At 61.8% G+C, this 41,875-nt stretch carries 34 protein-coding genes; 27 read left to right on the forward strand and 7 right to left on the reverse strand.

The window, feature by feature from the left end; translation table 11 throughout:
• Positions 1–1,973: 1,973 nt before the first annotated feature.
• Both ACZRMS_RS23800 and ACZRMS_RS23805 read left to right on the forward strand, forming a co-directional pair.
• Entirely contained in the window at positions 1,974–4,379 is a 2,406-nt protein-coding gene (locus ACZRMS_RS23800) for a TonB-dependent siderophore receptor (RefSeq protein WP_463997321.1), read from the forward strand.
• 85 nt (positions 4,380–4,464) lie between these two features.
• Positions 4,465–5,490: a GlxA family transcriptional regulator gene (locus ACZRMS_RS23805; protein ID WP_463997322.1), complete on the forward strand. Its 1,026-nt coding sequence runs from the start codon at positions 4,465–4,467 to the stop codon at positions 5,488–5,490.
• On the opposite strand, the gene ACZRMS_RS23810 is transcribed toward ACZRMS_RS23805, so the two are convergent.
• The gene (locus ACZRMS_RS23810) at positions 5,483–6,664 is read right to left on the reverse strand and encodes an MFS transporter (protein WP_463997350.1); all 1,182 of its coding nucleotides are present in this window, start codon (positions 6,662–6,664) and stop codon (positions 5,483–5,485) included. The two genes, ACZRMS_RS23805 and ACZRMS_RS23810, sit on opposite strands and share 8 nt — an antisense overlap.
• A gap of 157 nt (positions 6,665–6,821) precedes the next feature.
• Between ACZRMS_RS23810 and ACZRMS_RS23815 the strand changes: the two genes are divergently transcribed.
• Complete coding sequence (locus ACZRMS_RS23815) at positions 6,822–7,271, forward strand: winged helix-turn-helix transcriptional regulator (protein ID WP_463997323.1); 450 nt, start codon at positions 6,822–6,824, stop codon at positions 7,269–7,271.
• An 80-nt stretch (positions 7,272–7,351) separates the two neighbouring features.
• On the opposite strand, the gene ACZRMS_RS23820 is transcribed toward ACZRMS_RS23815, so the two are convergent.
• The 3 genes from ACZRMS_RS23820 to ACZRMS_RS23830 are packed head-to-tail and all read right to left on the reverse strand — an operon-like array spanning position 7,352 to position 9,950.
• On the reverse strand, positions 7,352–8,533 hold the full coding sequence (locus ACZRMS_RS23820) for an acetyl-CoA C-acetyltransferase (RefSeq protein WP_463997324.1): 1,182 nt from the start codon (positions 8,531–8,533) through the stop codon (positions 7,352–7,354).
• Positions 8,534–8,559: 26 nt separating this feature from the next.
• Complete coding sequence (locus ACZRMS_RS23825; protein WP_048361554.1) at positions 8,560–9,219, reverse strand: CoA transferase subunit B; 660 nt, start codon at positions 9,217–9,219, stop codon at positions 8,560–8,562.
• 32 nt (positions 9,220–9,251) lie between these two features.
• Positions 9,252–9,950 carry a CoA transferase subunit A gene (locus ACZRMS_RS23830; protein ID WP_048361555.1) on the reverse strand — a complete coding sequence of 233 codons (699 nt, stop codon included), beginning with the start codon at positions 9,948–9,950 and terminating at the stop codon, positions 9,252–9,254.
• Between the two features lie 134 nt (positions 9,951–10,084).
• On the opposite strand from ACZRMS_RS23830, the gene ACZRMS_RS23835 reads away from it, so the two are divergent.
• The 7 genes from ACZRMS_RS23835 to ACZRMS_RS23865 all read left to right on the forward strand — a co-directional run bounded on the left by ACZRMS_RS23835 (position 10,085) and on the right by ACZRMS_RS23865 (position 16,864).
• Positions 10,085–10,972, forward strand: coding sequence for a LysR family transcriptional regulator (locus tag ACZRMS_RS23835; protein ID WP_463997325.1), 888 nt, complete (start codon positions 10,085–10,087; stop codon positions 10,970–10,972).
• A gap of 195 nt (positions 10,973–11,167) precedes the next feature.
• Positions 11,168–12,148 carry a quinone oxidoreductase family protein gene (locus ACZRMS_RS23840; protein ID WP_463997326.1) on the forward strand — a complete coding sequence of 327 codons (981 nt, stop codon included), beginning with the start codon at positions 11,168–11,170 and terminating at the stop codon, positions 12,146–12,148.
• A 13-nt stretch (positions 12,149–12,161) separates the two neighbouring features.
• Complete coding sequence (locus ACZRMS_RS23845; protein ID WP_463997327.1) at positions 12,162–13,010, forward strand: TauD/TfdA dioxygenase family protein; 849 nt, start codon at positions 12,162–12,164, stop codon at positions 13,008–13,010.
• A gap of 42 nt (positions 13,011–13,052) precedes the next feature.
• Positions 13,053–14,105 (forward strand): beta-keto acid cleavage family enzyme, encoded by a 1,053-nt coding sequence (locus ACZRMS_RS23850; protein ID WP_463997328.1) that lies wholly within the window; start codon positions 13,053–13,055, stop codon positions 14,103–14,105.
• A gap of 91 nt (positions 14,106–14,196) precedes the next feature.
• A complete protein-coding gene (locus ACZRMS_RS23855) occupies positions 14,197–15,528 on the forward strand; it encodes an MFS transporter (protein ID WP_463997329.1) in 1,332 nt (443 codons plus the stop codon).
• Positions 15,525–15,857 (forward strand): Rieske (2Fe-2S) protein, encoded by a 333-nt coding sequence (locus ACZRMS_RS23860; protein WP_463997330.1) that lies wholly within the window; start codon positions 15,525–15,527, stop codon positions 15,855–15,857. The genes ACZRMS_RS23855 and ACZRMS_RS23860 overlap by 4 nt, the downstream gene beginning before the upstream one ends.
• Positions 15,854–16,864: a YeiH family protein gene (locus tag ACZRMS_RS23865; RefSeq protein ID WP_463997331.1), complete on the forward strand. Its 1,011-nt coding sequence runs from the start codon at positions 15,854–15,856 to the stop codon at positions 16,862–16,864. Before ACZRMS_RS23860 ends, ACZRMS_RS23865 begins: the two co-directional genes overlap by 4 nt.
• Before the next feature lie 58 nt (positions 16,865–16,922).
• Here ACZRMS_RS23865 and ACZRMS_RS23870 read toward each other — a convergent pair whose 3' ends face one another.
• On the reverse strand, positions 16,923–17,942 hold the full coding sequence (locus ACZRMS_RS23870) for an AraC family transcriptional regulator (protein ID WP_463997332.1): 1,020 nt from the start codon (positions 17,940–17,942) through the stop codon (positions 16,923–16,925).
• Positions 17,943–18,182: 240 nt separating this feature from the next.
• Between ACZRMS_RS23870 and ACZRMS_RS23875 the strand changes: the two genes are divergently transcribed.
• The 6 genes from ACZRMS_RS23875 (at position 18,183) to ACZRMS_RS23900 (ending at position 27,493) form a co-directional block, all read left to right on the forward strand.
• A complete protein-coding gene (locus tag ACZRMS_RS23875; protein WP_463997333.1) occupies positions 18,183–18,749 on the forward strand; it encodes an RBBP9/YdeN family alpha/beta hydrolase in 567 nt (188 codons plus the stop codon).
• A gap of 110 nt (positions 18,750–18,859) precedes the next feature.
• Entirely contained in the window at positions 18,860–20,722 is a 1,863-nt protein-coding gene (locus tag ACZRMS_RS23880) for a DUF1302 domain-containing protein (protein ID WP_463997334.1), read from the forward strand.
• A gap of 39 nt (positions 20,723–20,761) precedes the next feature.
• Entirely contained in the window at positions 20,762–22,120 is a 1,359-nt protein-coding gene (locus ACZRMS_RS23885) for a DUF1329 domain-containing protein (protein WP_463997335.1), read from the forward strand.
• A gap of 66 nt (positions 22,121–22,186) precedes the next feature.
• Positions 22,187–23,260 (forward strand): WD40/YVTN/BNR-like repeat-containing protein, encoded by a 1,074-nt coding sequence (locus ACZRMS_RS23890; protein WP_463997336.1) that lies wholly within the window; start codon positions 22,187–22,189, stop codon positions 23,258–23,260.
• A gap of 31 nt (positions 23,261–23,291) precedes the next feature.
• Positions 23,292–25,829, forward strand: a complete 2,538-nt coding sequence (locus tag ACZRMS_RS23895; protein ID WP_463997337.1) for an efflux RND transporter permease subunit — start codon at positions 23,292–23,294, stop codon at positions 25,827–25,829.
• Between the two features lie 20 nt (positions 25,830–25,849).
• A complete protein-coding gene (locus ACZRMS_RS23900) occupies positions 25,850–27,493 on the forward strand; it encodes a fatty acid--CoA ligase (protein WP_463997338.1) in 1,644 nt (547 codons plus the stop codon).
• A 55-nt stretch (positions 27,494–27,548) separates the two neighbouring features.
• Here the strand turns inward: ACZRMS_RS23900 and ACZRMS_RS23905 are convergent, their stop codons facing one another.
• Positions 27,549–27,671 (reverse strand): hypothetical protein, encoded by a 123-nt coding sequence (locus ACZRMS_RS23905; protein WP_463997339.1) that lies wholly within the window; start codon positions 27,669–27,671, stop codon positions 27,549–27,551.
• Between the two features lie 194 nt (positions 27,672–27,865).
• Here ACZRMS_RS23905 and ACZRMS_RS23910 point away from each other — a divergent pair, with 194 nt between their 5' ends.
• The 9 genes from ACZRMS_RS23910 to ACZRMS_RS23950 all read left to right on the forward strand — a co-directional run bounded on the left by ACZRMS_RS23910 (position 27,866) and on the right by ACZRMS_RS23950 (position 36,972).
• Positions 27,866–28,822, forward strand: coding sequence for an AraC-like ligand-binding domain-containing protein (locus ACZRMS_RS23910; protein WP_463997351.1), 957 nt, complete (start codon positions 27,866–27,868; stop codon positions 28,820–28,822).
• 214 nt (positions 28,823–29,036) lie between these two features.
• Entirely contained in the window at positions 29,037–30,392 is a 1,356-nt protein-coding gene (benA, locus tag ACZRMS_RS23915) for a benzoate 1,2-dioxygenase large subunit (RefSeq protein WP_463997340.1), read from the forward strand.
• Positions 30,392–30,880 carry a benzoate 1,2-dioxygenase small subunit gene (gene benB, locus ACZRMS_RS23920; protein WP_463997341.1) on the forward strand — a complete coding sequence of 163 codons (489 nt, stop codon included), beginning with the start codon at positions 30,392–30,394 and terminating at the stop codon, positions 30,878–30,880. Before benA ends, benB begins: the two co-directional genes overlap by 1 nt.
• Before the next feature lie 69 nt (positions 30,881–30,949).
• Positions 30,950–31,960: a benzoate 1,2-dioxygenase electron transfer component BenC gene (gene benC / locus ACZRMS_RS23925; RefSeq protein ID WP_463997342.1), complete on the forward strand. Its 1,011-nt coding sequence runs from the start codon at positions 30,950–30,952 to the stop codon at positions 31,958–31,960.
• A gap of 22 nt (positions 31,961–31,982) precedes the next feature.
• Entirely contained in the window at positions 31,983–32,744 is a 762-nt protein-coding gene (locus tag ACZRMS_RS23930) for a 1,6-dihydroxycyclohexa-2,4-diene-1-carboxylate dehydrogenase (RefSeq protein WP_463997343.1), read from the forward strand.
• Between the two features lie 35 nt (positions 32,745–32,779).
• Entirely contained in the window at positions 32,780–33,898 is a 1,119-nt protein-coding gene (locus tag ACZRMS_RS23935; protein ID WP_463997344.1) for a muconate cycloisomerase family protein, read from the forward strand.
• Between the two features lie 135 nt (positions 33,899–34,033).
• Positions 34,034–34,324: a muconolactone Delta-isomerase gene (catC, locus tag ACZRMS_RS23940; protein ID WP_048361578.1), complete on the forward strand. Its 291-nt coding sequence runs from the start codon at positions 34,034–34,036 to the stop codon at positions 34,322–34,324.
• A 42-nt stretch (positions 34,325–34,366) separates the two neighbouring features.
• The gene (gene catA / locus ACZRMS_RS23945) at positions 34,367–35,311 is read left to right on the forward strand and encodes a catechol 1,2-dioxygenase (RefSeq protein WP_463997345.1); all 945 of its coding nucleotides are present in this window, start codon (positions 34,367–34,369) and stop codon (positions 35,309–35,311) included.
• A gap of 233 nt (positions 35,312–35,544) precedes the next feature.
• The gene (locus ACZRMS_RS23950) at positions 35,545–36,972 is read left to right on the forward strand and encodes an FAD/NAD(P)-binding protein (protein ID WP_463997346.1); all 1,428 of its coding nucleotides are present in this window, start codon (positions 35,545–35,547) and stop codon (positions 36,970–36,972) included.
• A 35-nt stretch (positions 36,973–37,007) separates the two neighbouring features.
• Here the strand turns inward: ACZRMS_RS23950 and mgrA are convergent, their stop codons facing one another.
• Positions 37,008–38,045, reverse strand: coding sequence for an L-glyceraldehyde 3-phosphate reductase (gene mgrA / locus ACZRMS_RS23955; RefSeq protein ID WP_463997347.1), 1,038 nt, complete (start codon positions 38,043–38,045; stop codon positions 37,008–37,010).
• Between the two features lie 335 nt (positions 38,046–38,380).
• On the opposite strand from mgrA, the gene ACZRMS_RS23960 reads away from it, so the two are divergent.
• Positions 38,381–39,481 carry a polyamine ABC transporter substrate-binding protein gene (locus tag ACZRMS_RS23960; protein WP_463997348.1) on the forward strand — a complete coding sequence of 367 codons (1,101 nt, stop codon included), beginning with the start codon at positions 38,381–38,383 and terminating at the stop codon, positions 39,479–39,481.
• A gap of 89 nt (positions 39,482–39,570) precedes the next feature.
• Complete coding sequence (locus ACZRMS_RS23965; RefSeq protein WP_463997349.1) at positions 39,571–40,671, forward strand: DmpA family aminopeptidase; 1,101 nt, start codon at positions 39,571–39,573, stop codon at positions 40,669–40,671.
• Positions 40,672–41,875 lie beyond the last annotated feature (1,204 nt).

Below are 41,875 nucleotides of genomic sequence, written 5' to 3' on the forward strand. Positions count from 1 at the left end.
CGGGCCATCCATGGCCCAACACGGCTCTCCCGGCATCCATGCCGGGAGACCCACTGCGCAGAACCTCCACTCGGCCTCCCGAAGGGGCCGGTAGATCAACAGCAATGCCCGCCGAGGCGGCCGACCGGCCGGCCTGTTTGGCGGCGAGGTCTGCGAGACTCGCACATCTCATCTGTGGGAGCGGGCTTGCTCGCGATGCAAGCGGCGCGGTATTTGAGTTGAATCGCGCCGATGCCATCGCGAGCAAGCCCGCTCCCACATGGGGTTGTGCAGTTTCAAGCCTTTGCCTTTGCCTTTGCCTTTGCTGTAGCCAGGGGAATGTACGAACAACGCGAATGCCCCCATTCCAGTTGGGCGTGTGTGGCGGATATGTGTCCGGTGTTGCAGTTATTCATCCCGAGTACATATCCGTTCGATGCGCCACGGCTTTCTACGGGTTTCGCCCTTACGGCGAGGCACTTTTGTCAAACAGCCGAGTGTCGGACCACCACAAAAATACCCAAAAAGGCCTTGCCCCGGCGTACGGCCCTCGCTGCGCTCAGGTGCCCCTTGCTCCGGTCCCGCTCCGTGGGCACGCCGTGACGGGCCATCCTTGGCCCAGCACGGCTCTCCCGGCATCCATGCCGGGAGACCCACTGCGCAGAACCTCCACTCGGCCTCCCGAAGGGGCCGGTAGATCAAGAGCAATGCCCGCCGAGGCGGCCGACCGGCCGGCCTGTTTGGCGGCGAGGTCTGCGAGACTCGCACATCTCCTCTGTGGGAGCGGGCTTGCTCGCGATGCAAGCGGCGCGGTATTTGAGTTGAATCGCGCCGATGCCATCGCGAGCAAGCCCGCTCCCACAAGGGGTTGTGCAGTTTCAAGCCTTTGCTTTTGCTGTAGTCAGGGGAATGTACAAACAACGCGAATGCCCCTATTCCAGTTGGGCGTTTGTGGCGGATATGTACTTGGTGTTGCAGTTATTCACCCCGGGTACATATCCGTTCGATGCGCCACGGCTTTCTACGGGTTTCGCCCTTACGGCGAGGCACTTTTTCCAAACGCCGAAAAAGTACCCAAAAAGGCTTGCCCCGGCGTACGGCCTTCGCTGCGCTCAGGTGTCCCTCGCTCCGGTCCCGCTCCGTGGGCACGCCGTGACGGGCCATCCATGGCCCAACACGGCTCTCCCGGCATCCATGCCGGGAGACCCACTGCGCAGAACCTCCACTCGGCCTCCCGAAGGGGCCGGTAGATCAAAAGCAATGCCCGCCGAGGCGGCCGACCGGCCGGCCTGTTTGCCGGCGAGGTCTGCGAGGCTCGCACATCTCCTCTGTGGGAGCGGGCTTGCTCGCGATGCAAGCGGCGCGGTATTTGAGTTGAATCGCGCCGATGCCATCGCGAGCAAGCCCGCTCCCACAAGGGGTTGTGCAGTTTCAAGCCTTAACCTTTGCTTTTGCTGTAGCCAGGGGAATGTACGAACAACGCGAATGCCCCCATTCCAGTTGGGCGTGTGTGGCGGATATGTACTTGGTGTTGCAGTTATTCACCCCGGGTACATATCCATTCGATGCGCCACGGCGTTCTACGGGTTTCGCCCTTACGGCGAGGCACTTTTTCCAAACGCCGAAAAAGTACCCAAAAAGGCTTGCCCCGGCGTACGGCCTTCGCTGCGCTCAGGTGTCCCTCGCGCAGGTATGCTCCGTGGGCACGCCGTGACGGGCCATCCTTGGCCCAGCACGGCTCTCCCGGCATCCATGCCGGGAGACCCACTGCGCAGAACCTCCACTCGGCCTCCCGAAGGGGCAGGTAGATCAAGAGCAGATCAAAAGCCAAAGCAAAGCAAAGCAAAGCAATAGATTGCGCGATACACAAACCCTGTAGCCGCAGCCTTGGGCAGTGGCTACAGGGTTTCCCCGGTTTTACAGATTTCGCTGTCCCTTTTTTTTACCTCGACGGTCATTCAAGGCAAGTGAATAAAATACGAGAGCGTTGTCCCATGCTTGCAGTACCGTCCTTGCGCTTGCGCCCGCTGTTTCGATTCGGCCTTGTGTTGACCCTCAGTACCAGCCCGCTGTTTGTCTCCTCAAGCTGGGCCGACAGCGACGAACGCCGTACCTATGAGGTGCCCGCGGGCACGTTGGGCGCCGCCTTGACCCGTTTCGCCGGGCTGGCGGGGGTCAACCTGTCGGTGGACCCGGCGCTGGTCAGCGGTCACAACAGCAGCGGCCTGTCCGGCCCGTTCGCGGTGCAGGAGGGCTTCACCCGGCTGCTACAGGGCTCCGGTCTGCAACTGGTGCCCGCCGGCGATCAGGCCTACACCCTGATGCCCATGGCGCACGACAGCGACAGCCTGCAACTGCCCAGCACCTCGATTCTCGGCGCAGAAGGCGGCGGGCAGGGCGCTGTGTTCGCCGGTGGGCAGGTTGCACGTCGGGGCTCCCAAGGCTTGCTCGGTTCGCGGGACTTCATGGAAACCCCGTTCAGCATGACCACCTACACCAGCGAGGCGGTCAAGAATCTGCAAGCCCGCACCCTGGGCGACCTGATCGGCAGCGACCCCTCGGTACGTGCAACCAACCCGGCGGGCGGGCGCTATGAGCAATTCACCATTCGCGGTTTCAGCCTGTTCAACAGTGACGTCGCCTATAACGGCCTCTACGGCATCCTGCCCACGTACACCATCGACATGGAGATGGCCGACCGCGTCGATATCCTCAAAGGCCCGAGCCAACTGATCAATGGCATCTCGCCTCGGGGCAGTGTGGGCGGCGGTATCAACGTGGTGCCCAAGCGCGCCACGGATCAGCCGATCACCGAGTTCACCGGTAGCTACGCCTCCGACAGCCAGGTCGGCGGTGCTGTGGATATCGGCCGTCGGTTCGGTGACGAGGACCAGTTCGGGTTGCGTTTCAATGGCGTAAAACAGTCCGGCGATACTGAGTGGGATCACCAGAGCGTTGATCGCGAGATGGCCGTCCTGGGCCTGGACTTTCGCGGCGAGCGGTTGCGGCTGTCGACCGACATCGGCCACACCGAACGCATCACCGATGCGCCCCAGGAGCGAGTGCAGGTAGGCCCCAAAGCCAAGGTGCCGGACGCCGGCGACGTTCGCCACAACTACGCAGAACCCTGGAGCCGGGCGCGCACCAAGGACACCTTCGGGGCGGTGAATGCCGAGTATGACGTCAACGACTCGGTCATGGTCTACGGCGCCGTCGGGGCGCGCAAAAGCAATCACGACTTCCTGCGTCATGCCGTGTCGGTGACCAACGATGCCGGTGACTTCACCGTGCAGCCGCGGGACTTTACCCGTGACGAAAATGTGCGCACCGCCATGGCCGGGGTGCGCAACTGGTTCCATACCGGCGCTGTGAGCCATGAGGTCAATCTGGCGGCCAGTTACTTTTATATGGACTTCACCAATGGCGGCGCCCGTTATGCGACCTCGACCAGCAACATCTATCACCCGGTTGAAACACCCCGCCCCGGCACACCCACCCGGCTTGACCCCGAGGTCTACACCGAAAGCCGCTACAGCGGCGTGGCATTGGCCGATACCCTCGGTTTCTTTGACGACCGCCTGCTCCTGACCCTGGGCGCCCGCTGGCAGCGGGTCAAGGTCGATGACTGGAACAATGACATCAAAGGCAAAACCGGCTACGACGAAGAAAAAGTCTCGCCGTCGGGCGGCATCCTGTTCAAGGCCACCGACAAGCTCTCGCTGTACGCCAATTACATGGAAGGCCTGAGCCAGGGCAAGATTGCGCCTTCGGTTTCGGTCAACGAAGACGAAATCTTCCCGCCGTTTATCAGCCGTCAAATCGAAGCCGGGGCCAAGTACGACACCGGCCCGTTCGCGATCACCGCCAGCGTGTTCCGCATCAGGCAGCCGGCCTATGAGACCAATGCCACGACCCAGGTCTTTGGCCCCAATGGCAAGCGGCAGAACCTGGGGGCGGAAGTCAGTGTGTTCGGCGAACCGCTCCAGGGCTTCCGTCTGCTGGGCGGGGTGATGTACATCGACAGCAAACTGACGGATACCCTCGACGGTGCCTATGACGGCAACCGTGCGCCGGCCACGCCGGAGTACAACGTCAACCTGGGGGCCGAGTGGGATATGCCAGCGGTACCGGGGCTGACCCTGACCGGACGCGGCCTCTATTCCAGCTCGCAGTATCTGGACCAGGCCAACACCAAGGAAATCGACGCCTGGGAACGCTTCGACGTGGGCGCGCGCTACGCGTTCAAGGTCGACGCAACGGCCGTGACCTTGCGGGCCAGTGTCGAGAACGTAATGGGCAAGCGGTTCTGGAGTTCGGCGGGTGCCTCGGACGACAGCGAGCCGGGCCTGACGCTCTCGACGCCGCGAACTTACCTGTTGTCGGCAACGGTGGGGTTCTGAGCTGATCCAATGAGTGCCTGTGCTACCGACAGGAGATTTTTGGCCTGCCGGGGGTTAGCATTGCGCCTCGATAAACCCATCGCAGATGGATCGCCCCTTGACCGAACGACGTCAATTCAGCACCGGCATGAAGGGCAAGAACCTTCGCTACCTCAAAGACAGCACCGCTGAGGTGCGCCCGAGGGTGCGCACCGGTTTTGTGCTGCTCGAGCACTTTTCGCTGACCGCCTTCACCCAGGCGCTGGACGCCATCATCACCGCCAACCTGCTGCGCGCCGATCTGTTCTCATCGCGCACCTATGGCTTGAGCGACGGTGAAGTGGTCAGCGATCTGGGCCTGGTGATCCGGCCCGATGCGCGCATTGATCCTTCGATCATCAACGAGCTGGACCTGCTGGTCATCTGCGGCGGCTACAGGACAGAGCTGAAAATCAGCGACGAACTGATCAACCTGCTCAGGGCCGCCGCAAACGCGGGCATTACCCTGGGCGGGTTGTGGAACGGTGCGTGGTTCCTCGCCAGTGCCGGGCTGCTGGATGGCTACCGGTGTGCGATCCACCCCGAACACCGGCCGGCCCTGGTCGAAGTGGCCAGGGCGGCGCAGATTACCAGCGAACCCTGGGTCATTGATCGTGACCGCCTGACGGCCTCGAGCCCGGCCGGTGCTTTCCAGATGGCGCTGGGCTGGATCAAGGGGCTGCACGACAAGGCACTGGTGGAAGGGATCGAGGACATTCTGGCGTTTGAAGAGTCCCGCTATCGCCGGATCAAACCGGCACAGAACATCTGCGTGAGCGCGCCACTGCGTGAAGTGGTGCAGTTGATGGACGCCAACCTCGAAGAACCGCTGGAGCTGGAGCAACTGGCGGTCTTTGTCGGCCGCTCCCGTCGCCAGCTCGAACGTCTGTTCAAGGAGCAACTGGGCACCACGCCGCAACGTTATTACCTCGAACTGCGCATCACCGAAGCGCGGCGGTTGCTGCAACACACCGAGCTGTCCCAGGTCGAGGTGCTGGTAGCCTGCGGGTTTGTTTCGCCCAGTCATTTCAGCAAGTGCTACAGCGCTTATTTCGGCTACCGGCCGTCCAGGGAAGTGCGCCTGATCAAATAGCCTTGGGCATATGACGCAACGTCATGCCCCAGAACCCGAAGGCCGCAAGGCTGACCCCGGCGCCGAGTGCGCAAACGCCCGTCCAGCCGCAGGCCGCGAACAGGGCTGTGGATGCCAGTGCACCCAGCCCGCTGCCAACGGCATAAAAGAGCATGTAGCAACCGACGATCCGGCTGTGGGAGTCGGGCCGGGCGTTGAAGATCATGCTTTGGTTGGTCACGTGAATGGCCTGTGCGCCAAGGTCGAGGATGATCACACCGATGATCAGCCAGGCCAGCGAGTGGGGTGTGAGCCAGAGAGCCAGCCACGCAAGCAGCAACAACCCCAGTGACCAGCCGGTTGTCCGCTGGCCCTGTCCTTTATCCGCCTGGATCCCGGCCCGTGTGGCTGCAAGCGCGCCCACCACACCCACCAGGCCCAGCATGCCGATGGCGGTGTGCGAAAAGCTGTAGGGCGCCTGGGTCAACAGAAAGACCAGGGCACTCCAGAAAATCCCGAGCACCGCAAAGATAAACAACGCCAGCATGCCGCGGATTTGCAGCACGCGATCCTCCCTGAGCAGGGTGAACATTGAGAGGACCAGCCTCCAGTAGGGCATCGGCGCGGCAGTCGGTCGCTGCGACGGCAGGACGTTGTAGAGGATAAGGGCCAGCACCATCATCACCAGCCCCGAGCCGAGGTAAACCCAGCGCCACCCGGCCAGATCCACGACCAGCCCCGCAGCCAGCCGTGACAGCAACAGGCCGATGACGACCGCGCCCTGAACCGTGCCCACTACCCGGCCACGCTCCCGGGGCAGGGACGCGGTGGCGGCGAAGGCAATCAAGCCCTGGGTCATGGCGGTCCCCAGCAGCCCGATTGTCAGCATGGCCAGCAGCATGAGCACGGGGGAGCGGGTCATGCCGACGCATATAAGCCCGGCGATCAATGCCCCTGCCTGGGCCAGCATCAAGGTGCGACGGTTGATCTGGTCACCCAGTGGCACGAGCAACAGCAAGGCCAGTACGCTGCCGACCTGGGTGGCGGTAATGACCCCGCCGACGGAGGCAGGGCTGATGGCAAAGTCCACCGCCACCTGATCAAGCAACGGCTGCGCGTAGTAGACGTTCGCCACACTCAGCCCGCTGGCACAGGCAAGCAGCCCGACGAGCCCGCGCGGAACGCCCGTGGCCATTGCCACAGGTGGGGGATGAAGTTGATCTGCGTGCACGGGAAAACCTCTCGTCATACTGGTCTCAAATGAAGACTGGTTTCATTCTAGGTCAACCAGTCTTAAAATGAAACTTGTTGCGCGAAGCAACCTGATTCCCAAGGCAAGCAAAGGAGCCGGTATGACCAGTCAGCACAATGAAGCGGGCCAGAGTTGCCCGGTGGCACGGACGGCGGACGTGATTGGCGATCGCTGGTCGTTATTGATCGTGCGCGACGCATTTGACGGGGTTCGGCGTTTCGGGGACTTCCAGAGTGGTTTGGGGGTTGCGCGCAGCGTGCTGACCAACCGGCTCAAGAACCTGGTTGAGGCCGGTATTTTCGAAGTGCGGCCTGCGTCCGACGGAACCTCGTACCAGGAGTACGTCCTGACCGAGAAGGGCAAGAGCCTGTTCCCTGTGGTCGTGGCTTTCAGGCAATGGGCGGAGCAGTATTTGTTCGAGCCGCACGAGGCGCGCTCGCAACTGGTGGACACCGCCACAGGGCAGCCCCTGGGCCTGATGCAGCCGGTAACGGCGCAAGGTCAGGCGATTGCCCCTGAGCAAACCCGGGTCAAAAAAAACCCGGCGTGACCGAAGCCACGCCGGGGGTGTTGCCAGCCAGCGCGTGGATATCGTGGGTCCGAACGCTGGCTGTTTGAACGCGGGGAGGTTTAGCTGCGCTCGATGGCCAGGGCTACGCCCATACCGCCGCCGATGCACAGGGTGGCGAGGCCTTTTTTGGCATCGCGCCTGATCATCTCGTGCAGCAATGACACCAGAACACGGCAGCCCGATGCACCGATGGGGTGGCCCAGGGCAATGGCACCGCCATTGACGTTGACCTTGTTCATATCCCATTGCAGCTCTTTGCCCACCGCCAGGGATTGAGCGGCGAAAGCTTCGTTGGCTTCGATCAGGTCCAGTTGGTCCAGGCTCCAGCCGGCTTTCGCCAGGCAGCTGCGGGTGGCCGCGACCGGGCCGATGCCCATGATTGCCGGGTCGACACCGGCGTTGGCGTAACCGGCGATCCGGGCCAGCACCGGCAGGCCCAGGGCTTCGGCCCTGGCAGCGCTCATCAGCACCACGGCAGCGGCGCCATCATTGATGGTCGAGGCATTGCCGGCGGTGACGCTGCCGTCTTTTTTGAACGCGGGTTTGAGTTTGGACAGAGCGTCGGCGGTGATCCCGGCGCGGGGCTGTTCGTCGACTTCAAAGGCCAGCGGGTCACCCTTGCGCTGTGGAATCAGGATCGGCGTGATCTCGTCGGCGAAGCGCCCGGCCTCGATGGCCGCGCAGGCTTTGTGTTGCGAAGCGGCGGCGAAGGCGTCCTGCTGTTCACGACTGAGCTGGTACTTGTCCGCCAGGTTCTCGGCCGTAATGCCCATATGGTAATCGTTGAAAGCGTCCGTCAAGCCGTCGTGGAGCAGGCTGTCGAGCATCTTCGCGTGGCCCATGCGCAAACCGGTGCGGGCGGCGGGCAGCACGTAGGGGGCCAGGCTCATGTTTTCCATGCCACCGGCAATCACCACTTCGGCATCGCCGCAACGGATCGCCTGGGTCGCCAGGTGCAGGGCCTTGAGGCCGGAGCCGCAGAGTTTGTTCAGGGTCAGTGCCGGGACCGTGTGGGGCAGGCCCGCAAGGATCGACGCCTGGCGCGCGGGGTTCTGCCCGCAGCCTGCGGTAAGTACCTGCCCGAGGATCACTTCATCCACCTGATTACCGTTCAGGCCGGTTTTTGCCAGCAATTGACGGATCACCGCAGCGCCGAGCTCGGCCGCCGGGACAGTGGCCAGCGAACCCTGAAAACTGCCAACCGCCGTACGGGTAGCGGCGACAATAACGACTTCTTGCATCGAATCTCTCCTGAAAAAGGTGCGGGTCAAGCGAATTGCATTTCCGGGACATGGTCCGGGACGATCAACTTGCCGGCGGTTTTGCGCACGATCTCGTCAACGCTGACGCCGGGCGCGCGTTCCTTGAGGATGAACGCACCGTTGTCGATTTCCAGGTAGGCCAGATCGGTCAGTACACGCTTGATGCAGCCGGCGCCGGTCAACGGCAGGCTGCAACGCGACAGCAGTTTGGACTCCCCGTCCTTGGATGCATGGGTCATGGTGACAATGATGTTGTCCGCACCGGCCACCAGATCCATCGCGCCGCCCATGCCCTTGACCATCTTGCCGGGGATCATCCAGGAGGCGATGTTGCCGAGCACGTCGACCTCAAAGGCGCCGAGTACGGTGAGGTCGATATGGCCGCCGCGGATCATCGCGAAGGATTCTGCCGAGGAGAAAATCGACGCACCGGTTCGGGCGGTCACGGTTTGCTTGCCGGCGTTTATCATGTCGGCGTCTGCTTCACCGACGCGGGGGAACGCGCCCATGCCGAGCAGGCCGTTTTCCGATTGCAGCATGACTTCCATGCCTTCGGGAATGTAGTTGGCGACCAGGGTCGGGATGCCGATACCGAGGTTCACATAGAAGCCGTCCTGCATTTCGCGGGCGACGCGCTGAGCCATTTGTTCACGGGAAAGAGCCATGGTGGTACTCCGTCAGAGCTGGGGGCAGGGGATCAGGAGCGCTCGGTGAGCTGCTCGATGCGTTTTTCGAACGTGCCGCAAATGATCCGGTCGACGTAGATGCCGGGGGTGTGGATCTGCGTCGGGTCCAGCTCGCCGGGTTCGACGATTTCTTCGACTTCCACCACGGTGATCTTGCCGGCAGTGGCGGCCAGCGGGTTGAAGTTCTGCGCAGTGTGGCGGTAGATCACGTTGCCGAAGTGGTCGGCTTTCCAGCCCTTGACGATGGCGAAGTCGCCGGTGATGGACTCTTCCATCAGGTAGGCGCGGCCCTTGAACTCACGGGTTTCCTTGCCATCGGCCACGGGTGTGCCGACCCCGGTGGCGGTGAAAAATGCCGGGATACCGGCACCGCCGGCGCGCATTTTTTCGGCGAGGGTGCCCTGGGGGGTCAATTCAACTTCGATTTCACCGCTCAGCAGCTGCTTCTCGAACAGTGCGTTTTCACCTACATAAGAGGCGATCACTTTGCTGATCTGGCGGTCTTCGAGCAGTACGCCGAGGCCGAAACCGTCGACCCCGCAGTTGTTCGAAACCACAGTCAGGTCGCGGATGCCCTGGCGCTTGATCTCATTGATCAGGTTCTCCGGGATGCCGCACAGGCCAAAGCCGCCAGAGATGACGGTCATGCCGTCCTTGAGCCCGGCCAGGGCTTCTTCGTAGGTCGCCACACGCTTGTCGAAACCTGCCATATGCACCTCTTTTATTTTTAGTGGGTGGTGGTTAGCCGTTTGTAGCGAGTGTCACTGCGTGCTATTGATTTGTTAAGTTGATTTTTAAGGTTTATTGATAGATAAAACAAATTAATCAACTTGAGGCCCCGCCCATGACCGTGAAACAGATCCGCGCCTTCCTCGCCGTGGCCCAGAGCCTGAGTTTTGCCGTGGCCTGCGAGCGTCTTCATTTATCCCAATCGGCCTTGAGCCTGACCATCAAGGCGCTGGAAGAGGGCCTTGGCGGGCGCCTGTTCAGCCGCACCACGCGCAATGTGGCACTGACGCCGGAAGGCGAGTCGCTGCTGCCCCTGGCCCGTCGGCTGATTGCCGACTGGGACAATGCCGAGGATGAACTGCGCCAGCGTTTCACCTTGCAGCGCGGGCGCGTGACCCTGGCGGCCATCCCGTCGTTTTCGGGCAACGTGCTGCCGGCCATCCTCAAGCGTTTCCGTGTGCGTTACCCCAAGGTCAACGTCACGGTCAATGATGTGATCAACGAGCAAGTGCTGGAAATGGTCCGCGACCGGCAGGTGGAGCTGGGGGTGGCGTTCGAGCCGGGGCCGGGTTCGTCGCTGACGTTTACCCCGCTGTATCTCGACCGTTTTGTGGCGGTGGTGCCCCGTGATTCGCTGCTGGCCGGGCGTGCGCTGATTGACTGGAAAACCTTGCTCGAACAGCCCTTTATTACCCTGCAGCGACCTTCTGCGGTGCGGGTGATGCTGGAGGAACATTTGCAGGCGCGGCAGATGAAGTTGCCGGTGGAATTCGAAAGCCATCAGCTGGCAACGGTCGGGCGCATGGTGGCCAGCGGGCTGGGAGTGAGTGTGGTGCCGGCCTTGTGTGCCGAGCAGATGCGTGAACTGGGGGCGTGCTGCATCACCTTGCATGAGCCGGTGGTAGAGCGGGCCATGGGGGTTTTGACCAAACCCGGGCATGAGCTTTCGGCAGCGGCCCAGGCGATGTTTGACAGTTTGTTTGAGCAGTGGCGGGTGGGTTGAAGGTGGCAACCCTCCAGGCGGCCGAGGGGATGTCTGTCGCCGCTGCCGAAGGCTGCGACAGGTGTTTGCAACCCCTGTCATGAAAAGAGAAGGCGCTGTCGTCTGATGAGAAGCGCCCGGCCCGGCCGTTGTTTACATTCCAGTCCACGTATATCGCCGTAGTGCGATCTGAATGCTGACTGGAGAGATAAAAGCATGGCCCAAGTCGTACGTTTTTACGAAACCGGTGGTCCCGAGGTGCTTCGTTTTGAGGAAGTGGAAGTGGGCGACCCAGGCCCCGGCGAGGTCAGGCTGCGGCATGTCGCCGTCGGCCTCAATTATGCCGATACCTACTTTCGCAATGGCACTTACCCGATCCCGATGCCCAACGGCATGGGGGTTGAAGCGGCCGGTATCGTCGCGGCAGTGGGTGAGGGCGTCAGCCATGTGGCGGTCGGGGATCGTGTCACGTATACCGGCTTTCTCAACACCCTGGGAGCCTATAGCACCGAGCGCCTGATCTCGGCTGCACCCCTGATCAAACTGCCGGAAAGCATCTCTTTTGAAACCGCTGCCGCCATGACCATGCGCGGTCTGACGTCTGCCTATCTGATGCGCCGCATCCATGATTTCAAACCTGGAGACAGCATCCTGCTGCACGCCGCCGCCGGTGGCGTCGGGCTGATTGTTTCGCAGTGGGCCAAGCTGCTGGGCCTGAAGGTGATAGGTACCGTGTCCAGCGATGCCAAGGCTGAGGTGGCCCTGGCCCATGGTTGCGATCATGTGATCAATTACAGCCACGAGGATGTGGCCAAACGCGTTCGCGAGCTGACCGACAACGTCGGCGTCAATGTGGTGTTCGACAGTGTGGGCCAGAGCACCTTCATGGGCTCGCTGGACTCGCTCAAACGCCGTGGCCTGATGGTCTGCGTGGGCACGGCTTCCGGCCCGATCCCGGCTTTCAACCCGGCCCTGCTGGCGATGAAAGGCTCGCTGTTCATGACGCGTCCGGCACTGGCCGACTACATCGCGGATCCGGCAGAAAAGGCCGATCTGGCCGGTGAACTGTTCGACCTGGTGGGCAGCGGCCGGATCAGGATCGAGATCAACCAGCACTACAGCTTGCAGGATGCCGTACAGGCCCACCGTGACCTGGAATCGCGCAAGACCACGGGCTCCTCGATATTCGTTATCTAAAGGAGGGCAGGTCATGCGAGTCGAACAACTTACCTGCCATATCGGCGCCGAGCTGATCGGCGTCAGCCTTGCCGATGCCATCCATGACGCCGGCCTGTTCGCCGAGATCCGGGCCCTACTGCTCAAGCATCGCGTGTTGTTCCTGAGGGACCAGGACATCAGCCGTGCCGAGCACGTGGCCTTTGCCCGGCACTTTGGCAAGCTGGAGGACCATCCGGTATTGGGCAGCCACCCGGACCATCCCGGCCTGGTGCAGATCTATAAAACCCCGGACAGCCCGGTCGACCGTTACGAAAACAGCTGGCACACCGATGCCACCTGGCGCGAGGCGCCACCGCTGGGCTGCGTGCTTCGTTGCGTGGAGTGCCCCCCGGTGGGGGGCGACACCATGTGGGCCAATATGGTGGTGGCTTATGAGCGCTTGCCCCGCGACGTCAAGGCCGTGATCGAAGGCCTGCGGGCCCGTCACAGCATCGAGGCAACGTTCGGCGCGGCCATGCCGATCGAAAAGCGTCTGGCACTCAAGATCCAGTACCCCGATGCGGAGCACCCGGTGGTGCGCACGCACCCGGAAACCGGCGAGCAGGTGCTGTTCGTCAATGGTTTCACCACTCACTTCAGCAACTACCACACCGCTGAACGGGTGCGTTACGGCCAGGATTTCAGCCACGGTGCGTCCGAGCTGCTGCGCTACCTGATCGGCCAGGCCAGCATCCCCGAGTACCAGGTGCGCTGGCGCTGGAAGCCCAACAGCATCGCCATCTGGGATAACCGCAGCACCCAGCATTACGCGGTGATGGATTACCCGGCCTGCCATCGCAAGATGGAACGCGCCGGCATCACTGGCGAGAAAACCTACTAAGCAAGCGCACCCAAGCGAACAACAATAAAAAAGGAAACCAGCATGCAATTCTTCGACGATTCCCTGCACCCTGAAAACATGGAAAAAGTGGTCATTACCGTTGCCCCTTATGCCCCTGAGTGGATGCCGGAAGACTTCCCGGAAGATATCCCGGTGACCATGGATCAGCAGGTTCAGAAGGCAGTTGACTGCTATGAAGCCGGCGCCACCGTACTGCACCTGCATGTGCGCGAACTGGACGGTAAAGGCTCCAAGCGCCTGTCCAAGTTCAACGAGCTGATCGCCGGTGTGCGTGAAGCCGTGCCGGACATGATTATCCAGGTGGGCGGTTCGATTTCCTTTGCCCCGGAAAGCGATGGTGAAGCGGCCCTGTGGCTGTCCGACGACACCCGGCACATGCTGGCGGAGCTTTCGCCGCGGCCGGACCAGGTCACCGTGGCGATCAACACCATTCAGATGAACATCATGGAGTTGCTGTACCCGGAGTACCGCGAAGGTACTTCGCTGGCCGACCCGCTTTACGAGGCAGCCTACAGCGAAATGACCGTACCGGCAGGCCCGGCCTGGGTGACTGAACACCTCAAGCGTCTGCAGGCCAACAATATTCAGCCGCACTTCCAGCTGACCGGCATCCATGCTTACGAAACCCTTGAGCGCATGGTGCGCAAGGGCCTCTACAAAGGCCCGCTGAACCTGACCTGGATCGGTATCGGTGGCGGTTTCGACGGCCCCAACCCGTTCAACATGTTCAACTTCATCAACCGCGTACCGGATGGTTGCACGCTCACCTCCGAGTCGCTGATCAAGAACATGCTGCCGCTCAATACCATTGCCCTGGCCATGGGCCTGCACCCGCGTGTGGGCACCGAAGACACCATCATCGATCAGCACGGCAAGCGCTTTACGTCGGTGCAGCAGATCCAGCAGACCGTACGCATTGCCCATGAACTGGGCCGTGAGATTGCCACCGGCAAAGAGGCGCGCGACATCTACCGCATCGGCGTGCAGTACGACACGGTCGAGCAAACCCTGCTGGCCAACGGCATGGCGCCCAACCGCAAGCCGGGTCAAAAAGGCGTACCGCGCCGCGACTGATGTGACATCAAGCAGGAAGCCCGAGGCTTCCTGCTTGCGCAGGACCCAAAAACAACAATAAAAAACAGGTGCAAGACACCGAGGAGGCTGCATGGCCTATCACCACAGCTCTGTGGACGATGAAGAAGACACGTCGGCCGGTATCCCGCGCAGATATGCCTGGGTTGTGTTCGCACTGACTTTTGGCTTGTTGATTTCCGATTACATGTCCCGCCAGGTACTCAATGCCGTTTTTCCGATACTCAAGAGCGAGTGGGCACTGAGTGACAGCCAGCTCGGCCTGCTCAGCGGCATCGTCGCGCTGATGGTGGGCCTTCTGACCTTTCCCTTATCGTTGATGGCCGACCGCTTTGGTCGCGTCAAAAGCCTGGCCCTGATGGCCATGCTATGGAGCCTGGCCACCCTGGGCTGTGCCCTGGCAGAGAATTACCAGCACATGTTGATTGCGCGCTTCATGGTCGGTGTCGGCGAAGCGGCCTATGGCAGTGTCGGCATTGCCGTGGTGGTCTCGGTGTTTCCCAAAAGCATGCGCGCCACCCTGGCCAGTGCCTTTATGGCAGGCGGCCTGTTTGGCTCCGTACTAGGTATCGCTCTGGGCGGGGCAATTGCCGCCAAGCTGGGCTGGCGCTGGTCGTTCGCGAGCATGGCGCTGTTCGGCCTGGTACTGGCTGTGCTTTACCCGCTGGTCGTCAAGGAAGCCCGGATCGCTCCGCAACGCCTGGCCAGCTTCAGGAACAAGGGCAAAACCGTGCTCAAGCGCCCGTTGCGCACGTTGTACAGCACCCGTTCGGTGATCGGCGCTTATGTGGGCAGCGGGTTACAGATGTTCGTGACCGGCAGCCTGATCGTGTGGATGCCCAGCTATCTGAATCGCTATTACGCCATGGACGAGGCGAGGGCTGGCAGTGTCGCGGCAATCATGGTGCTGTGTTGCGGTGCCGGGGCAATCATGTGCGGCATGCTCAGTGACCGTCTTTGCCGTCAGTCGCCATTGCGCAAAATCGAGATATCCATCGTGTATTGCCTGGGCAGCTGCCTGCTGTTGTCGCTGGCGTTGCTCCTGCCCGCCGGGCCTGTGCAGCTGGTGCTCATCGGCATGGGCATGCTGATGGTTGCAGGCACCAACGGCACGTGCGCCGCCATGGTTGCCAACTTGACCCACTACTCGGTGCACGGCACGGCGTTTGCCACCCTGACCCTGGCCAACAACCTGCTGGGCCTGGCGCCGGGGCCATTTTTTACCGGTCGGGTATCGGATGTTATTGGTCTGCATGGCGCTCTTCAGTGGATGCCACTGATGAGCATCGCAGCGGCGGCCGTGTTCTTCTATACCCGCCACCATTACCTCAACGATGTGGATCGCGCCAGAGTTCAAGAAGTTGTTGATGCGCCCTGCAAGCCTGCATGCGAGGTGCTGTCATGAGTGCTGTCACGGGAGTTGCAGTGCCCGCGGAAAAGGTCCCGGCACCCGGGATGCGCACACTGTTCGAGCCCGCGGGTAACAGCCTGGCGCTGTTCAATGTCGCCGGGCAGATCTACGCCATCGACGACAGTTGCCCGCATCAGGGCTCATCGCTGTGCGGTGGCCGCCTTGAGGGCCGGGTGATCCAGTGCTGTGCCCACGGCCTGCGCTTTGATCTGGCCAGCGGCTACCTGCTCAATTCCACCCGTCTCAAAGTCGCCAGCTACCCGGTCGAGGTGGTCGACGGCCAGGTGTTTATTGTCCTCGCTGCAAAGGAAGTTGCCGTATGAGTGTTATCGTCCTGGCTGCGGCTCACAGCCGTGTGCGTGAACTGGCCCCCGGTTTTATCGTCAGCCTGATCGTTGCGGCCGCCGCGAGCTTCCTCTCCGGGCACTACGATGCCCCTGTGATGCTGTTCGCCCTGTTGCTCGGCATGGCGCTGAACTTTCTCGCCGTGGACAGCACGTGCAAGGCCGGGATCGAGTTCACCGCCCGTACCGTGTTGCGTATCGGCGTGGCGCTGCTGGGCATGCGCATTACCCTGGAGCAGATCGCCGCACTGGGCTGGAAGCCGGTGGCTCTGGTGGTCACCCTGGTGGTGGTAACCATCCTGGTGTCGGTGGTGGCCGCCAGGGCCATGGGCTTTCAGCGCCTGTTCGGCATGCTCACCGGCGGTGCCACGGCCATCTGCGGTGCCTCGGCCGCCCTGGCCCTGGCGGCGGCCTTGCCCAACCATCCGCAGAAGGAGCGGGCCACGCTGTTTACCGTGATCGGGGTCTCGGCGCTGTCGACCCTGGCCATGATCGTCTACCCGATGATTGCCAACTGGCTTGAGTTGTCACCCCGGCAGGCCGGGGTGTTCCTCGGCGCCACCATTCATGACGTGGCCCAGGTGGTGGGTGCCGGCTACAGCATGTCCACCGAAACCGGGGACACCGCCACTGTGGTCAAGCTGATGCGGGTAGCCATGCTGCTGCCGGTGATCGTCTGCGCGGCAATGATCACCCGCATGCAGGGCGCCGATCCGGCGGGCAAGCGACCGCCGTTGTTGCCCTGGTTTGCGGTGGGTTTTTTGCTGCTGGCGTGCATCAACAGCACCGGTTGGGTGGCGCCGGCAGTGCAGGGTTTTACCAATGAACTGTCGCGTTGGTGTCTGGTGGTGGCGATCAGTGCCCTGGGCATGAAAACCCAGCTCAAGGAGCTGGCCGCCGTGGGCATCAAGCCCATCCTGCTGATGCTGGGGGAAACGGTGTTTCTCGTGGTGCTGGTGCTGCTGCTGATGCACTGGGGCCTGTAAAACCGATGCTCCGCTTGCGGTCGCCTGTGCATGCAGGCGGCCGTTTTTTTGTGCGCGCTCAGTGGTCTTTGCGCGGGGCGGTCTTGTGTTCGCTGCGCCACACTGCAGGCGGCATGCCGAACTGGGAAATAAACCAGCGGGTGAACGAGCTGGGCATGGAGTAGCCGAGCATGTCCGTGATCCGGCCCAGGGTATAGCCGGGGTTCTCCAGGTAGCGAATCACCAGGTCGCGGCGCACGTGATTGATCAATTCACTGAAACTGGCACCGTCTTCTTCAAGGCGGCGCTGCAGGGTGCGCACGTTCATGCCCTGGCTCTGGGCAATCTGCTCGATGGTGGCCCGGCCCATGGGCAGCAGCAGGTAGATGGATTTGCGCACGTCGAATGCCAGTGAACAGTGGTTTTTGCTCTGCAGCGAATCCAGGTAGCGCTGGGCGTGCCGGGCCATGGCCGCATTGGCCAGCGGGTTGGCCGTGTCGAGGTTGGTGGCGGGGCAGACGATGCCGTTGAACTCGCAGCCGAAATCCACTTTGCAACCGAAGATGCGGCGATGCACGCTCAGGTCGCTTGGCGCCTCATGGGTAAAGCACACATTGATCGGGCTCCAGTGCGCGCCGAGCAGGGCGGCACAAAAGCGATGCATGACGGCAATGGCCAGTTCGATGGCCTGGCGGTTGCTGGTGGCGACCTCGGTGATCAGTTCTTCACGGATGATCACGGTCTTGCCGGTCTCTTCAATGAAAATCGCCAATGAGTCATTGAGCAGGTGACGGTACTGCACGATCACTTGCAGGGCATCGCGCAGGTTGTTCTGGTGGCTGAGCAGCAGGCTCACTTCACCGAAGTCTGACAGGTGCCGCAACTCGGCCATCCGCAGGCCCAGGGTTTCGCAGCCGCTCTGTTGTGCCGAGTGCTCCAGCAAGGTGACGGCAGCGTTGGCCGGGATGTGTTGCTTGGGGTCACTGAGAATCGAGGTGCTCAAGCCCGCCTGAGCCAGCAGCGTGTTCACGTTCAGCCGTAAATGGCGAGCCACTTCAAGGTAGTTGGTCAGTGCGGCGGATCGGGCGAGAACGGTCATGGCGTGGATGTCTTCCCTTGGGTGACAAATAAAGGTCTCTCGACCGCACTGCCGGGCAGTTATAGATGTTTGGTCGTGGAATGAAAAGTACCCGGGGGCAAACCAGCGGCCTGATCCGGTGTGGCTGTCGTCAATAGAGAAGTGGTTGACGCCAAATGTGAAGCGTTGGCACCGGGCCAAATCTACTGTGCAGCTAGCAGGTTCGCAGTGTTGACGAAACCTGCGCTGGAGTGTGCAAAGGTGAATGAACCGATGAGTCAAACCACTGTTTTGATTGTTCCCGGCTTGCGAGATCACGTGCCGCAACATTGGCAAACCCTGCTGCAGGCCCGGTTGGACAAGGTCCGCTCGGTACCGCCCCTGGAAGACAACACGCTCAGCCTCGCGGCCCGTGTGGATGCAATCCAGCGTGAGCTGCAGGCCATCGACGGCCCGGTGATTCTGGTTGCCCACAGTGCCGGCGTGCTGATGGTGGCGCACTGGGCGGCCCGGTATGACCGCCCGATCAAGGGTGCCTTGCTGGTTGCACCACCAGACCTTGGGGCCAGCTGGCCTGAAAACTACCCGTCCCCGCAAAGCCTGCAGGCCAATGGCTGGGCACCTCTGCCCAAGGGCGCACTGGGGTTCCCCTCGATCGTGGCTGCCAGCACCAACGACCACCTCGCCAGCCTGCAGGCCGTGACCGAAATGGCTCGGGGCTGGGGCAGTGAGCTGGTCAACCTGGGGGCCGTAGGGCATCTCAATCCGGCCGCCGGTTACGGCGACTGGCCCCAGGCCGACGGGTTTATCCGCACCCTGGACCGCTAGTTCAGACACCCGAAAATACTCACCTCAAACATGCTCGCATCAGCGCCAGGACCGGGTGCGGGCCGTTGTTAAAACCAAAAAAACAAAAACAAGAAAACGGAGACAACGTAATGCACAACACGACAGGTCGCAGCCTGCTTGGCACCGCCATGCTGCTCGCCTCAATCCCCGCCGCCCATGCACTTGAACTCATCGATGGCAGTGAAGACTGGGCCGTGCGTTTCGATAACACGCTCAAGGCCAGCTATGGGCAACGGGTTGAGAGCCAGAACGGGAAAATTGCCGACACCGCCAACCTCAACGATGGCGACAAGAACTTCAGTGTCGGTAGCGCAGTGACCCAACGGGTCGATCTGCTGACCGAACTGGATGTGGTCTACCAAGGGAAAATGGGCTTTCGGGTCAGTGGCGCGAGCTGGTACGACCATGCCTATGACCATGTGGGCTCCAATTCCAACCCGTTCCCCGGCCAGGCGGGCAATGCCGGCAACCTGGTAGCTGCCCGTCCTGCTGGCGGCGGCGCGATCCGGCCAGGTGACTCGCTCAACGGTCATGCGCCCGTCACACATGGGCTGAGCAACTACACCGACCGTTATTACAACGGACCGTCCGGTGAAATCCTCGATGCCTTTGTGTTTTACAGCACCGAAATCGGTGACGAGTCGATGCTCAGCGCCAAGCTGGGCAAGCACAACGTCTACTGGGGCGAGACCCTGTTCAACGCGGCCAACGGGATCAACTACGGTCAGTCGGCCCTCGACCTCGCCAAGCTGTACAACGTCCCCGGGACCGAAACCAAGGAGCTGTTCCTGCCGCGCAACCAGCTTTCCGTGTCGTTTACGGTCAACCCTGAACTGACCCTGGGCGCGCAGTACTTCCTTGAATTCCAGAACTCGCGTCTGCCCGAGGGCGGGACCTACATGGGCGGTTACGACATGCTGGGCGAGGGTGCCGACGTTTTCTGGCTGCCCGTGCCGGGGTTGCTGGGCGGGGCGGGTGCCTACTACGGAGCGCCCCGTGGCCATGATGTAAAACCGCGCAACTCCGGCGACTTTGGCTTGATGGCCAAGTGGAGCCCGGAATGGCTCGACGGCACCCTGGGTTTCTACTACCGCAATACCTCGGACACCATGCCTTCGGTATTGATCAACGCGCCCAACCTGCACCTGCCAGGGCTGGCCGGTCTGGAAGGGGTCGAGTACCTGACCGCCTATGCCGATGACATCGACATCTACGGCATCAGCCTGTCCAAAAGCGTGGGCCCGGTCAGTGTCGGCCTGGACCTGAACTATCGCGAGAACATGCCGCTGGTGAGCAACTTCAGCACCATCAACCCGACGTTGAGTGCAGAGGCAGGCGCGGGGCTGGTCAACGGCGCCAACCTGATCGGTGCCGTACCGGGCAATGGCGATACGGGGCTGGCCCGGGGCAAGACGTTCCATGCAGTGCTCAATGGCCTGATGAGCTTTGGCAAGACGCCGCTGTGGGACGCCTCGTCCCTGGCCGTTGAAGGCGCCATGACCCATCTGGTGAGTGTCGACAAGGGCAAGCAGACCTTCAAGGGCGACGCCAGCTACCGGGGGGTCGACAAGGTCGACACCAATGCCTACACGCTGGCGGTCAATCTGACCCCGACCTGGTTCCAGGTCTTGCCGGGCGTCGATATGTTCATGCCGCTGTCCTACAACGTTGGCCTCAAGGGCAACTCGGCGGTCCAGTTGGGCGGCAACGAGAATGCCGGCAGCTACTCCATCGGCGTTGCGGCGGACATCTACCAGAAGTACAAGCTCGACCTGAAATACGTCGATGCCTTTGGCCCTTTCGATACCTGCGAAACCGGCTTCGACAACAACACTCCCGGGACCAATGGTCTGTACCAGTGCATCCCCGGCCAGATCACCTCACAGGCCGGTCTGTCACCGCTGTTGAAGGACCGCGGGATGGTCACGGCTTCGTTCAAGACCACCTTCTGATTGACGCTCGAATTATAAAAACAAGTGGAGAGAATTCAGATGAAATTTCCAAGCAGTGTGCTGGCAATTGCCCTGGCAGCGGTGATCGCCGGCCAGGTCCAGGCGGGCGTATCGGCCCAGGAGGCCGCGAAGCTGGGCACCAGCCTGACCGGGGTGGGCGCCGAGATGGCGGGTAATGCCGACGGTTCGATCCCGCCCTACAAAGGCGGGCTGACCACGCCCCCCGCCAGCTTCAAGGCCGGTGACAGCATGCGCCCCGACCCCTTCGCCGACGAGAAACCGCTGCTGGTGATCGATGGCAAAAACGTCGATCAGTACAAGGGGCAGTTGACCGCCACCACGGCGGAGCTGGCCAGGCGTTACCCCTCTTACCGCATCGACGTGTATCCCACTCACCGCACGGTCGCCTTGCCTGCGGCGGTACTGGAAAACAGCCGTAAAAACGCCACCGACGCCCGAAGCCTCAACGGCGGTCTGGCCATCGACAACGTACTGCCCGGCGTGCCGTTCCCGATCCCGCAGTCAGGCAGCGAGGCCATGTGGAACCACCTGCTGCGTTACCTGGGGACCAATATCAGCAGCAAATATGACTCCTGGAACGTCGATGCGGCGGGGGTGCCGACACTGTCCACCACAGCACTGGCGTTCATGAATTATCCGATCTACGAAAACATGACCAGGCCGGTGGCCGGCAACGATATTTTTTACCAGATGAAGCTGTACTACACCGGTCCGGCGCGCCGTGCGGGTGAGGCGATCATGCTCAAGGACTCGGCCGACCCCCTGGCCCAACCGCGCAAGGCCTGGCAGTACCTGCCCGGTCAGCGACGGGTCAAGCTCGCGCCGGACCTGGCCTACGACACGCCAAACCCGGGCACGGCCGGCACCAATACCTATGACGACACCTTCGTGTTCATGGGCGCGCTGGACCGCTACGACTGGAAGCTGGTGGGCAAGCAGGAACTGATCGTGCCCTACAACACCTACCGCCTGACCTACGCCGACCAGGCCAAGGCGCTGACCACCGCCAACCATATTGCCCCCGACTACGTGCGCTGGGAGAAACACCGGGTGTGGGTGGTGGAAGCCACGCTCAAGCCGGGTGCGCGACATATCTACCACAAGCGCCGTTTCTACCTGGATGAAGACAGCTGGATCGCGCTGGCCTCCGACCAGTATGACGCCAGCGGCAAACTCTACCGGGGGGCCTTCACCTTCCTGAGCCAGAGCTACGACAAGCAGACCCCCGACACCACGCCGTTCATGATTTACGACCTGGTGGGCGGCAACTACAACATTAACGGCATCGTCGGGCCGTACGGCGGCATCAAGTACATCGAGACTCTGTCCAAAGTGCAGTGGGCACCGGATGCCCTGGCAGGGGCCGGTATTCGCTGAGTGACCGTGGCTGACGCCGGGTTGCGCGCAGGTGCAGCGTGGCGTCGTACTCTTGGAAGGTGCGGTATGGGTTCTTTGAAAAAAATCACGCTGGCATTGCTCTGTTCAACCCTGGTGCTGTTGCCGGGTGGCGCCAGGGCGGCAGCTTATGTGGATGTACTGGAACTGCCGGCCGAGCCGAGCGCGCTGGCCGTACGCAGCCCTTTGGTGGGCATCACCCGGGCCGGTGAACGCCTGGTAGCCGTGGGGCAGCGAGGCCATATTCTGTATTCCGATGACGCCGGTCAGCGCTGGGTACAAGCCAGCGTGCCGGTGAGCAGCGACCTCAATGCCGTGTTTTTCCCCACGGCCACCCGGGGCTGGGCGGTGGGCAACGATGGTGTGGTGCTGCACAGCAGCGACGCCGGGGCGTCCTGGAGCAAGCAACTGGACGGCCGCCAGATTGGCGACTTGCTGGTCAGGCATTACACCGCACTGGCCACCGCCGAACCCGCCAGTGAGCAATGGCCCTTGTGGGTCGCCGAGGGCCAGCGCCTGGCCGCCGAGGGCGCCGACAAGCCGCTGCTCGACGTCTGGTTCGCCAACGACCGGCTGGGGTATGTGATCGGGGTGTTCAACCTGATCCTGCGCACCGAAGACGGCGGCCGCAGCTGGACGCCGTTCCAGGATCGCACCGACAACCCCCAGGGGTTTCACCTCAACGCGATCGCCTCGACCGGTGACGGGTTGTACATCGCCGGGGAGCAGGGCCTGCTGCTCAAATGGCAGGCTGACCGGCAGCGGTTCGCGGCCTTGCAGACCCCGTATCAGGGCAGCTTTTTCGGGGTGATCGGCAAGCCCGGTGAAGTGATCGTCTTTGGCCTGCGCGGCAATGTGTTGCGCAGCACCGATGGCGGCGAGCACTGGAGCCCGCTGAGCAGCGACCTGAAAGTCAGCATCACCGCCGCCCTCGTCAATCCTCAGGGGCAGTACGAGCTGTTTACGCAGACGGGGCAGGCGCTGCTGGGCCAGGCGCCCGGCACGCGGTTGCAGCTGTTGGCGCGACAGGCCCCGTCACCCGTGGCTGCAGCGGCGTTGGCGGCCGACGGTACGCGGGTAGTGGTGGGTAGCCGGGGTGCGCACGCACTGGCCGGCGAATAAGTCTTCGAACAATCAGAGCGAGAACCCAGACATGGGCAATATCAAGCAAGACACCATGCCGGTGATCCGCGATCTGCGTGACTTCGATCGCCAGTCCGGCAACCTGCTGGAGCGGCTGGTGTTCAACTACCGCCCGCTGTTCATGTTGTTGATGGCGCTGGTCACCGTGCTGCTGGGTTATATGGCGCTGACCCGTCTGGAACTGCGTCCCAGTTTCGAAAAAATGATCCCCCGGAGCCAGCCTTACATCCAGAACTACCTGGATAACCGCCAGTCGTTGCGCGGTTTGGGCAACTCGGTGCGGGTGGTGGTGGAAAACACCCGGGGCGATATTTTCGACCCCGCCTATCTGGATGTGCTCAAGCAGGTCAACGACCAGCTGTTCATCACCGAAGGCGTTGACCGGGCCTGGATGAAGTCGCTGTGGAGCCCGGGCGTGCGCTGGACGGAAGTCACCGAGGAAGGCTTTCAGGGCGGCCCGGTGATGCCCGGGACCTATCAGGGCTCACCGGCGGACATCGAGCAGCTGCGCCAGAACATCAACCGTGCCGGGATTGTCGGCAGCCTGGTGGCCAGCGACTACAGATCCAGCATGCTGATCGTGCCCCTGCTGGATAAAACCTCGGCCACCGGTCAGGGCATCAACTACCAGCAATTTTCGCGGCTGCTCGAAGAACAGCTGCGGGACAGGATCGAGTACGCAGGTGACAGCGCCGCACGCAAGTCCGGGGAGGAGGGCAAGGGTCAGTACAAGGTGCGGGTGATCGGCTTCGCCAAACTGATGGGCGACCTGATCGACGGCCTGATTCAGGTGATGATGTTCTTCGGCCTGGCCGTGATCACGTCGCTGGTGATCATCTATCTGTACACCCGCTGTGTGCGCAGCACCCTGCTGGTGGTGGGGTGTTCGCTGGTCGCCGTGGTCTGGCAGCTGGGCATCGTGGCCTGGCTGGGTTATGCCATTGATCCCTATTCGGTGCTGGTGCCGTTCCTGATCTTCGCCATCGGCGTGTCCCATGCGGCGCAAAAGATGAACGGCATCATGCAGGACATCGCCCGTGGCACCCACAAGCTGATAGCTGCCCGTTATACCTTCCGCCGGCTGTTTATCGCCGGTGTCACCGCGCTGCTGGCCGATGCGGTGGGCTTTGCGGTGCTGATGCTGATCGATATTCCGGTGATCCAGGACCTGGCCATCACCGCCAGTATCGGAGTGGCGGTGCTGATCTTTACCTCGCTGTTGCTGATGCCCGTGGCACTGTCTTACATCGGCGTCGGGCGCAAGGCGGCGGAGCGCGCCCTGGAAATCGAGACCCGCACGGACGGGCACAAAGGTTTCGGAAAACTCTGGGATCTGCTCGACCGTTTCACCACCCGCAAATGGGCCACGGGCGCGGTCCTGGTGGCGGTGCTGATGGGCATTGGCGGCTTTGCGGCCAGCCTGCACCTGCAAATCGGGGATCTGGACAGCGGCGCCCCGGAGCTGCGCGCCGACTCGCGCTATAACCGCGACAACGCGTACATCACCAGCCACTACGCGCTGTCCAGCGACCTGTTCGCGGTGATGATCAAGACCGCCCCGGAAGGTTGTCTGAACTACCAGACGCTGATCCTCGCCGACCGCCTGGCCTGGCAGCTGCAACAGTCGCCCGGGGTACAGGCAACGTCGTCGCTGGTGAACGCGGTGCGCCAGATCACGGCAGGCTCCTATGAGGGCAACCCCAAGCTCAACAGCATCCAGCGCAACCAGGACGTGCTCAACTATGCGGCCCAGCAGGCCTCGGTCAACTCCCCGGAGCTGTTCAACACCGACTGCTCGCTGATGCCGGTGATTGCCTTTCTCAAGGACCACAAGGCCCAGACCCTGGATGATGTGGTGGCCATTGCCGACAGTTTTGCCAAAGACAACAGCACCCCGGATCGCCAGTTCCTGCTGGCAGCCGGTACGGCGGGCATCGAGGCTGCGACCAATATCGTGGTGCGCGAAGCCAACCGCACCATGCTCCTTTACGTGTACGCGGCGGTGACGCTGTTCTGCCTGATCACCTTTCGCAGCTGGCGCGCCACACTGGTGGCCTTGCTGCCACTGGTGCTGACCTCGATCCTGTGTGAGGCGTTGATGGTGTTCATGGGCATCGGGGTGAAAGTGGCGACCCTGCCGGTGATCGCCCTGGGCGTGGGGATCGGCGTGGACTACGCGCTGTACTTGCTCAGCGTGCAACTGCATTACCAGCGCCAGGGCCTGTCGCTGGGCGAGTCGTACCGCAAGGCGGTGTCGTTTACCGGCCGGGTCGTGGGGCTGGTGGGCATCACCCTGGCGGCCGGCGTGGTGTGCTGGGTCTGGTCGCCGATCAAGTTCCAGGCCGACATGGGCATCCTGCTGACCTTCATGTTCCTGTGGAACATGCTGGGGGCGTTGATCCTGATTCCGGCTTTGTCGTACTTCCTGTTGCGCGAGCCTGCGTTGCGCCGCCATGCTGGAGCAGATGAGTCAGCAACGGTGTGCACCCGCGAGAACACCAACGGTAAACCATCGGGCATGCGCCATGCCCTCACAACGTCTGAATAACCGGATCGGGAAGATCAGTCATGCTGAAAACAAAAATAATTCCACCAGCCCCCGGCGCGTATGCGTACCCGTTGTTGATCAAGAGCCTGCTGCTGTCGGGTGAGCGCTACGGCGCCACCAACGAGATCGTCTACGCCGACAAACTGCGCTACAGCTACACGACCCTCAACCAGCGCATTCGCCGGCTGGCCAATGCGCTCACTGCTGCAGGGGTCAAGGCCGGGGACACCGTGGCCATGCTCGATTGGGACAGCCACCGCTACCTGGAATGCTTTTTTGCGGTACCGATGATTGGCGCCGTGCTGCACACGGTCAATATTCGTCTGTCCGCGGATCAGGTGCTTTACACCATGAACCACGCCGAGGATGACCTGGTGCTGGTGCATGATGATTTTGTGCCCTTGATCGAGCAGATCCATGACCGGCTGACCACCGTCAAAGGCTTTATCCGGCTCTCGGACAACGCCGCGCCCGACACGCCGCTGCCGCTGCTGGGGGAATATGAAAACCTGCTGGCCCGGGCCTCGCCCGACTATGACTTCCCCGACTTTGATGAAAATTCGGTGGCGACGGTTTTCTACACCACGGGTACCACCGGCAGCCCGAAAGGGGTGTATTTCACTCACCGCCAGCTGGTGCTGCATACCCTGACGGCCACGGGGTCACTGAGTGGCTACCAGAGCATGCCGCTGGTGCGCTGCGATGACGTCTATATGCCCATCACCCCGATGTTCCACGTGCATGCCTGGGGCGTGCCGTATGTGGCGACCCTGATGGGGATCAAGCAGGTGTACCCCGGGCGCTACGAGCCCAACAGTCTGGTCCGGCTGTTTCGCGAAGAGAAGGTCACGTTCTCCCATTGCGTACCGACTGTCTTGCAAATGATCCTGGGTTGCGACGAGGCGAAGAACACGCGCCTGGACGGCTGGAAAATGCTCCTGGGCGGCAGTGCCCTGACCCTGGGGATTGCCGCCCAGGCCAGCGCCAAAGGCATCCAGGTACACAGTGGCTACGGCATGTCCGAGACCTGCCCGTTACTGTGCACCAGCTACTTGAGCGGGGCCGAGCTCGAACAGTCCACGCAAGCGCAGCTCAGCCTGCGCATCAAGACCGGGATGCCCACCCCGATGGTGGATCTGAAAATCATCGATGCCGACGGCCATGCCGTTGCCCACGATGGCGAGTCCCTGGGCGAGATCGTCGTGCGTGCGCCCTGGCTGACCCAGGGCTATTTGCACGAGCCCGAAAAAGGTGCCGAACTGTGGCAGGACGGCTGGATGCACACCGGCGACCTGGCTTCCATCGACCCTGCGGGCAGGGTGGAAATCAAGGATCGAATCAAGGATGTGATCAAGACGGGAGGCGAGTGGATCAGCTCCCTGGACCTGGAAAGCCTGATCAGCGAGCACGCCTCAGTGATCTCTGTGGCCGTGGTGGGCATTGCGGACGAGCAATGGGGCGAGCGACCCATGGCACTGGTGGTGTGTGCCCCCGGGCATGTACTCGATCAACCGATACTTGAAGCCCACTTGCAGCAGTTTGTGGCGTGTGGCCGGATCAACAAGTGGGCGATTCCCAAGCAGTTTGACTTTGTTGTGGAGATCCCGAAAACCAGTGTGGGCAAGATCAACAAGAAGCTGATTCGGGAGAACCAGCGCAATTGAGGTTTGCCTGACATACCGCGTAGCCTGCTTCGCGAGCAGGCTCGCTCCCACAGATTCAGCTCCCCTGTACCCGCCCCGGATAATTCATCACAAACTGCACATGGGCCTTCACGCCCGTGGCCAGGGTTTTATCGTCGACGGTGAAGTAGGGGCTGTGGTTGTTCGCCGCTTTGCTCATGTCCTGGATCTTCTCTTTTGTGTTGTTTTAAGCCGCACAGGTTATGTCGTCTCAAACCGGAGTGGCGCAACCGGCCAGCTAAAAGTGTTCGGTTACCGGACATTAGCCAGGTGTCTAATTGATCTGTCCCGGCGACCGTGCCTACTCTGGCGTATGTGACAACCAAAATAATGACAGCACCGAGTACCTTGCCGATGGATAGCCGCCTGCTGAGCGAGCGCAGTAGCGTGTTCCGACACGCTGACCCTCATGCCGTGTCCGATTATGTGAACCAGCATGTCGGCCATCACTGCATTGGCCTTTCCAGAACCACCCGGCCGCTGGCCAGCCTCAATCACCGAAAATTCGCCGAACTGGACCTGTGCCGCATCAGTTATGGCGGCAGTGTGCGGGTGACTTCCCCCGCGCTGGAGACCATCTTCCACTTGCAGGTGCTGTTGAGCGGCAATTGCCTGTGGCGTGGCCCGAGCCGCGAGCACCATCTGGTGCCGGGCGAGCTGCTGCTGATCAATCCGGACGATCCGGTCGACCTGACCTACTCCCAGGATTGCGAAAAGTTCATCCTCAAGCTGCCGGTCCACGTGCTCGAAGCCATCTGCGACGAACAGCGCTGGCAGCGGCCTGCGGACGGGGTGCGCTTTGTACGCAATCACTACCGGCTCGATGAACTGGAAGGGTTTCTCGGGCTGCTGGGCATGGTGTGCCAGGAGTCCGAAGCCAGCGACCCGCTGCTGCGGGTACAGGAGCACTACACGCAGATTGTCGGCAGCAAGCTGCTGACCCTGATGCAGACCAATATCAGCCGTGAAAACCTTGCATCGCCCCATGCCGGAATCGAGCGCATCCTCGACTACATCGAGCGCAACCTGAAGCAGGAGCTGAGCGGTGAGGACCTGGCCGTACAGGCGCACATGAGCCAGCGTTCGCTGTACACCCTGTTCGAGCGCCAGCTGGGCGTGACGCCTTTGCAGTACATCCGCCAACGCAAGCTTGCACGTGTCCACGCCTGCCTGAACGACCCGAGTTGCACGGTGCGCAGCCTGACCGAGCTGGCGCTCGATTACGGCTTTTTGCATTTGGGGCGCTTCTCCGAAAGCTATCGCCTGCAGTTCGGCGAGCTGCCCTCAAGCACCCTCAAGCGCCGGCACTGAGCAACGGCACTTGTGGGAGCGGGCTTGCTCGCGACCGGATCGCTTCGGTGTCACCGGAACACCGCGCTGCCTGGATCGCGAGCACGCCCGCTCCCACAGAAATAACCGTCTTGCGTGCACTAATCGGATAGCGATCCGCAGTAAACGGATATTGCGCCTTGAATCGATTCCCTAACCTGACCCGGCCTGGATAATAACAACGGAGGCCCCGGCCATGTCCCTGGGAATCGATTACTTGAATGCCATGCTTGAAGATGACAAGGAGAAGGGCATCTACCGCTGCAAGCGCGAGATGTTCACCGACCCTGATCTCTTCGAACTCGAAATGACCCATATTTTCGAGGGTAACTGGATCTACCTCGCACACGAGAGCCAGATCCCCAACGTCAACGATTTTTTGACCACCACCATTGGCCGCCAGCCGATCTTCATCGCGCGCAACAAGGCCGGTGAACTCAACGCGTTCCTCAACGCCTGCAGCCATCGCGGCGCCATGCTGTGCCGGCACAAGACCGGCAACCGGGCCAGCTATACCTGCCCGTTCCACGGCTGGACCTTCAATAACAGCGGCAAGTTGCTCAAGGTCAAGGACCCGAGCGCGGCCGGCTATCCCGAAGGTTTCAATTGCGAAGGCTCCCACGACCTGACCAAAGTTGCCCGTTTCGAGTCCTATCGCGGCTTTTTGTTTGGCAGCCTCAACCCCGACGTCAAATCCCTGGCCGAGCATCTGGGTGAGTCGGCCAAGATCATCGACATGATCGTCGACCAGTCCGCCGATGGCCTGGAAGTACTGCGCGGCGCCAGTTCCTATATCTTCGAAGGTAACTGGAAGCTCGCCGCCGAAAACGGCGCCGATGGCTACCACGTCAGTTCCGTGCACTGGAACTACGCCGCCACGCAAAACCAGCGCACCCTGCGTGAAGCCGGCGAAGAAATCAAAACCATGAGCGCCGGAAGCTGGGCCAAGAGCGGTGGCGGTTTCTACTCCTTCGAGCACGGCCATCTGCTGCTCTGGACCCGCTGGGCCAACCCCGAGGATCGCCCGGCCTACGAGCGCCGCGACGAGCTGGCCCGCGATTTCGGCCAGGCCCGTGCCGACTGGATGATCGATAACTCGCGCAACCTGTGCCTGTACCCCAACGTGTACCTGATGGACCAGTTCAGCTCGCAAATCCGTATCGCCCGGCCGATTTCCGTCAACCAGACCGAGATCACCATTTACTGCATCGCGCCCAAGGGCGAGAGCAGCGAGGCACGCACCAAACGCATTCGTCAGTACGAAGACTTCTTCAACGTCAGCGGCATGGCCACCCCGGATGACCTCGAAGAGTTCCGCTCGTGCCAGACCGGTTATGGCGCAGGTCGCGGCTGGAACGACATGTCACGTGGTGCCGAGCACTGGATTGAAGGTGCCGATGCCGGCGCCGAAGAAATCGACCTCAAGCCCTTGCTGTCCGGTGTTCGTACCGAAGACGAAGGTCTGTTTGTGCTGCAACACAAGTACTGGCAGCAAACCATGCTCAAGGCCTCGGCGTGCGAACCCGAGCTGATCCCCGTGGAGGCCGTGTAATGAACAGCCTCTATGGGATGGTGTGCGAATTTCTGTATCGCGAAGCGCGTTACCTGGACGACGGCCAGTGGGACGAGTGGCTGGAGCTGTATGCCGCCGATGCCAGTTTCTGGATGCCGTGCTGGGACGACAACGACACCCTGACCGAAGACCCGCAGAGCGAAATCTCGCTGATCTGGTACGGCAATCGTGGCGGTCTGGAAGACCGCGTGTTCCGGATCAAGACCGAGCGCTCCAGTGCGACCATGCCGGACACCCGCACCTCGCACAACCTGAGCAATATCGAGATCGTCGACGAGGCCGACGGGCTGTGCCGCGTGCGTTTCAACTGGCACACCCTGAGCTTTCGCTACAAGACCACCGACAGCTACTTCGGCACCAGCTTTTACACCCTCGACCTGCGCGGCACCCAGCCGCTGATCAAGGCCAAAAAAGTAGTGCTCAAGAACGACTACGTGCGTCAAGTCATCGACATCTACCACATCTGATCAACGCTGTGATGCGTGCTTGAAGGTGCCTGCGGGCACCCGGGTCCGGCATTGCCTGCGAGGTACATTATGAGCTTTCAAATTGCGCTCAATTTCGAAGACGGGGTTACCCGTTTTATCGAAGCCAACGGCCAGGAAACCGTCGCCGACGCGGCCTACCGCCAGGGCATCAATATCCCGCTGGACTGCCGCGACGGTGCCTGCGGCACCTGCAAGTGCTTTGCCGAAGCCGGAACCTACGAGCTGGGCGACGAATACATCGAAGACGCGCTAAGCCAAGATGAAGTTGAGCAGGGCTATGTGCTGACCTGCCAGATGCGTGCCGCCAGCGACTGCGTATTGCGTGTGCCGGCTTCTTCGACGGTGTGCAAGACCCGGCAGGCCAGTTTTGAAGCGAGCATCAGTGATGTGCGCCAGTTGTCCGAGAGCACGATCGCGCTGTCGATCAAGGGCGAGTCCCTGAGCAGCCTGGCCTTTTTGCCGGGTCAGTACGTCAACTTGAACGTACCGGGCAGCGACCAGTCACGGGCCTATTCCTTCAGCACGCTGCAAAAGGACGGCGAGGTCAGCTTTCTGATTCGCAATGTGCCGGGCGGGTTGATGAGCAGCTTCTTGACCGGCATTGCCAAGGCAGGCGACAGCATGACCCTGGCCGGGCCGCTGGGCAGCTTCTATCTGCGCCAGATCCAGCGCCCGCTGTTGCTGCTGGCCGGAGGCACGGGGCTGGCACCGTTTACCGCGATGCTGGAAAAAATCGCCGAGCAGGGCAGCCCGCACCCGGTGCATCTGATCTATGGCGTGAGCAACGACTTTGACCTGGTTGAACTGGATCGCCTGCAGGCCTTGAGCGCCCGCATTGCCAATTTCAGCTTCAGTGCCTGCGTGGCCAACCCGCAGAGCCAGCACCCGCTCAAGGGCTACGTCACCCAGCATATCGAGCCTTGCCATCTGAACCAGGGCGATGTCGATGTGTACCTGTGCGGTCCGCCGCCGATGGTTGAGGCGGTCAATCTCTATATCCGCGAGCAAGGCATTACACCGGCCAATTTCTACTACGAAAAATTCGCCGCTGCCGCTTGATTCCTTCTTATACGAGGTTGCCATGAACAACAGATTCGACAACAAGGTCGCGCTGGTAACCGGCGCTGCCCAAGGCATCGGCCGCCGTGTGTGTGAGCGCTTGCTGGCTGAAGGCGCACGCGTTATTGCGGTGGATCGTTCCGAGCTGGTTTTCGAGCTGCAGGGTGAGGGCGTGCTGACCCTGACGGCTGACCTTGAGCAATACACCGACTGCGTTCGGGTGATGGCCGAGGCGGTAAAAGCCTTCGGCCGGCTCGACATCGTGATCAATAACGTGGGCGGCACCATCTGGGCCAAGCCGTTCGAGCACTACCAGGTCGAAGAAATCGAGGCTGAAGTGCGCCGTTCGTTGTTTCCCACCCTGTGGTGCTGCCATGCGGCGCTGCCCTACATGCTGGAACAGGGCCATGGCGCGATCGTGAACGTGTCTTCAATCGCCACCCGCAGTGTCAATCGCGTGCCTTACGGCGCGGCCAAGGGCGGGGTGAATGCACTGACCGCCTGCCTGGCGTTCGAGAACGCCGAGCGCGGCATTCGGGTCAACGCCACCGCGCCGGGCGGTACTGAAGCACCGCCGCGGCGGATTGCGCGCAATGAAGCCCAGCCGACGCCGGACGAGAAAGTCTGGTACCAGCAAATTGTCGACCAGACCCTCGACACCAGCCTGATGAAACGCTACGGCACGCTGGATGAACAGGTCGGCGCGATTCTGTTTCTGGCCAGCGACGATGCCTCCTATATCACCGGCGTAACCCTGCCGGTCGGCGGCGGCGACCTCGGCTGAAGGGCCGGTATCCAGTACCTGACGGGAACACTCAAATGAACCAAGTCCTGATTGAAAGCCTGACGACCCAGATCGTCGACCTGCCCACCATCCGCCCGCACACGCTGGCGATGCACACCATGCGCAAGCAGACCCTGGTGATCCTGCGCCTGCGTTGCAGCGACGGTATCGAAGGCATCGGCGAGGCCACCACCATCGGCGGCCTGGCCTACGGCTACGAGAGCCCGGAAAGCATCAAGGCCAACATCGACGCGCACCTGGCACCGATGCTGACAGGCAAGCCTGCGGCCAATATCAATGCCGCCATGCAGACCCTGGACAAGATTGCCAAAGGCAATACCTTCGCCAAGTCCGGAATCGAAAGCGCGCTGCTGGACGCTCAGGGCAAGCGCCTGGGGCTGCCGGTCAGCGAGCTGCTGGGCGGTCGGGTACGTGACAGCCTGGAAGTGGCCTGGACCCTGGCCAGCGGCGACACCGCACGCGACATTGCCGAAGCCGAACAGATGCTGGAGGCGCGCCGTCACCGGATCTTCAAGTTGAAGATCGGCGCCAACCCGCTGGAGCAGGACCTCAAGCATGTGCTCGCGATCAAAAAGGCCCTGGGCGATCGCGCCAGCGTGCGGGTCGACGTGAACCAGTACTGGGATGAGTCCCAGGCCATCCGTGGCTGTCAGGTGCTGGGTGACAACGGTATCGACCTGATCGAGCAGCCGATTTCCCGGGTCAACCGCTCGGGGCAGGTGCGCCTGAACCAGCGCAGCCCGGCGCCGATCATGGCCGACGAGTCCATCGAAAGTGTTGAAGACGCTTTCAGCCTCGCGGCCGACGGCGCAGCCAGCGTATTCGCCCTCAAGATCGCCAAAAACGGCGGCCCCCGCGCTGTGCTGCGCACCGCGCACATCGCCGAAGCGGCCGGTATCGCCCTGTACGGCGGCACCATGCTGGAAGGCACGGTGGGCACGCTGGCCTCGGCCCATGCCTTCCTCACCCTCAAACAACTGACCTGGGGCACCGAGCTGTTCGGGCCGCTGTTGCTCACCGAGGACATCGTCACCGAGGCGCCGCAGTACCGCGATTTTGAACTGCACATCCCGCGTACCCCGGGCCTGGGCCTGACGCTGGATGAAGAGCGTCTGGCGCGGTTTAGCCGTTAACACTCCGAATAACCCCTGTGGGAGCGGGCTTGCTCGCGATGCAGACGGCTCGGTGCACCAGGCCAACCGCGCTGATGCTCTCGCGAGCAAGCCGGCTCCCACAGCCACTTCCCCTATTTCTTCAAGGAGAACCCCATGCTTTTCCACGTAAAAATGACCGTCAACCTGCCGCTGGACATGGACCCGACCAAGGCCGCGAAACTCAAGGCAGACGAAAAGGAACTGGCCCAGCGCCTGCAACAGGAGGGCAAGTGGCGCCATCTGTGGCGCATTGCCGGGCACTACGCCAACTACAGCGTATTTGACGTGGCCAGCGTCGAGGCATTGCACGACACCCTGCTGCAATTGCCGCTCTTCCCGTACATGGACATCGAGATCGAAGGGCTGTGCCGCCATCCGTCCTCGATCCACAGCGACGACCGCTAACGCTTTAATTCCCTTGCATAAGAACAAGATAAGGTGAGCCTCATGACCGTGAAAATTACCCACACTGACGGTATTCAGAGCTTCTTCAAAGAAGCCGCCGGCTTTGGCAGCGACAACGGCAATCCGCGCCTCAAAAGCATCATCCTGCGCGTGCTGCAAGACAGCGCAAAAATCATCGAAGACCTGGAAATCACTGAAGACGAATTCTGGAAGTCCGTGGACTACCTCAACCGGCTGGGCGGCCGTTCCGAGGCCGGGCTGCTGGTGGCGGGTCTTGGCATCGAGCACTTCCTCGATTTGCTGCAGGACGCCAAGGATGAACAGGCCGGCTTGACTGGCGGCACCCCGCGTACCATCGAAGGCCCGTTGTACGTGGCCGGTGCCCCGGTGTTCGAAGGCCAGACGCGCATGGATGACGGCAGCGAGGAGGGCGTTGCCACCGTAATGTTCCTCGAAGGCCAGGTGTTCGACACTCAGGGCCAGCCGCTGGCCGGTGCCACTGTCGACCTGTGGCATGCCAACACCAAAGGCACTTACTCGTTCTTCGACCAGAGCCAGTCCGAATACAACCTGCGTCGGCGCATCATTACCGATGCCGAAGGTCGCTATCGCGCCCGCAGCATCGTGCCCTCGGGTTACGGTTGCGATCCGCAAGGTCCGACCCAGGAATGCCTTGACCTGCTGGGCCGTCACGGCCAGCGTCCGGCCCATGTGCACTTCTTTATCTCGGCCCCCGGCCACCGCCACCTGACCACCCAGATCAACCTGTCGGGCGACAAGTACCTGTGGGACGACTTTGCCTATGCCACCCGCGATGGTCTGGTGGGCGAAGTGCAGTTTCGTGACGACGGTGCCCGTGATGTGACGGGGCGTTATGCCGAGCTGAGATTCGACTTCCAGTTGCAGCCGGCAGCTGCTCCGGCAGCCGAGCTGCGCAGCCATCGCCCGCGCGCGTTGCAGGACAGCTGTTCGTCCGGCAACAGTTGAGCAACAGATTGAAGTGAATCCGGACACTGCGCGAGCTGGTCAAGCTCGCGCAGCGGCGCTCCCGCAAGAGGTGTGTCATGGGCATAGTCCGCAGTAATTAAAACTGGCATGGCCTGTGCAAAAGCTCGTGCAATGGGTAGCTTCAGGAGTCGTTCGATGCGCCGACACATGAACGGTGTCGGCGCATCGATCCTGTGCTCAGCGCTTAAAAATCCTGGAACGAGTGAATAACCATGAATAAGCCGCAAACCGGACAGGCAAACCCTGCCATCCGTGAGGCCGATGTGTTGATAGTTGGCGGTGGCCTGAGCGGCGCCATGTTGGCCATGCAGCTGCTGCGGTTGCCCGGCGCCCGGCAGATCGTCGTGGTGGAGCCGAGGGCGGAACTGGGGCGGGGTGAGGCCTACAGCGCCACCGAACTGGGGCATACCTTGAACGGCAATGCCGCGCGCATGAGCGTCGAGCCGGATGATGCCGATGACCTGACCCGCTGGCTGCAAGCGTATATCGCTGACGGCGGCTGGCCTGAGTCCGATCAACAGTCGGTGCCGGTGGCCGAGCTGTTCCCGCCACGCGGGCTGTTCGGGCTGTATGCCCGGCAACGTCTGGCCCAGGCGCTGGCGATTGGCGAGCGCAACGGCTCCAGCCTGACCCACGTGCGCGACGAAGTCATCGACCTGCAAACCCTTGAGCACGGGGTCGCAGTCACGCTCAAGGACGGTGCCGCGTGGCAGGCCGGGGCTGTGGTGCTGGCCACCGGGATGTTCCCGGCCGCCCGTACCGCCCAGCGCCAGTCCAGTGGCCTTAACGCGGCGGCGCTGGACCCTTGGGATGTTGAAGCGTTGCGCGGATTGCCTGTGGACGCCCGGGTGCTGATCATCGGCTCGGGGCTGACCATGGTCGATGCGCTGGAGTCGCTGAATCAGGCCGGGCATCGCGGGCCGATCGAGGTGTTTTCGCGTCACGGCCTGCTGCCCCATGTGCGCCGTCAGCCACCCGCCTGGGAAGATTTTTTGAGCCTGGCGCCGGATCTGCGCAGCCCCTTGCAGTTGCTGCGAGAGCTTAGGCGCCAATGTGCCCTGGCGCAGGCGCAGGGCATTGACTGGCAGGCGCCGCTGGACACCGTGCGGGTGCATATCGCCAGGCTTTGGAGTCAGGCCAGTGACAGGGAGCGCCGCCAGTTTGTGCGTCATGTGCGGCCCTGGTGGGAAAGCCATCACCATCGCTCGCCGCCCCAGGGCAATGCTTTGCTGGAGCGATTGCTCAAGGAGGGGCGGCTGAGTATCCGTGCGGCGTCATTGCAAGGGGTCGATAGCTCGGGCCCGCGAATTCGTCTGCGCTACCGTGGTCAGGATGAAGCGGTGTGGGTCGAAGGGGATGGGCTGATCAACTCCACCGGTATCGAGTACGACTGGCGTCGGGTGGATAAAGCCTTGCCCCGGCAACTGTTGCAGCGCGGGCTGATCCGGCCGGGTAATTTGGGGTTGGGGATTGCGGCGGACCCGGGCGGGGCGGTGTTGAATGCTGCGTCGGTACCGGCGCAGCGCCTGTTTGCCATGGGGCCGCCGCTGCGTGGCCAGTGGTGGGAAAGCACCGCGGTGACTGACGTTGCCTTGCAGGCCAAGGCGTTGGCGGAGCGGTTAGTGGGTCAGGCCCCTTAGCGCTCTCCCCGGGGGAGAGGGCCAAGGTCTGTTGACTACTGCGCTGTAGACGGTTTTTTCCAGAGGTTGATCCCGCCTTCCTGGGCAAAGCGGTCGATGCTGGCCAGTTCCTCCGGGCTAAAGGTCAGGTTCTGCAATGCCCCGACGTTCTCGATGATCTGCTCCGGCCGGCTGGCACCGATCAGCGCCGAGGTCACCCGCGGGTCGCGCAGGGTCCAGGCCAGTGCCATCTGGGCCAGGCTCTGGCCCCGTTGCCGGGCAATCTCGTTGAGCGCCCGCACATGGGCAATATTGCTCTCGGACAAGTGCGAAGCCTGCAACGAGCCACCGCCCGGACGGTTGACCCGCGCATCAGCCGGTATGCCATTGAGGTATTTGTCGGTCAGCAACCCCTGAGCCAGCGGGGTGAAGGCAATCACGCCGGCGCCCAGCTCGTCGGTGGTGTCCAGCAAGTCCTGTTCAACCCAGCGGTTGAGCAGGTTGTACGCCGGCTGGTGGATCAGCAGCGGTACTTTCCACTCCTTGAGCAAGGCGGCTATTTCCCGGGTCTTCACTCCGGAATACGACGAGATCCCGATGTACAGCGCCTTGCCCTGTTGCACGGCCGTGGCCAGGGCGCTGGCGGTTTCTTCCAGTGGCGTGTCCGGGTCGAAACGGTGCGAGTAGAAAATATCCACGTAGTCCAGCCCCATGCGTTGCAGGCTCTGGTCAAGGCTGGCCAGCACGTATTTGCGTGAGCCGCCGCCCTGGCCGTAAGGGCCGGGCCACATGTCCCAGCCGGCCTTGCTGGAGATGATCAGCTCATCGCGGTACTGCTTGAAATCTTCACGCAGCAAACGGCCGAAATTGGTCTCGGCGCTGCCGTAGGGCGGGCCGTAGTTGTTGGCCAGGTCGAAGTGGTTGATCCCCAGGTCGAACGCGGTGCGCAGCAGGGCGCGCTGGGTGTCGATGGGCGTGCTGTCGCCAAAGTTGTGCCACAGCCCCAGAGACAGTGCCGGCAGCACCAGCCCGCTGCGGCCCACGCGGCGGTAAGGGATGGAATCGTAGCGGTTATCGGCAGCGGAATAAGTCATCGAATCCTCTTCGTTCAGGTGTGTTCGTACGTTTTATGGGCGTGGCGCGCATGCATAGTGCCTGCTTTGGAGGCGCTGGTTGCACATCCGTTCATTCTGATTTTTTGGGCGGTGGCCCGGCACGGCCGGACATAGATTCGGACACGCATAATGGCCGCAACGATCCCCTTTTGGCCCGCTCCCCACTGTGAACCCGGGAGTCTGTCAGCAAGAATCAAGCCCACCCACCACACAACAATAAACTTTACCGTCCTTGCCCTTGGCCATTTGCAGGCCGCTGCCGTGTACAGAACATAACAACTATCGATCTCACGCCACATTCGGGGAACTGATCCATGGACACTATGAAACGCTTGCTGGGCGCCACTGTTTGCGGTCTGACCCTGCTGGCCGGCGCGGCGCACGCCGAACAGCGCCAGTTGCGGGTGTACAACTGGGCGGACTACATCCTGCCGTCCGTACCCAAGGACTTCGCGAAACAGACGGGCATCAAAGTGACCTGGGACTCCTTCGACACCAACGAATCCCTGGAAGCCAAACTGCTGACGGGCAACTCCGGGTATGACCTGGTGGTGCCGTCCAACCAGTTTCTCGATACCCAGATCAAGGCCGGCGTATTCCAGAAACTGGACAAGTCAAAACTGCCCAACTGGCAGCATCAAGACCCTGCGTTGCTCAAGCTGCTGGAGACCAACGACCCCGGTAACCAGTACGCCGTGCCTTACATGTACGGCACGGTGCTGATCGGTTTCAACCCGGCCAAAGTCAAGGCCGCGCTGGGTGACAACGCACCGGTGGACAGCTGGGACCTGGTGTTCAAGCCCGAGAACATGGCCAAGCTCAAGTCCTGTGGCGTGGCGATGCTGGATACACCTTCGGAAATCCTGCCAATAGCGCTGCATTACCTGGGCCTGGACCCCAACAGCCAGAACCCGGCCGACTATGAAAAAGCCAAAGAGCTGATGTTGAAGATCCGCCCGTACGTGACGTACTTCAACTCGGCCAAATACATGACCGACATTGCCAATGGCGATATCTGCGTGGCCATCGGTTACTCCGGCAGTTTTTACCAGTTCGGCAACCGGGCCAAAGAGTCGGGTAACGGCGTGGTAGTCGACTGGCGCCTGCCGAAAGAAGGCGCGCCGATCTGGTTTGATACGTTCGCCATCCCCAAAAGTGCGAAGAACGTCGCCGAGGCCCATGAGTTCCTTAACCACTTGCTGGAGCCCAAGGTGATTGCCGGGATCAGCGATTTTCTGGGTTACCCCAACGCCAACGAGGACTCGCTGGCACTGATCAACCGTGACATCACCGGCAACCCGAACCTGACACCCACCCCCGAGGCCCTTGCCAGCCTGTATGTGGTGCAGCCGTTGCCGCAAAAGCTGGAACGCGTACGGACCCGGGTCTGGACCAGCATCAAGTCGGACAAGTAACCCCTCGGGGGTAGTGAATGGGGGTTATCGCCAAGTGCCTGTCGGGTTTCTACACTGGGGGCACTTTATCGAAAGACGAGAACAGCACCATGCGTATCCGTGAGCTTGGCATCACCATCGGTTCAGGCACTCCGGGCGTGTACAACGCCATTACCGACGTCCCCGGGGTGCGTGTCGGTCATCACACGATCAATGTTGAAACCGACGAAGTATCCATCCACTCCGGTGTGACCGTGATTGAGCCCCGGGCCGGGGCCACCCACCTGCAGCCGTGCTTTGCGGGTGTGCATGTGCTCAATGGCAATGGCGACGCCACAGGGCTGGAGTGGATTCGCGAGGCCGGTTTGCTGACGTCGCCGATTGCCTATACCAATACCCACAGTGTTGGCGTGGTTCGCGATGCACTGGTGGCTGCCGAGCGTGAGATGGGCAAGCAGCACACCTATTGGTGCATGCCCGTGGTGCTGGAAACCTACGATGGCACGCTGAACGACATTTGGGGGCAGCACGTCACCGCCGAGCATGTGCACCTTGCCCTGCAAGCGGCCCGGAGCGGCCCGGTTGCAGAAGGCAATGTCGGTGGCGGCACGGGGATGATCTGCCACGAATTCAAGGGCGGGATCGGCACCTCTTCGCGGGTATTGAGCCCGGCGCAGGGCGGCTGGACCGTGGGCGCGCTGGTACAGGCCAACTACGGCGTGCGCGAAGCCTTGCGGGTGGGTGGTTACCCGGTAGGCACGGTGCTGGACGATGTGCCGTCGCCGTTTAAAAGCGCAGTCAATGTCGGCGTGCCGGGCATGGGGTCAATCGTGATTACCATCGCCACCGATGCGCCTTTGTTGCCTCACCAATGTACTCGTCTTGCACAGCGTGCCAGTGTCGGGTTGGCGCGAGTGGGGGGAGGTACCGAGGATTCCAGCGGCGATATTTTCATTGCCTTTGCGGTGGGCAACAACAACCTGCCGGCGGCCAACTTTGGCCATCCGGGTGAGCCGACCACGGCGTTGCAGATGGTCAATAACGACTACATCTCGCCGCTGTTTGCGGCAGCGGCGGATGCGGTGGAAGAGGCCATTCTCAATGCCATGCTTGGTGCTGAGGACCTGACGGGCTGTGGCAATACTGTGCTGGCGCTCAAGCCTGAGCGTTTGCTGGCTGCCCTTGAACAGGTGGGCTGGAAAGCAGTTTGAATTTTTGCGGGAGCCGGGCTTGCCTGCGAGGCATCCTCCAATCCGCTGTGAGAGCTGGTGTGGGAGCGGCTGTGGGAGCGAGCCTGCTCGCGAAGGCATCACCGGGGTTTGCCAGGAAGATCGTGTCGCCTGTTTCGCGAGCAGGCTCGCTCCCACATAAAAGGGTGTTGTTTCAAATCTGGTTATTGTCTTTGCTTTTGCTTTTGCCTTTGCCTTTGCTTTTGCTGTAGCCAGGGGAATGTACGAACAACGCGAATGCCCCCATTCCAGTTGGGCGTGTGTGGCGGATATGTACTTGGTGTTGCAGTTATTCATCCCGAGTACATATCCATTCAATGCGTCACGGCGTTCTACGGGTTTCGCCCTTACGGCGAGGCACTTTTTCCAAACGCCGAAAAAGTACCCAAAAAGGCTTGCCCCGGCGTACGGCCCTCGCTGCGCTCAGGTGTCCCTCGTTCCGGTCCCGCTCCGTGGGCACGCCGTGACGGGCCATCCTTGGCCCAACACGGCTCTCCCGGCATCCATGCCGGAAGACCCACTGCGCAGAACCTCCACTCGGCCTCCCGAAGGGGCGGGCAGATCAAAAGCAATGCCCGCCGAGGCGGCCGACCGGCCGGCCTGTTTGGCGGCGAGGTCTGCGAGACTCGCACATCTCCTCTGTGGGAGCGGGCTTGCTCGCGATGGCATCGGCGCGATTCAACTCAAATACCGCGCCGCTTGCATCGCGAGCAAGCCCGCTCCCACATGGGGTTGTGCAGTTTCAAGCTTTAACCTTTGCTTTTGCTGTAGCCACGGGATTAATCAAGCGACGCGAATGCCCCTCACAGGAGACAGGACGCAGGTGCTGTTATGGGGGTGGCGCGGCAGGACGCCGCGCCAGCCGCGATGGACCATGGATGGCCCGTCGCGGCGTGCCCCCATAACAGTGCCGGAGTGAGGGCACCGGGGGAGCCTGGGCGACCTCGACCGTATGGCAGGGCAAGGCCTTTTTGGTTCCTTTTGGGTCCTTGCAAAAGGGACTCGCTGTAAGAGCGAAACCTGTATTTCAGTTAAACGCGAATGCCGGATATGTACCCGGTGGTTCTGTTGTTTTTACAGCTGATTTACAGCGTACATATCCATTCGATGCGCCACGGCGTTCTACGGGTTTCGCCCTTACGGCGAGGCACTTTTTCCAAACGCCGAAAAAGTACCCAAAAAGGCT

It is taken from the genome of Pseudomonas sp. B424 (assembly GCF_055408345.1).

Bases quoted from the DNA above. Each gene is read 5' to 3' on its own strand.
- ACZRMS_RS23800 (WP_463997321.1), top strand. From the start codon at position 1,974: ATGCTTGCAGTACCGTCCTTGCGCTTGCGCCCGCTGTTTCGATTCGGC.
- ACZRMS_RS23805 (WP_463997322.1), top strand. From the start codon at position 4,465: ATGGATCGCCCCTTGACCGAACGACGTCAATTCAGCACCGGCATGAAG.
- ACZRMS_RS23810 (WP_463997350.1), bottom strand. From the start codon at position 6,664: ATGGCCACGGGCGTTCCGCGCGGGCTCGTCGGGCTGCTTGCCTGTGCC.
- ACZRMS_RS23815 (WP_463997323.1), top strand. From the start codon at position 6,822: ATGACCAGTCAGCACAATGAAGCGGGCCAGAGTTGCCCGGTGGCACGG.
- ACZRMS_RS23820 (WP_463997324.1), bottom strand. From the start codon at position 8,533: ATGCAAGAAGTCGTTATTGTCGCCGCTACCCGTACGGCGGTTGGCAGT.
- ACZRMS_RS23825 (WP_048361554.1), bottom strand. From the start codon at position 9,219: ATGGCTCTTTCCCGTGAACAAATGGCTCAGCGCGTCGCCCGCGAAATG.
- ACZRMS_RS23830 (WP_048361555.1), bottom strand. From the start codon at position 9,950: ATGGCAGGTTTCGACAAGCGTGTGGCGACCTACGAAGAAGCCCTGGCC.
- ACZRMS_RS23835 (WP_463997325.1), top strand. From the start codon at position 10,085: ATGACCGTGAAACAGATCCGCGCCTTCCTCGCCGTGGCCCAGAGCCTG.
- ACZRMS_RS23840 (WP_463997326.1), top strand. From the start codon at position 11,168: ATGGCCCAAGTCGTACGTTTTTACGAAACCGGTGGTCCCGAGGTGCTT.
- ACZRMS_RS23845 (WP_463997327.1), top strand. From the start codon at position 12,162: ATGCGAGTCGAACAACTTACCTGCCATATCGGCGCCGAGCTGATCGGC.
- ACZRMS_RS23850 (WP_463997328.1), top strand. From the start codon at position 13,053: ATGCAATTCTTCGACGATTCCCTGCACCCTGAAAACATGGAAAAAGTG.
- ACZRMS_RS23855 (WP_463997329.1), top strand. From the start codon at position 14,197: ATGGCCTATCACCACAGCTCTGTGGACGATGAAGAAGACACGTCGGCC.
- ACZRMS_RS23860 (WP_463997330.1), top strand. From the start codon at position 15,525: ATGAGTGCTGTCACGGGAGTTGCAGTGCCCGCGGAAAAGGTCCCGGCA.
- ACZRMS_RS23865 (WP_463997331.1), top strand. From the start codon at position 15,854: ATGAGTGTTATCGTCCTGGCTGCGGCTCACAGCCGTGTGCGTGAACTG.
- ACZRMS_RS23870 (WP_463997332.1), bottom strand. From the start codon at position 17,942: ATGACCGTTCTCGCCCGATCCGCCGCACTGACCAACTACCTTGAAGTG.
- ACZRMS_RS23880 (WP_463997334.1), top strand. From the start codon at position 18,860: ATGCACAACACGACAGGTCGCAGCCTGCTTGGCACCGCCATGCTGCTC.
- ACZRMS_RS23885 (WP_463997335.1), top strand. From the start codon at position 20,762: ATGAAATTTCCAAGCAGTGTGCTGGCAATTGCCCTGGCAGCGGTGATC.
- ACZRMS_RS23890 (WP_463997336.1), top strand. From the start codon at position 22,187: ATGGGTTCTTTGAAAAAAATCACGCTGGCATTGCTCTGTTCAACCCTG.
- ACZRMS_RS23895 (WP_463997337.1), top strand. From the start codon at position 23,292: ATGGGCAATATCAAGCAAGACACCATGCCGGTGATCCGCGATCTGCGT.
- ACZRMS_RS23900 (WP_463997338.1), top strand. From the start codon at position 25,850: ATGCTGAAAACAAAAATAATTCCACCAGCCCCCGGCGCGTATGCGTAC.
- ACZRMS_RS23905 (WP_463997339.1), bottom strand. From the start codon at position 27,671: ATGAGCAAAGCGGCGAACAACCACAGCCCCTACTTCACCGTCGACGAT.
- ACZRMS_RS23910 (WP_463997351.1), top strand. From the start codon at position 27,866: ATGGATAGCCGCCTGCTGAGCGAGCGCAGTAGCGTGTTCCGACACGCT.
- benA (WP_463997340.1), top strand. From the start codon at position 29,037: ATGTCCCTGGGAATCGATTACTTGAATGCCATGCTTGAAGATGACAAG.
- benB (WP_463997341.1), top strand. From the start codon at position 30,392: ATGAACAGCCTCTATGGGATGGTGTGCGAATTTCTGTATCGCGAAGCG.
- benC (WP_463997342.1), top strand. From the start codon at position 30,950: ATGAGCTTTCAAATTGCGCTCAATTTCGAAGACGGGGTTACCCGTTTT.
- ACZRMS_RS23930 (WP_463997343.1), top strand. From the start codon at position 31,983: ATGAACAACAGATTCGACAACAAGGTCGCGCTGGTAACCGGCGCTGCC.
- ACZRMS_RS23935 (WP_463997344.1), top strand. From the start codon at position 32,780: ATGAACCAAGTCCTGATTGAAAGCCTGACGACCCAGATCGTCGACCTG.
- catC (WP_048361578.1), top strand. From the start codon at position 34,034: ATGCTTTTCCACGTAAAAATGACCGTCAACCTGCCGCTGGACATGGAC.
- catA (WP_463997345.1), top strand. From the start codon at position 34,367: ATGACCGTGAAAATTACCCACACTGACGGTATTCAGAGCTTCTTCAAA.
- ACZRMS_RS23950 (WP_463997346.1), top strand. From the start codon at position 35,545: ATGAATAAGCCGCAAACCGGACAGGCAAACCCTGCCATCCGTGAGGCC.
- mgrA (WP_463997347.1), bottom strand. From the start codon at position 38,045: ATGACTTATTCCGCTGCCGATAACCGCTACGATTCCATCCCTTACCGC.
- ACZRMS_RS23960 (WP_463997348.1), top strand. From the start codon at position 38,381: ATGGACACTATGAAACGCTTGCTGGGCGCCACTGTTTGCGGTCTGACC.
- ACZRMS_RS23965 (WP_463997349.1), top strand. From the start codon at position 39,571: ATGCGTATCCGTGAGCTTGGCATCACCATCGGTTCAGGCACTCCGGGC.